The organism is Bradyrhizobium sp. WU425 (assembly GCF_021052305.1).
In the GTDB taxonomy this organism is placed as follows: Bacteria; Pseudomonadota; Alphaproteobacteria; order Rhizobiales; family Xanthobacteraceae; genus Bradyrhizobium; species Bradyrhizobium canariense_D.
Genome location: NZ_CP088089.1, coordinates 6,174,117 through 6,230,577, shown reverse-complemented (window position 1 = coordinate 6,230,577; position 56,461 = coordinate 6,174,117). Strand labels below are relative to the sequence as shown.

Genomic DNA, 56,461 nt, shown 5'->3' with positions numbered 1-56,461 from the left:
TCCTCGGCCAGCGCCGAGGTGGCGGCGCCGAGCAGGAGCAGGCTTGCTCCGCCAAGGCGCTGCGCGCGCCGCAATTTGAATGACATGGTCCTGATTCCAGTCAGGCGCCGTCCGCATGTTCGTCTGCTGATCGGAGGCGGCCTGCCGTCGCTGCGCGACGGAATTCGACTTCAGCTGCTCCCGGGAATGCGCCTGAAAGCGGCGAGCCCGGGCGTGATCAAGCGTTGTGGAAGTCAGGACGCGGGAGGGGCGCGGGGCTGGAATGCCGTACCGGCCGATTTCAGGTGGACGAATTCGGCGTCGGTGGTGCGGTAGAGCAGGTCGATCGCCTGCGGCAGCAGCAACACAGGCGGCGCCGCGAACAAGACGGTGCCCGCCATCGCGACCAATGCGCAGATCGCGCAATTGTCCTCGCCCGGTTGCTCCCTGTCGGGAGCCAATGGCGATTGCCTCTCGACCGCGGAACGGTCGATCGAAGCGGGAGCTTGGGCGCCGTCGGTCTGCTGCAGCGAGGACTGGGCGAGGGGAGCCGCCTGGGCGAACCAATGGCTGTGGCCGAACGTCAGCGCGAACTGCACCAGCATCGCGAAGATCGCGAGCCGGGCGCCGTGCCTGATATTCGACCGGAACCACTTCATCTGGAAACGCCACCCCACATCGCGAGGTATCATCCCCTGATCCCGCGATGTTATAATGTAACATCGCGCAATCCGTCAGCGGATGTCAACCGCTGTCGAGCCGACCCGAGCGGGCCGGCTCCTTGCCGTGTCGTGCAGGCAACTGAAAGCCTAGGCTGAGGACCTGTCAAACGGCTTACGCGGACGGCGATTGGACTCAGTGTCAGCGCGAGCAGGTGGCATCAGAGCTTTTTGCTCCGGAGCCAGGTGCGGATGGCCTCGATGTGTTCTGCCTTGCGCTCCAGCGGCAGCCAATGCCCTGCGGGCATGCTCGTTACGGTCAGGTCCGGGCAGGTGGCGCGCATCGGGTCACCTTGGCGATTTCCGGTGATGCTGCAGATCTGATCAAAGTCGCCGTTAACGAACAGCACCGGCTGCGACAGGCGGCCGCCATTGAGTGCCTTGCGCGCATAGGCGATGTTGGCGTCGTCGTTCATGTACCACGCGCAGGATGGGCGGAAGCCATGAGCCTTGAACGTCTGCACCAGCACGTCGAAGTCCGCCGGCGGCCAGAGAGCCGAATCGGGCTCAGTCGGCGGAGCGCGGTGCGCGGCGCCAAAGCGCCCTCCATTGCGCGTGACCATCGCATTCGGCGAAACCTTGCCGATGCCGGCGGGGTCGCCTGGCCGAAAGATCGACGCCAGCGATGCTGCCAAGTCTGCATCGAGGTCGGCGACTGCCGCCTCGAAGTGCGTGTTGTAGTAACGGTAGTAATCCCATTGGCCATCCGGATATTGGTCGACCGGATAAATCGTCCGGTCGACCAGCGGGACGACTGTGCGCAGGGCGTGCCCGTCGGGTTGATATGCCAGCGAGGTCAGCACGACTCCGCGGCTGCGCTTTGGCTGATGCGCGACCAACTCACCGACCACAACACAGCCCCAGTCGTGGCCAACCCAGATCGCAGGCTTGCCGCCCAGGTGATCATGGAGTTCGGCCATGTCCGTCACGATTTCCTCGATGGTATAGGCGTCGTTGGCTGCAGGCGTGGAAGAGCCGCCGTAGCCGCGCAGATCGGGAGCGACGCAGTGCCAACCGTCGGCGGCAAACGCTTCCATCTGCGCGCGCCACATCAAACTGATGCTCGGCCAGCCATGGACGAAAATCATCAACGGTCTGTCGACCGGCCCGCACTCGATGTAGCGCGTTGTCTGACGAGGCGAGCTGAACGTGCGCTGGTCGAGCGATAGTTCGGCTTCAGAACTGATCGGTTGAAGTCGGTCTGTCATGGTCGAGTAACTCCGCTTCTCACTGAGCGCTCGCGCGGTTTGGGTGCTGCGAAGGCTCCGTCGAGAACTGCTCTTGTCCGCGGGGAGCGATGCCTGGACAGGGACGCGCCTGCCCAGCGCCGAGGAAGAACCGGCCCCAGATTTCACAACGCGCTACATTCGACCGAGTTCGGGGGCGAAGGTGCTATGGAGCTTCCGGCGAAGAAGGGAGGATGGGGATTTTATCTGACTAAGGGGAAGCGAACGGAGGCGAGTAAGCCGCCTACCGCCCTTCGCGCAGCCAGGTCGCGGCGAATGCTCCGAGCAGCAGCAGCAACCCGATCACGCCAGCGAAGATCGGCAGCACGCCGACGCCCTTCACCACGCTGGCGTCGCGCATCCGCACGCCCATCCAGCCGTCGCCATGGAAGACGCTCGCCGAGCGGACCGGCAGGATGCGCGGCAGCTCGACGCTGGCGCCGTCGACCACGCGCACGGCGTCACCGCCGGTCGCCTGGGTCAGCGGCTTCAACGTCTCGGTGGTGGAGGTGACTTCCGAAAACTCCTTCGGATTGGTCGGGCCGACATTGATCAGCGCCTTCAGCGTGCCGTCGGTGGCCTGCCACAGGCCGAGCTCGCTCGCCGGCAGGCTGGCGCGCCATTCGCCGGGATCGCCCGCTGCAAGCGTCAGGTCGCGCGACACGCCCGACGGCGAGGTCACACTCACCGGCTGGACGCTGTCCGCCATGGTCTGGCGCACCACCACGAGATTCTTGCCCTGCACCTGCAGGCGCAACGCTTCCTCGTCCAGATCAGGTTGCTTCATCAGCCAGTGCGACATCCGCCGCAACAGATCGAGATGCGGGCCGCCACCTTCATAGCCGCGCGCCCACAGCCAGATGTGGTCGGAGAGCAGCAGTGCGACGCGGCCCTCGCCGAAACGCGACAGGAACAGCAGCGGCTTGCCGTCGACGCCCGTCATGACCGGCGGGTTGACCGCATTGCGGGTATCGACGGTGCGGAAGAACCGGCTCCAGCGCGGCGGCTCGGAGGCGGAGCCCTCGAGGCCACGCGTGACGGGATGGCGTTTGCCGACGTCGGACAGATGGGCGTAGAACGGTTTTTCCGTCACCCCGACCGGTTCGGCCGGCAGCACCGAATCCAGCGGCGTGCGCCAGATGCTGGTGTTGGACGCGTAGTCGGGGCCGGCCGAGACCAGCACCGCGCCGCCGGAACGCACGTAGCGTGCGATGTTGTCGAAATAGGCGATCGGCAGCACGCCTTGGCGGGCATAGCGGTCAAAGATGATCAGCTGGAATTCGTTGATCTTCTGCTGGAACAGCTCGCGGGTCGGAAACGCGATCAGCGACAATTCATTGATCGGTGTGCCGTCCTGCTTCTCCGGCGGCCGCAGAATGGTGAAGTGGACGAGATCGACGCTGGCATCGGACTTGAGCAGATTGCGCCAGGTGCGCTCGCCGGAATGCGGCTCGCCTGAGACCAGCAGCACGCGCAGCTTGTCGCGCACACCGTCGATGGCGACGACGGCGCGGTTGTTCACCGGCGTCAATTCCCGCTCGAGCGGCGAGGCCTCGATCTCGACGATGTTCGGCCCGGAATGCTTGATGTCGACGTCGACGCTTGCGGCCTGGCCGCTCGAAAGCGTGCGCTCGTTGATGACCTCGCCGTCCCTGCGGACGGTGACCTTGGCGCGCTCGCCGCTGACGCCCTGGTCGTCGAGGCGGTAGGTGATGGTCTGGGGCTGCCCGACGATGCCGAAGCGCGGCGCGGCGATGACCGCAATACGGCGGTCGCGCTCGTCCTTCTGCCCCGTGATCAGCGCGTGCACCGGCGCCTGGAAGCCGAGCCCGGCGGCGTTGGCCGGAATGTCGTGGACGCGGCCGTCGGTGATCAGGAACGCACCGGCGACGCGGTCGACCGGCACGTCCGACAAGGCCGAGGCCAGCGCCCCGAACAGCTTGGTGCCGTCGGTCTCGCCGTCAGCCTGTCCGGCATCGACGACGCGGACCTCGAGCCCCTTGATCTTCTTCAGGCTGTCGACCAGCGCTTCCTGCGCCGTCGCAGCCTCGCGATTGCGGTTGCCGAAATTCTGGCTCGGGCTCTTGTCGACGACGATTGCGGCGACCGAGGTGAGGGGATCGCGGTCCTCGCGGGTAAAGGAGGGATTGGCGAGCGCCAGCAGGAACAGCGCCAGCGCGGCCACGCGCACGGCAGCGCCGCGCGCCCGCGCCAGCAGCAGCACGAGCGCGATGACGACGATCGCGGCCAGCGCGAGCCACAGCACGATCGTGGGAACAAGCGGCGTGAATGCGATGCCGTAATTCATATCGATCCTACTGCCCCAGCCGTTCGATCAGGGCCGGTGCGTGCACCTGGTCGGCCTTGTAGTTGCCCGTCAGCGTGTACATCACGATGTTGGCGCCGGCGCGGTAGGCGAATTCGCGCTGGCGGGGGTCGCCGCCGATCACCGGCAGCATGGACTGGCCGTCGGGCCGCACGGCCCAGGCGCCGGCCAGGTCGTTCGAGGTGATGATGATCGGCGAGACGCCGTCGCCGCCGCGTGCCGGCCGCTGCGCGCTGTCCTCGTCGTCTTCGCGCGGCAAGGTCTCGACCCAGGTCTGGCCGGTGCTGAAGCGGCCGGGGAAGTCGCGCAACAGATAGAAGGTCTTGGTCAGCACGTGCTCCCGCGGCACCGGCTCCAGCTCGGGCACGTCGAGCGAGGACAGGATCTCGCGGAGCGTCTGCATGGCCGGGGTCTGCGCGGCGCCGTTCGCGCCGGGTGGCGCTTCGACCGCGTCGCGGGTGTCGAACAGCACGGTGCCGCCCTGCTTCATATAGGCGTCGATCTTGTTGATGGCGTCCCGCGACGGCTTGGGCGCGCCCGGCACGATCGGCCAGTAGATCAGCGGGAAGAAAGCGAGTTCGTCGCGCGCCGGGTCGATGCCGACGGGATCGCCGGCCTCAAGCGCGGTGCGCTGCGCCAGGAACAGCGTCAGTCCGGATAGCCCGGCCCTGACGATGGAATCGACGTCGGCATTGCCGGTCACGACATAAGCGAGGCGGGTCTGCGACACCGCCTTCATCGCGAACTCGTCGGACGCGCTGTCCGCATGCGACGGCGTCGGCACGAACGAGGCGAGACCTGCGAGCACCAGCCCAAAGACGATCATCGCGGGCGCGGCGCGGCGGCGCACCAGCGCGGCAAGGCCGCCGCCGAGTACCGCGACGATGATGGCGTCGATCAGGAACAGCGCGAGCGCCGTCGATAGCAGCCAACCGCGCAAGTCCTGCGGCTCGGCGTTGGTGTAGGTGGCATGCCGGGCGCGCAGGCTCGTGGTGTTCAGGGCTGCGATACGGTCGGCGCTGGCAAGCGTGTTCACGGCGAGCGGTCCTTCTGCCGGACCATAGAAGCCCGGCGGATGATCGGGTGTGGCGCGGTCGCGATAATCCGCGGGCAGCGGCTTTGCGGCAGCCGGCGGCGGACCGAACGCGCCAAAGCCATCGAGGATGTGCAACGGCGCCACCGTTTCGGCGGTCGCCTCGGTGGCAACGCCTGGACCCGGCTTCGCGGTATAGCCGGACATGTCGACGACACGCCGCAGGATTTCGACGAAGGTGCCCGACATCGGCAGATCCGACCAGCGCATGTCGGCGCTGACGTGGAACAGGCTGACGACGCCCTTGCCGCGATGCTCGCCTGTTACCAGCGGCGTGCCGTCTTCCAGCGACGCCCAGCTTTTGGTGGCGAGCACGGCGTCGGGCTCGGCCAGCACCTGGCGGCTTATGGTGACGTCCTTGGGGACCACGACGCCGGCAAACGGACCATCGGCGGCAAAGGAGGCAAGATGTTGCGGCTTTTCCCAGGTCAGGCTGCCGCCGAGCGTCCGGCCGCCCTTGCGCAGCTTGACCGGGACGAGATCGTCCTCGGCCTGCGCCAGCCGCGGACCGGCGAACCGCACCAGCACGCCGCCCTGGTCGATCCAGGCATTGAGACGCTCGCGGATTTCAGGGGCGATGGTGCCGACATCGGCAAGGATGATCATCGGCAGCTTCTGATCGAGGAACTGCGTGATGCCCTGCTGCGGCGAGCCCTTGTCGGCAAGCCGCACGTCGGCGAACGGCGCCAGCGCACGGGTGAGATAGAAGGTCGGCGCCAGCAGCGGCTGCGCGGTCTCGCTGGTCGAGCCCGAGACGATGCCGATGGCGCGGCGGCGCCAGCGCTTGTCGAGCAGCTGCACTGCGCCGGCGGAGCGCTCACCGGCAATTTCCAGCCGCGTGATGTCGTTGCGCAGCTCGACCGGCAGATCGAACGACGCTTCGGTTTCCTTGTCCTGCGGGCCGAACGAATAACGCGCCTCGCCGATCGGCGAGGCCTTCTGGTCCAGCGCGCGCACGGTGCCGATGGCGATGCCGCCGTCGGTGCGCAGCACCTTCACCGTCATCCTGGCTGCGGCGTTCTCGGCCGCGACCAGGGCTAGGGCTGAGGAGGTGCCGCCTTCGAACACGGTCAGGCTGCGATCGCCGATGGTCTTGCCGAGGCCAGTCACGAATTCCTCGCCGCGACCGGTATCGACGCTGTCGGAGAGCCAGGCGATCTCGCAGTCGCCGGTTGCTTTCAGGAAGCGATCGATTGCGGTCAGGGTCTCGACGCGTTCGATCGAATACGGCTTTGGCGTCAGCTGCCGCAGCGCGACGCGCGCGGCGCCCGCCGGCATCAATGTGATATCGCGGTTCGGCTCGGACAGCGGCACCAGCGCGATCGCACGGCGGTCGTTCTCGGCACTGGCGATCAATTCGTCGGCGGCCCTGATCCGGATGTCCCAGTTCGAGGCCGCGCTCCAGCCGTCGTCGAACATGATCATCAGCGGCGCCTTGCTGGCGGCCGCGCCTGTTTGCGGATTCCAGATCGGACCGGCGGCGGCGAAAATGACCAGTGCCGCAGCCAGCAGCCGCAATGCGGTCAACCACCACGGCGTTCGCGACGGGGTCTCTTCGCGCGGTGCGATGTCGAACAGCAGGCGCGTCGGCGGAAACTCGATCCGGCGCGGCCGCGGCGGCATCACGCGCAACAGCCACCACAGCACCGGCAGGCTGACGAGGCCGATCAGGAGCAGCGGTTCGGTGAAGGCGAGCGGCAGTCCCATCATGCTGCCGGCCCCGCCTTGATCGTTGTGGTGCGCGCGCCCGATTTGCTCACCTGCATGCCGGCATGCAGGAACAGCAAGAGCTCGGCGGCCGAGCGGTCGGTCGCATGCGTCGTGAACAGCCAGTCGAGCTTGTTGGTCTCGGCGCGGATCTGGTCGCGGTGCAGCGCGAGCCGCGCGGTGTAATCCTGCGCCCAGCTCTCGGCGCGGCCGGCGGTGATCACGCCGAACCCCTCGGGCTCGACGAACTCGACGCGGCCGGAATAGGGAAATGATTCCTCGGCGGGATCGACGACCTGCACCAGCGTGCCATGCGCGCCGGAGCCGGACAGGCCGGCGAGCGTGGTCCTGATCTCGGAGAGCGGCGACCAGAAGTCCGACAGCACGATCGTCTCGGCCAGCGCCGCGGGCACGAAGGAGGGCGGCAGGCTCAAGCGATCGGCATCGTCATGCAGCATCGCCTGCGCCATCTTGTCGATGACGCTGCGGCTCGCGGTCGGTGCCATCAGCCCGGGAATGCCGACGCGTTCACCGCCGGAGACCAGCAGCTCGGCCAGCGCGAAGGCGACGATCAGCGTCCGCTCGAGCTTGGATTCACGCGCCTGCTTTGACGCGAACGCCATCGAGGGCGAACGATCGGGCCAGATCCAGACCGTATGCGAGGCTTCCCATTCGAGCTCGCGGACATAGAGGAGATCGTCGCGCGCCGAGCGCCGCCAGTCGACATTCTGCGACGGTTCGCCGGAGACGAAGCGGCGGTATTGCCAGAAATTTTCGCCAGACCCGGCGCGGCGGCGGCCGTGCAGGCCGTGGATGACGTTGGCGGCGATACGGCGGGCCTCGAGCACCAGGCGCGGCAGCGAAGCGGCGAGCGTACGGCTTTCGCCATCGGCACGTCGGATCGCGATGACCTCCTTTGCTGTGTGCCCGTTCTCCGTCGCCATCAACCGATCCGTGTCTTCAATTGCCGGATCACGTCCGGAATCGTGCGGCCTTCGGCGCGCGCCTGGAACGTCAGCGCCATGCGGTGCTTCAGCACGGGCTCGGCGAGGTCGAGCACGTCGTCGATTGAGGGCGCGAGGCGGCCGTCGATCAGCGCGCGAGCGCGCACCGCGAGCATCAGCGATTGGCTGGCGCGCGGGCCCGGTCCCCAGGCGATGAACTTGCTGGTGTCGCCGCCGTCCGGACCCGGACGGGCCGAGCGCACCAGCGACAGGATCGCCTCGACCACGGAATCGCCGACCGGCAGGCGCCGGATCAGTCGCTGCGCGGTGATGAGTGCATCAGGTGTCATCGAGCCCTTCGCCAGCGTCTCGTCGGCGCCGGTGGTCTCGAACAGGATGCGGCGCTCGGCGTCGCGGTCGGGATAGTCGACGTCGATCTCCATCAGGAAACGGTCGAGCTGGGCTTCGGGCAGCGGATAGGTGCCTTCCTGCTCCAGCGGGTTTTGCGTGGCGAGCACGTGGAACGGCTTCGGCAGATCGTGACGCGCGCCGGCAACGGTGATGTGCTGCTCCTGCATCGCCTGCAGCAGCGCCGACTGCGTGCGCGGGCTGGCGCGGTTGATCTCGTCGGCCATCAGCAGTTGCGCGAACACCGGGCCGGAGATGAAGCGGAAGGCACGCTTGCCGGAGGTGCTCTCGTCCAGCACTTCGGCGCCGAGAATGTCCGACGGCATCAGATCGGGCGTGAACTGGATGCGCTTGGCATCGAGGCCGAGGGTGATGCCGAGCGTCTCGACCAGCTTGGTCTTGGCCAGACCGGGGACACCGATCAACAGCGCATGGCCGCCGGAGAGGATGGTGACCAGCGTGTTCTCGATCACGCGATCCTGGCCGAAGATGACGGACGCGATCGCATCCTTTGCCGCGCGAATCTGGCTCGACACCTGCTCGGCCGAACGGACGATTCCGTCTTCGAGCTTCTCGACACTCTCCGCCATCCGTTAGCTCCTTCAGCCTGCCATGCAGCTCGCTTGCGTCGTCATGTCATCACGTCCTCAACTCAAGACGTGGGCCCTATGCTAGACTTGCAGGAAGGCCATGTATTCGTTGAATTAACCTATCCCCACCTTATCGGCTTAGGGATATGTAGGGCATCACGAAGTGGCGACCTCCACACCGGACGAATGCGGGGTGGAACCGAGTACCCGGATACAACGTAAACCTGCACCAATCGTGCCAAATGACCGATCGTGCCAAATGACAAAGTCAGGGCAAACCATGGCGAACCAAGGGCAGAGCGCCGATCGCGGTCTTGAGGGGCTGACTGCCGCTGCCAAAACTGCTGCCGATGCCGAAGGCGCCAAAAAGGGCCTGCCTCCGGTGCATTTGTGGAATCCGCCGTTTTGCGGCGATCTCGACATTCGAATCGCGTCAGATGGTACTTGGTTCTATTTGGGGACGCCAATCGGCCGTCATGCCTTGGTTCGCCTGTTCTCGACCATCCTCAAGCGCGAAGGCGACAAGCATTTCCTCGTCACGCCGGTGGAGAAGGTCGGCATTCGCGTCGACGACGCGCCGTTCATGGCGGTCGAGATGCAGAAGGACGGCGATGCCAACCATCGCGTGCTCCGCTTCCGCACCAATGTCGACGACTGGGTCACCTGCGATGCGGCGCACCGGCTGCGCTTCGAGCAGGCCAAGGACGGCGGGCTGACGCCCTATCTGCATATCCGCGCCGAGCTCTGGGCCAAGGTCACCCGCGCGCTCTATTACGATCTGGTTGACATGGGTGAGGAGCGGATGGTCGATGGCCAGCCGATGTTCGGTGTCGAGTCGGCCGGCGAGTTCTTCGCCATGGCCGATGCGGAGCAGGTGAGGGCCGCGCTTTGAACAAGCCTATCTCCAGGAACGATCCCGCCGTGATCGGTGCGGCGGATTTCTTCGCCCGCTCCGCCGCGCGGCTCGGCTTCGACGTTCCGCCCGGCCTCTACGATCCCAACATCATTCCGGCCTCGGGCGATCCCGGCACCGACAAGATGCTCGAGATCATCGCGCGCGAGCAGCCGGTGCGGCCGGCGGCGGTCTTGATCGCGGTGGTCGATCATCCCGAGCCGACAATTCTGCTGACGCAGCGTTCGGCGCATCTGAACGACCATGCCGGCCAGATCGCATTCCCCGGCGGCAAGATCGACGCAACCGACCGCTCGCCGCTCGATGCGGCGCTGCGCGAGGCCGAGGAGGAGGTCGGGCTGTCGCGCGACTTCGTCGAGCCGATCGGCTATCTCGATCTCTACGGCACCGGCTTCGGCTTCCGCATCCTGCCGACGGTGGCCAGGGTGCGCCCGGGCTTTGAGCTGACGATCAACCATTCCGAGGTTGATGATGCGTTCGAAGTGCCGCTATCCTTCCTGATGAACCCGGCCAACCACCAGGTGCACAGCAAGGAATTCCGCGGCATGGAGCGGTCCTACTACGCGATGCCGTTTGCCGAACGCTACATCTGGGGCGCGACGGCCGGCATGCTCCGTGTGCTCTATGAGCGGATCTATTCGTCATGATTCGGCCGATCCTGACCGAGATCGGAATCTTCCTCGTTCCCTTTGCCGTCTATGCGCTGTTCCTGGCCGCCACGCGTTCCGGCCTGTTCGTGCAATCGTCCTGGCCGATCACCATCGTCGCGCGTCTCATGCTGGCGGCGCTCGTGCTGGTGATCGCCGGGCTGATCGGCTTTGCGCATTTCTCCGGCGCCGCACCGGATTCGACCTATGTCCCCGCCCATGTCGAGAACGGCAAGCTCGTGCCGGGCGTGGAAAGATAGGGCCGGCCGATGAGCGCGGTGCCCATGCTCGCCGATGCGCCCTGGCTGATTTCGGGTGGCACCGCGCGCGTCCTGCAATTGCTCAATGCGGATGGCGAGGAGGCGCGGGTTGTCGGCGGCGCCGTGCGCAACGCGCTGCTCGGCCTCGTCCCCGGCGACATCGACATCGCGACCACGGCGCTCCCGCACGAGGTGATGCGGCGCGCCAAAGCTGCCGGCATCAAGGCTGTGCCGACCGGCATCGACCACGGCACCGTCACCCTCGTCATCGACGGGCAACCTTACGAAGTCACGACGTTGCGCGAGGATACCGAGACCTTCGGCCGCAAGGCCAAGGTCGCGTTCGGCCGCGACTGGGTGAAGGACGCCGAGCGCCGCGACTTCACGATGAACGGGCTCTCGGTCGATGCCGACGGCGTCGTCCACGATTACGTCGGAGGCATCGCGGATGCGGCCGCGCGGCGCGTGCGCTTCATCGGTGATCCCGACCAGCGCATCGCCGAGGATTTCCTGCGCATCCTGCGCTTCTTCCGCATCCACGCCGCCTTCGGCGCCGGCGATCCCGACCGCGACGGCTATGTCGCCTGCATCCGGGGACGCGCCGGCCTCGCGAGCCTCTCGGCCGAGCGGCTGCGCATGGAGACGCTGAAGCTTCTGGTCGCTCCCGGCGCGTCCGCCGCCGCGCTTGCGATGGCCGATGGCGGATTGCTGCAGGCGCTGACCGGCGGCGTGGTCTACACCGGACCGCTCGCGGCGATGATCGTGATCGAGCGCGAGCTCGGCCTCACCGCAAGCAGCACGCGGCGCCTCGCCGCGCTGGCGATCGCGGTGACTGAAGACGCCAAGCGCGTCGCCACGCGCCTGAGGCTCTCCAATGCGGAAACCAAGGCGCTGGATTCGATGGGGCACCGCTGGTGGCGCTTGGCCACCAAGGACGAAGCCGATGCGCGGCGGCTGCTCTACCGGCTCGGTGCGGATCGCTATCACGATCGCGTGTTGCTGGGCTGGGCGAGAGCCGGCGGTGACGTCGGCTCGTCGCGATGGCGTGCGCTCGCCGAGCTGCCGCAGCGCTGGACTGCGCCGAAATTTCCGCTTCGCGCCGCCGACTTCATCGCGCGCGGCATGGCGGAAGGACCCTCGCTCGGACATGTGTTGACGCTCGCGGAGGACGCTTGGCTTGCGGCGGATTTTCCCCTAGAGGAAGCCGCACTCGCTTCCATCGCCGATCAAGCTGCGGCACGCGTCAGCCGCGATGAGAGAACGTGACCATCGTCTCAGGCTTCGCCGACATCTCGATCTTTCAGCTCCTGCTGGTCGCGTTGATGGCGTTGTTTGCTTCGATTATCGGTGGTCTCGCCGGCTACGGCACCGGCGCCTTGATGCCGCTGGTGCTGGTGCCTCTCGTCGGCGCCGAACCGGTGGTGCCGATCATCGCGATCTCCGCGATCTTCACCAATTCCAGCCGCGCGCTCGCCTATCTCCGCTATGCCGATCGCCGCCGCGCGCTGATCGTGCTGGCCTGTGCGGCACTGACGACAGCGCTTGGTGCCTACGGCTACACACGGCTGACCAATGCGGGCGCGGCGCTGGTGATTGGCTCCATGCTGATCCTGAGCGTGCCGCTGCGCCGTGTGCTCCGCCGCCGCCAGGTCAAGATCGGCGACACTGGGCTTGCGGCCGGCTCGGTCGGCTATGGCGTGCTGGTCGGCGGCACCTCCGGCTCCGGCGTGATCCTGCTGTCGCTGCTGATGGCCGCGGGCCTGGAAGGCGCGGCCGTGATCGCGACCGATGCCATGATCTCGCTCGGCACCGGCCTCATCAAGATCTCGGTGTTCGGCCTCGCCGGCGCCGTGACCGCACAGGTGCTCGCCTTTGCGCTGCTGATCGGAGCAATCGCAATCCCCGGCGCGTTCCTGGCAAAAGCCTTCGTCGAGCGGATGCCGGTGCACATCCACACCGCGATCCTCGACGTCGCGGTGATCACCGGCGGCGTAGTGATGATCTCGGCTGGGGCGAGGCAGCTCATCTAATCAATCGGATGTGGCGCTGTCCCGCTGCCAGTTTGGTTCACGCCGCGGGTCTAGTGTGAGGGACTGCAGTCCAGTTCCTTGATCCTGCCGGCGGCGTCAAATGCCAAAAGTGCACTCATGACGCCAGCACTGGTGAGGTACGAGATAATGGTGCCGTCGTTGCGCCAGGGATTGAGATCATCCAACGTGCCTGCCGGATATTTCCGGAGGTGATCGACCCAATAGGCACGAAGTGCTTCGCGGCCGGTGATGGTTTGGCCGCCGGCGCAGCCGCAGTGGACCACGGCGTCCTCGGCATGAAGTTCCAAAATCGCTTCGATATCGCCCGCGCGATAGGCATCAAGCCAGTCGACCGCAACGGCCATCGGGTCAAAGGACATATTTTTCACTCGCATCGCGTCCAAATCTGGGTCAGGCTCTGGAACCGCCAGGCCTTTTTTGATTTTAATATCCCACCCGGGCACGGCCATATGGCGAACGACATAGGGGACCGGGCCGAGGGCCAAAGTCGATGTTGGACACGTCCGCCAGGCAGGGGATACTCAAGCCCATCCGGCTCGTGATCGTCGATCCACAGCCGATCGTTCTGCAGGGACTGAGGTCGGTCCTCGGGACGCAGCCGGACTTCGACGTTGTCGCATCGTCCAGCGATCGGACAAGCTGCCTCGAAGCAATTCGGAAGCTGACACCTGACGTCGCGCTTCTTGCCGACAAGGTGCCGGATCTGACGGTCTCCGAGATCCTCGCGATTGTGAAGGCGGAGAAGCTCTCCACGCGCCTGGTGTTCTTCACCGAGTCCGATACCGACCACGATCTGACTTCAGCCATCACAGCCGGCGCCTGCAGCGCAATTTCGAAGTATGCCTCTCCCGCCACGATGCTGCGATCGCTGCGGCTGATGACGAAGAGCGGCGTGGCACTGGAGAAGTCCGATCTCTCCGCACCCGGCAAGGAGGCGGACGGCGATAGCAAAGTCGAAAGGATGCTGGAGCTGTTGACGCAACGGGAACGTCAAATCGCACGACTCGTGGCGGAAGGAATGTCGAACAAGGAGATCGCGCGTCAGCTCAACGTTTCCGACGGGACGGTCAAGGTCCACCTGTACAATATTTTCCAGAAGCTCGAGATCACCAACAGAACTGTGCTCGCGACCATCGCATTGCTGCAACGGCCCTCCGGCCTGGCCGCGCTCTCCCTGGCATTTCTGGCGCTCGCAATTGCGGACGAACTCAAGGCGTCGGAAGCGAACGACATCTTCCCGGATGAGAACGGCGTCGGCCACGTGGACGAGCACGCGGGGTACGAGCCCTGGAAAAAAGGGATTCTCCGGCACCTCGTCGTCTGGGAATCCGGCGAGCCGCCCACGCAGGCCCAGAGAGACTTGTTCGCCAAGGCCGCCCAAATCACCAACCCGGCGGCGGCAATGGAAGCGCTACGCGCGGCCGAGCAATCCGGGGGCGCGAAAGCGTGGACGCACCACGCTCCTGCTGGATCGGGCGCGCCCGATCTTCCCGTGCCCTTACTGCGAGGAGCAAACGACATACAGGTCGGAGTTGACCCGGCCCCGGAACATCAATTCCCGCGGCTTCTTTCCAATGCGATGTCGATGCATGGAGGGTATGGCAACTTTGCTATTCTCACCGGTGCGTTGATCTACGCACTGGAGGATCCCCATCTCGCCGCCCACGCGCATGACCTTCGTCAAGCGTCGATCGACAGCATCCTGGCCGTCACTGAAGAGAGTGCGACCACAAAACTGGCCGCGATCACCCATGCTGCCGCCAATCATGCCGACAATTCAGCCCCGGGTTTCCTTTCGCACGATGTCCGCCTGTCTTTCGCCGCTGTGACCACTGGAAACGGCAACCTCGCTGAAGGCGCTCTGGGCGAAAAGGGCCCGGGCGATGCGGGTGACAATCTCCATAAATTTGTTGGCGCGGACCCTGGTCACGATGCCGGTGTCGGCGGGGGCGGCGACGTTGAAAAAATTGTTTATCGCTCCCCGATTGACTCCGAGTCTAACCAGTTCAAGTCGACCTCTTCCGACGCCGTGTTCGATTTCGCATCTGGGCCGGGCAGGATCAATCTTGCGGCTTTCGGAGCGCTTGCCTGGCTGCACATGACGGCGGCAACCAAGTCTATACCGCCACATACACTCGCCTGGGTCTACGACTCCGCAAGCAACGAGACGATCGTCTATGTGAATGCGACCGATCATATCCTTGATATCGGCGATCGCGGCCTGCTGGAAATCCATCTCGAGGGGATCGTGGCCGTTGCGGAGGCGGATGTCGGCTCCGAGCCAGATGGCGCGGCTGTTGCGACCACCTTGGAGCAGCTCGAAGCCGCGCTGATACCGGCGATCGCAACCGATGAGGCCGCTCTGACGAAGGATCATGTCCAAACCAGTATCGAGGGGAGCGAGAGCACGCTCGGGACGGCTGGAGCCTGGGCCCTTCTGGCCAACAACGGCTCGGGTTTCCATTTCGGGCAGGCCCGGACCGGCTTGGGGACGTCGACGAGGCTCAGAAGCTCCAGCGACGCGTCGGCGGATGCAACGGAAGAGAGCGATGGTGCGTCTGCCGCGTCGGCTCACGCATCATCCATCGAGCTTGCTCATAGCGCGACGGCCCCGGCAGCGGCAAATGTCGCATCGAACAATGGTCCGATCAATGCGGGCAACGGCGTTTCGTCGACGGGGCCCAACGAGATCGGCCAACCCAGCGTCGTAACCGCCGACAGCGCGGGGCACGGCAACTCGCAGCACGCTTCGGACCCATCGACTGAAGCTGGCTCCAAACCGGGCAACGGCGTCGGCCATGACGCCGAGCATCACGATAAGGCCTCGGACGCTCCAGGAGGGTCAGCGAAGAACGCAGAACCAGACGGCGCGGAACACGGCAAAGCCGGGCACTCAAATGCTGCAAAAGCACCGGACGCAGCCGAGACCGATCCGGACGTCGCAACGGCCGCCGACGCGGGTCACGGCAACTCGAAGCACGCTTCGGAGCCGGGGTCTGCAAAGGCGGCAGCCGACGAATCGCCTGAAGCTGGCTCCAAAGCGGGCCACGGCGTCGGCAATGGCGCCGAGCATCACGCTTCGGCTTCGGAAGCTCCGGGAGGGCCAGCGAAGAAGGCCGACCCAGGCGGCGCCGAACACGGCAAATCCGGGCACTCCGCCGCCCCAAACGCACCAGACGCAGGCGAGATCGATCCGGGCGCCGCGATAGCCGCCGGTGCAGGCCACGGCAACCCGCAGCACGCATCGGAGCCAGGATCTGCAAAGGCGGCAAGCACGGGGTCGACGGAAGATGGGGGCAAACCCGGCAACGGCGTCGGCAATGGCGCCGAGCATCACACTAAGGACCCGGAGGCTCAGGGAGGGGCAGCGCAGAAGGCAGAACCAGACGGCGCGGAACACGGCAAATCCGGGCACTCAACCGCTGCAAACGCACCAGACGCAACCGAGATCGATCCGGGCGCCGCAACGGCCGCCAGCACGGGTCACGGCAATGCGCAGCACGCTTCAGAACCAGAATCTTCGAAGGCGGCAGCCAGCGAATCGACTGGAGCTGGCTCCAAAGCGGGCAACGCCGCCGACCGTGGTGGCGAGCATCACGCTTCGGCTTCCGAAGGCGCGCAAACACCAGCGACAACGGCAGAACCAGACGGCGCGGAACACGGAAAATCCGGGCACTCAGCCGCTGCAAGCCCGCTGGACGGAGCAGCGATCGATCCGGCCGCCGCAACGCCCGCCAGCGCGGGCCACGGCAACTCGCAACGCGCTTCGGAGCCAGGATCTGCAAAGGCGGCAAGCACGGAATCGACGGAACACGGAGGCAAACCGGGCAACGGCGCCGGCGATGGCGCCGAGCATCCCTCTTCGGCTTCGCAGGCTGCGGGGACCGTGAAGACAGCAGAACCAGCCACCGTGGACCACGGTAACTCGCAGCACGCTGCGCAATCTGCAGCAATCGCAGACGACGCACACGCGGCCAAGGCTGCGTTCGAAACCGGCGGCGCAGACCAGGGACCGGTATTCCGGTTCGATAGCGGCGTAGCTCCTTCTGCTTTCGTCGAGATAGTCGGACTGAAAGAGTTCAATCATCCGCTGGATGCGCACGTTCCGCCCGGTCAGGAAGAAGGCCTCGGGTTCAACGTCAAGCTCGTCCCTCATGCACTGAACGGACACGCGGACGATCACGGCACCAACAGCCCGCACCAAGCGATTCTACCTGCGCATCATGATTTGCTGATCTGAACCGCTGCATCGTCATTGACCGAAAATGGCAACTGTCACCGTAGCCACGGCTCAGGAACGCGACGCCTTTGGCGGATCAGCCTGATGGGGAGCAGTTGTTCAGGGTTGCAGCCGTGAGAGCAGACGTTGCCGATCCTGATCGCGACCTCGCTGCTCCATGCGCATCCGTTCAAGTTCGCCTTCAGCTTTGGTTGTGTCCTCGTTCTGGCGCTTCATTTCGATGATCAGCGCCTCCTGCTCGGCGAGCCGGCGTTCTCCTTCGACGACGTCGCGCTCGATCTGCCTCAGCTCATCGTATATCGCCGTCGTGTACATCGCGATCCTCGCGCGGCCGTGCTGCGAAGCACGCCGCAGAGTAGGTTTCGCTTCGTGCAGGGCCTTTATCGGGCGCGCGGTGCGGCTATGACCACAGCGCGACGCGTATGGCTTTTAACTCAGCCAGCTTCGCGAACGTTCCGGCTGATGCCATTTTTTCCCGGGCTTTGATCGATCGCACGAGAGGCCATGTTTGTTAACCGATCCCCTTGGCGGAAGCGGATCGCCAACTGCCCGGAACGGATCTCGTCAAGCGAGCGCACCCGTTGTCGGCGGCGATGCACTCGGCTCAGGGCTGCGCCTCAGCCAAGTTGCAAACAAGCGGTCGGCACAATATCGTCGATCGTCCGCGCCGATGTCTGACGTTCAATCTCCCTCAGGAACCAACACCATGAATGTGGTCTCAGTGCCCAGCGGGATCCATCGCCCTTCAGGGAAGGTCGATATCCCGTCCGCCTGGGAGGGCGCTGAGATGAAAGCCAATCCCGATCGATGGTTGATATCGCTTGCTGCCGGCGAAATCGCCGAACTCGAGGGCGTGGCTGAAACATATCTTGGCAGAAACAAAAAAATCGCCGAGATCACGAAGGAAAGCTTTCCGCTTCCCCATCTCGGCGCGCACCTGGAAGATCTCAAGAAGAAGCTCCTGGTAGGCATTGGCTTCGAAGTGATCCGCGGCCTCCCGGTGGCAAAATACAGTCAGGAGTTTGCCGCTACGATCTTTTGCGGAGTGGGCGCCCATCTTGGATCGGCGCGGTCTCAGAATGCAGCGGGCCACATTCTCGGTCACGTCCGTGACACCGGCGCCGATGCTAAGGATCCGAACACCCGAATTTATCAAACCTCGGAACGGCAAACATTCCACACGGATTCGTCCGACGTGGTTGGATTGTTATGCATTCGCGAGGCGAGGGAGGGAGGGGATTCTCTCCTTGTCAGTACGACGACAATCTACAACGAGATGTTTGACAGACGTCCCGACCTTGCCGCTCTCTTGTTTGATCCGATCGCGACGGACCGACGAGGCGAGGTGCCGGAGAACGAAAAGCCATATCTTGAAATCCCGGTGCTGAATTGGCATGCGGGGTTCCTGACCGGGTTTTATCAGCGCCAATATATCGATAGTGCGCAGCGCTTTCGCGATGCGCCGAGACTGACGCCGGCTCACGTCGAGGCGCTCGATCTTTTTGACGCGCTCGCAAATGATCCCGCGCTGCATTTCGGCATGCGGCTTCAGCCGGGCGACATGCAGTTCGTTTACAATCATGCCTTGCTGCATGACCGGACCGGATTCCGCGATTGGCCCGATGCAGGCCAGAAGCGTCATTTATTGCGCCTTTGGCTCAGCATGGAAGGCGACCGGCCGTTGCCCGATTGCTTCAAGCAGCGCTATGGCTCGATCGAGATCGGTAACCGTGGCGGCATCATCACCAAAGGGACCAGTTTGAACGTTCCGTTGGATTGACGTTCGAGCATCCAGCGATGTCCGCTCTCGTGCCGATATGGACAGAGGAGCGGACACCAAGTTGGGCGGAGCCGAGCACCCCGACCTAATGAGGACGCGGCCTCAGCCGCGCTTACTCCTCGTCTTCGTCGTCTTCATCCTCGTCTTCGTCGTCGAGCTCTTCCAGGTGCTCGAGCACCGCAAGCGGGAGCGTCTCGCGAAACAGATCGCCCTCCGCGCCCATCCAGAGACAGATCACGTCCTCGCCCTTCACGTCCGCGACGGTGAGCGGCTGCCCGCCGGATTTCAGCATGACGATATCGCCGGCTTTTAGTTCCATGGATGGTCCTTTCGGGTTGATTGACGGCGAAGCTAGCAAACCGGCATGACATGCCGATCACGGGCTACTCGGTCAGTGGATGTGTTGCGGTAGCGCGCATCCGCCGGCCAGACTGCTGAAACGTCGATCAGAGAGCTTTAGGCCGGAGCGATCCCATCACGAGAGGCAATGGTGCCTGTTCGATGGATGGCACAAGGGCTCTTCCGTCCCGTGCGTCGCGACCATGACACCATGCGCCTGTTTTGCCCGACGGCGCAAATGATTTCGTCAGATCCGCAGTTTGCGCTTGCCGCAAGTCCTTGATTTTGCTGCGGCCGTCTACTGTGCATGGGGTTGTTTTCGACGTTTTTGTTTGCGCACCCCGATTGCAGTCAGTCCGGCACCAGTTCTGTCAGCGAGCGGATGATGCGGTCGGGCTTGACGATCGTGCCTTCGGGCAGGCCGTCGCCATGCACGTCGATCCAGATCGCATAGATGCCGAGACGCTGCGGCGTCACGACTTCCCATTCCAGATTGTCGCCGATCATCCATGTGTCCTTGGCGGTGACGCCGAGCGCCTCCATCGCGTGCAGATAGGCACGCTCCTCGGGCTTGCCGAAACCGTGCTCGCCCTCGATCTGGATGTGGTGGAAGCGGTGCGCCAGCTCGAAGCGTTCGACCTTGGCGCGCTGGGTGTCCGCGGCGCCGTTGGTCACCAATGCGAGCTTGATGCCGAGCGCCTTGAGCCTGTCGATAGCGTCATGCGCGCCGGGGAAGACGAACATCTCCTCCTCGCGATAGGCGGTGAAGCGGTCGGCCAGGCGAATGGCGAGGTCGTCGGGCAGGGCGCGATGACCGGCGGCCGCGAGCGAGGCGAAACCGCCCTTGACGGTGAGATGCCGGGCCTCGGCGAGCTTCATCCGCCAGGAAGCGTCCGCATTGGCCCAGAAATTCTTCGCGAAGGCCAGGACGGTGCTCGCGACCAGTTGCGGCGGCAGCGGCGCGAGTTCCTCGGCGAACTCCGCTGTGATCGTGTTCCAGGCGATCTCGGGCCGCGCATAGGCCGACAGGATGGTATCGTCCATGTCGATCAGCATGGCGCGCGGCAGCGGTCTCATCGCGGGCTTCATCGTCGTCATGGCCATTTCACCACCGGTGGCAGCGACGACAGGATCGAATCCACATTGCCGCCGGTCTTGAGACCGAAGATGGTGCCGCGGTCGTAGAGCAGGTTGAACTCGACATAGCGGCCGCGCCGGATCAATTGCTCCTCGCGATCCTCCGCGGTCCAGCTTGTCGCGAAATTGCGCCGCACGATGTCGGGATAGACCTTCAGGAAGGCGCGGCCGACATCCCGGGTGAAGGCGAGGTCAGCGTCCCAGTCGCCGCTGTCGTGCCAGTCGTAGAAGATGCCGCCGATGCCGCGCGCCTCTTTGCGGTGCGGCAGGTGGAAATACTCGTCGCACCACTTCTTGTACTTGTCGTAATCGGCGATGCCGTTCGGCTGGGTGCAGGCCTGTTTCATTGCGGCGTGGAAGGCGATGCTATCGGCATCGTCCTGCGTGCGCCGGCGGTCGAGCACCGGCGTAAGATCGGCGCCGCCGCCGAACCAGGCTTTGGTGGTGACGACGAAGCGCGTGTTCATGTGCACCGCCGGCACGTGCGGATTGCGCAGATGCGCAATCAGCGAGATGCCGGAGGCCCAGAACTTCGGGTCGTCCGCCGCGCCCGGAATTTGCGCGCGAAACTCTGGTGCGAATTCGCCGTGCACGGTGGAGCAATGCACGCCGACCTTCTCGAACAGGCGGCCGGACATCATCGACATCACGCCGCCGCCGCCGGCCGCGCCGGTATGATCGGTGCGCTGCCAGGGTGTGCGTTTGAAGCGGCCGGCCTCACCGGGATAAAGGCTCTCGGGGGCATCGTCCTCCAGCCGCTCGAAGCTCGCGCAGATGTCGTCGCGCAAGGCTTCGAACCAGGCGCGTGCGCGCGTCTTGCGGTCTTCGATCAAGCTCGGGTCCAATGTGGATGTCATTTCGTCAGCCCTGCGGACCGTAATAGGTGCAGCTCTCGTTGCAACTGTCGCGGTGGATGCTGACGCGGGTGAGCTTGCCGATAGGAGCCAGCCGCTCCCAGACGAAGCGCGAGAGGTTTTCCAGCGTCGGTGTGCCCAGCGCCTCGATCTTGTTGAGGTACTTGTGATCCAGCGTCATGCGCACATCCTCGATGGCGCGCTGGACCAGGCCGAGATCGACCACCATGCCGGTTTTGGGATCGGGCGTGCCGCGCAGCGTCACCTCGGCGCGGAAGGAGTGGCCGTGGATCTCTTCGCTGGCCGCGCCGAATGTCGTTCCCGACAATGAGTGCGCCGCCTCGAAGCGAAACGATTTCGTCAATTCCCACATCTGTTCGAAAACCAATCCTATCTGATACCAAGCGACTTATGCGTCTGCACGCTGAGCCGCCATTGCGGATGATTGAGGCAATAGTCGATGGCGCCCGCGGTGTTTTGGGCGACCTCGAGCCCGTCCATCGGCTGCAACGAGAAGCGCTCGAAGGCGAGATCCGCGAAGGCGTCCGGCATGGCGAGCGGCTGCGGATAGACCAGCTTCAGTTCGTGGCCACGCCGGACCACCAGATCGCTGCCGCCCTTTGGGCTGACGCAGATCCAGTCGAGCCCCTCGGGCGGGGCGATGGTGCCGTTGGTCTCGACGCCGATCTCGAAGCCGCGGGCATGGAGCGCGTCGACCAGCGCGGTATCGACCTGGAGCAGTGGCTCGCCGCCGGTGAGCACCACATAGCGGTTGGCGGTGGAGGCTGTCCATTGCGCGGCGATGGTGTCTGCGAGTTCCGCGGCCGAGCCATAGCGACCGCCGAGGGTGCCGTTGGTGCCGACGAAATCGGTGTCGCAGAATTTGCAAGTGGCCTCCTGACGGTCGGCCTCGCGCCCGCTCCAGAGGTTGCAGCCGGCAAAACGGCAAAACACGGACGCGCGCCCGGCATGGGCGCCTTCGCCTTGCAAGGTCAGGAAGATTTCCTTGACCGCGTAACTCAACCGTCTCTCCTCAACATCTCAAACTTGCGGGTTCCGGAGCTGCCTTAGCGCTTCGCCTGCGGCCATCGCCGCGGTCATGGCGACATTGAGCGACCTCAGCCCCGGAGCGATCGGGATCACCAGCCGCGCGTCCGCCGCCTCGACCACCGCCTCGGTGACGCCGGCGCTCTCGCGCCCGAATAGCAGGATGTCCGCCGTCTGGTAACGGAAATCGCGGTAGTCGGTCGCCCCCTTGGTGGTGAACAGCAGCAGGCGAGCGCCTTGCGCCGCCCGCCATTGCTCGAACTTTGACCAGGAGTCATGCCTGACGATGCTGACCTGATCGAGGTAGTCCATTCCCGCCCTGCGGAAATGCCGGTCGGAGACCGGGAAGCCCGCCGGTTCGATGATATGGGCGGCCATGCCCAGACAGGCGCAGAGCCTGAGAATCGTGCCGGTGTTCTGGGGGATGTCGGGTTGGAAAAGCGCTATCTGCATGGGCGGTGCCGGGTTCGGTGCGGGCCGGAAATGTCTCAATAAAACATCGCTGGCCGCGGAATTCGTGCATTGCACGCTCCCGCGCCGATAGCGGGCTTGCGCTCGCCCGGCAAGGGTGCCAATAGAACGATTCTGGACTGCTGTTTTCGCCTTGTTTTGGTGGGGGCACGCGAAGTTCTGCCGCCGCGGGGGGCCGCGGGCGCCGGCAGGCTGTTCCGGGGACCTTGGGGGCTCCCGGAGCGGTTCCGCCGGCTGCATAAGAAGAAAGGGTTGGAATCGTGACGACAGCGTCTTCGGCGGACCATCCGACACGCCGTGATTTCTTATTCGTTGCAACGGGGGCAGCTGCAGCAGTAGGGGGCGCAGCCGCGCTCTGGCCCTTTATCTCCCAAATGAATCCTGATGCGTCGACCATCGCCGCTGGTGCGCCGATCGAGGTCGATCTCAGCCCGGTTGCCGAGGGGCAGGACATCAAGGTGTTCTGGCGCGGCAAGCCGATCTATATCAGCCACCGCACCAAGAAGCAGATCGACGAGGCGCGCGCCGTCAACGTGGCGAGCCTGCCCGATCCGCAGTCCGACGAGGCCCGGGTCAAGTCCGGCCATGAGCAGTGGCTGGTCGTGATCGGCATCTGCACCCATCTCGGCTGCATCCCGATCGCCCATGAAGGCAATTACGACGGGTTCTTCTGCCCCTGCCATGGTTCGCAGTACGATTCGTCCGGCCGCATCCGCCAGGGGCCCGCGCCCGCGAACCTGCCGGTGCCGCCGTACCAGTTCGTTTCCGACACCAAAATCCAGATCGGCTGAGCTTCGGGCCCTCGTCCGAAGCTTCGCGCCGTCTCGTCGTATTATTTCCTCAGGATCGCATCATGAGCGGACCATCCGACTACCAGCCGAGCAATCCGGCCCTGCAATGGATCGAGCGACGTCTGCCGATCCTCGGCCTCATGCACTCCTCCTTCGTGGTCTATCCCACCCCGCGCAACCTGAACTATTGGTGGACCTTCGGCGCCATCCTCTCCTTCATGCTGGGGATCCAGATCCTGACCGGCGTGATCCTGGCGATGCACTACACGCCGCATGCCGACCTCGCCTTCAAGTCGGTCGAGCTGCTCGTCCGTGACGTCAATTACGGCTGGCTGCTGCGCAACATGCATGCCGTCGGCGCCTCGATGTTCTTCGTCGCTGTCTACGTCCACATGCTGCGCGGCCTCTATTACGGCTCCTACAAGGAGCCGCGCGAGGTGCTGTGGATCCTTGGCGTCATCATCTACCTCCTGATGATGGCGACGGGCTTCATGGGCTACGTGCTGCCGTGGGGCCAGATGAGCTTCTGGGGCGCCACCGTCATCACCAATCTGTTCTCCGCCATCCCCTATGTCGGCGAGAGCATCGTGACGCTCTTGTGGGGCGGCTATTCGGTCGGCAACCCGACGCTGAACCGCTTCTTCTCGCTGCACTATCTACTGCCGTTCCTGATCGCGGGCGTCGTCGTGCTCCACGTCTGGGCGCTGCATGTCTCCGGCCAGAACAACCCTGATGGCGTCGAGCCCAAGACGGAAAAGGACACTGTTCCGTTCACGCCGCATGCAACCATCAAGGATATGTTCGGCGTCTCCTGCTTCATGCTGCTCTACGCCTGGTTCATCTTCTACATGCCGAATTATCTCGGCGACGCCGACAATTACATTCCGGCGAACCCGGGCGTGACGCCGCCGCACATCGTGCCGGAATGGTATTACCTGCCTTTCTACGCGATCCTGCGCTCGATCCCGAACAAGCTCGCGGGCGTGATCGGGATGTTCTCGGCGATCATCATCCTGTGCTTCCTGCCCTGGCTCGACGCCGCCAGGACGAAGTCGTCGAAGTACCGTCCGCTGGCCAAGCAGTTCTTCTGGATCTTCGTCGCGGTCTGCATCCTGCTCGGCTATCTCGGCGCGCAGCCGCCGGAAGGCATCTATGTGATCGCCGGCCGGGTCCTGACGTTCTGCTATTTCGCCTACTTCCTGATCGTGCTGCCGCTGCTCTCGCGGATCGAGAAGCCGCGTCCGGTGCCGAACTCGATCTCGGATGCCGTCCTGGCCAAAACCGGGAGCAGGTCGACGCCGATGGTGTCGAGCGCGATCGTGCTTGCGCTGGCGGGCGCGTTGTTTGCGGGCTCAGCCGACAGCGCGCGCGCCTCCGAAGGCAGCGACAAGCCGCCGGGCAACAAATGGTCGTTCGCCGGTCCGTTCGGCAAGTACGATCGCGGCGCATTGCAACGCGGCCTGAAGGTCTACAAGGAAGTCTGCGCCAACTGTCACGGCCTGTCCTACGTCGCCTTCCGCAATCTCGCGGAAGCCGGCGGTCCCGGCTATTCGGTCGCGCAGGCTGCAGCCTTCGCCTCCGACTACAAGGTCAAGGATGGTCCGAACGACGCCGGCGACATGTTCGAACGCGCGGGCCGGCCGGCGGATTATTTCCCCTCGCCATTCCCGAACGAGCAGGCGGCGCGTGCGGCGAACGGCGGCGCGGCGCCGCCGGATCTGTCGCTGATCACCAAGGCGCGTTCCTACGGCCGCGGCTTCCCGATGTTCATCGTCGACTTCTTCACCCAGTATCAGGAGCAGGGTCCGGACTACGTCTCGGCGCTGCTCCAGGGCTTTGAGGACAAGGCGCCCGAAGGTGTGACCATCCCGGAGGGCTCCTACTACAACAAGTACTTCCCGGGCCACGCCATCAAGATGCCGAAGCCGCTCAGCGACGGCCAGGTCACCTATGACGACGGCTCGCCGACCACGGTCGCGCAGTATTCCAAGGACGTCACCACGTTCCTGATGTGGACCGCCGAACCGCATATGGAAGCGCGCAAGCGCCTCGGTTTCCAGGTGTTCATCTTCCTGATCATCTTCGCCGGCCTGATGTACTTCACCAAGAAGAAGGTCTGGGCAGACTCGCACTGAGGGGCCCGAGGCGAGAATGAAGAGGCCCCCGCAAGGGGGCTTTTTTGTTGGGCACGAGAGTGTGTTGTTAGGCGCGATTGCCTATCGCCCGCTCAAACGCCAAAATGCCGCCAACCGCTCCCCAAAAACTCGTCGGAGGACACCATGGGAACCACCATCACCTTCAAGCGCCCGGACGGCAAGGACGCATCGGGCTATCTCGCCAATGCCGCGCGCGGCAACGCGCCGGGCGTGGTGGTGATCCAAGAATGGTGGGGCCTTTCGGACCAGATCAAGGGCCTCTGCGACCGCTTCGCGCTGGCCGGGTTCGATGCGCTGGCGCCAGATCTCTACAAGGGCAAGGTGGTGCCGTATCACGACACCGACGCCGCCGGCAAAGAGATGAACTCGCTCGACTTCATGGACGCCACCACGCAGACGGTGCGCGGCGCCACGCAATATCTGTCGCGCAACGGCGCCAAGGTGGGCCTGACCGGCTTCTGCCTCGGCGGCGCCGTCACCATCATCGGCGCGGTGCATGTGCCGGAGCTCGCCGCCGGCGTGGTGTTCTACGGCATCCCGCCAGAGCAGGCGGCCAAGCCCGCCGACGTCAAGATCCCGCTTCAGGCCCATTTCGCCAACAAGGACGATTGGTGCACGCCGGAGCTGGTCAACGGTTTCGAAAAGGCCATGAAGGCCGCCGGCAAGTCGCTGGAGCTGTTCCGCTATGACGCCGAGCACGCTTTCGTCAACGAGCAGCGCCAGGCCGTGCACGACCGGGAAGCCGCCGAGCTCGCCTGGGGCAGGGCGACGGAGTTTTTCAGGAAGCATCTGGGGTAGGTGTGCTGCGCCAGTCGCGCTACCATTTCAGTGTCGCCCCGGCCTGGTGCGCAATTGCCCGGCCTTCGCCGGGACGACTGTGGTGATCGGCGTTGAGCAGCCAGCCCAGCCAGCCTTGACGTCGTCCCCGCGCCATGGTGAGTATCCGCCCATGAGCACCGCCGTCCGCCCATCCCGTCTTTGGTGGCGCACCTCCTGAGAGGTGGCCGGTGCGATTTATTCTCCCAAAATCGTCTGAGGTCGCCCACGCAGTGCGGCGGCCTGATCGTTTGTCCTGTGTGGCGTTCCCTCGACAAGTTTCGTAAGAGGACCCCATGAACAGGACCGTCTTTGCCCTTCCGGCTCGAAGCGACTACGTGACCCGCGCGGGGCTTGCGATCACGCGCGTGGCGGAACAGTTTTCCGGCGGCGCCAACCGGCTCGACGATCTCGTCAGCCTGCTCGACCGCCGCCGCGGCGTGGTGCTGTCGTCGGGCACGACCGTGCCCGGCCGCTACGAGAGTTTTGACCTCGGCTTCTCCGATCCGCCGCTCAAGCTCGAGACCACCGGCGTCAATTTCAAGCTGGAAGCGCTGAACGCGCGCGGGGAGGTGCTGATCGCCTTCCTCGCCGACGTCTTGCGCGAACCCTGCGTCGTGATCTCCGAGACGACGCCGACGCGCCTTGCCGGTCATATCATCCGCGGCGAAGCCCCGATCGACGAAGACCAGCGCACGCGGCGCGCCAGCGTGATGTCGCTGGTGCGCGATCTCGTCGCCGCTTTCTCCGCCAATGACGACGGCGTGCTCGGCCTGTTCGGCGCCTTCGCCTACGATCTCGTGTTCCAGATCGAGGACCTCGTGCAGAAGCGCGCGCGCGAGAGCGACCAGCGCGACATCGTGCTCTACGTCCCCGATCGCCTGCTCGCCTATGACCGCGCCACCGGCCGCGGCGTCGTGCTCACTTACGATTTCGCGTGGAAGGGCAAGTCCACCGCGGGCCTGCCGCACGAGACCGCCGAGAGCCCCTACCTCAAGACACCGCGCCAGGGTTTTGCCGATCACGCCCCCGGCGAATATCAGGCCACTGTCGAGACCGCGCGCGCTGCCTTTGCGCGTGGCGATCTGTTCGAGGCGGTGCCGGGGCAGCTCTTCGCCGAGCCCTGCGACCGCTCGCCGGCGGAAGTGTTCCAGCGGCTCTGTGTCATCAATCCGTCGCCCTACGGCGCGCTGATGAATCTCGGCGAGGGCGAATTTCTCGTCTCGGCCTCTCCGGAAATGTTCGTGCGCTCGGACGGACGCCGGGTCGAGACCTGCCCGATCTCGGGGACGATCGCGCGCGGTACCGATGCGATCGGCGATGCCGAGCAGATCCGCCAGCTCCTGAACTCCGAGAAGGACGAGTTCGAGCTCAACATGTGCACCGACGTCGACCGTAACGACAAGGCGCGCGTCTGCGTCCCGGGCACGATCAAGGTGCTGGCGCGCCGGCAGATCGAGACCTATTCAAAGCTCTTCCACACCGTCGACCATGTCGAAGGCATGCTGCGTCCCGGCTTCGATGCGCTCGATGCGTTCCTCACGCATGCCTGGGCCGTCACCGTCACCGGCGCACCAAAACTCTGGGCGATGCAGTTCGTCGAGGATCACGAGCGCTCGCCGCGCCGCTGGTATGCCGGCGCGATCGGAGCGGTGAATTTCGACGGCAGCATCAACACCGGCCTCACCATTCGCACCATCCGGATGAAGGAGGGCCTCGCGGAAGTGCGCGTCGGCGCCACCTGTTTGTTCGACTCCGATCCCGCCGCCGAGGACCGCGAATGCCAGGTCAAGGCCGCGGCCCTGTTCCAGGCGCTGCGCGGCGATCCGCCGAAGCCGCTGTCGGCCTTTGCGCCCGACGCCACCGGAAGCGGCAAGCGGGTACTGCTGATCGACCATGACGACAGCTTCGTCCATATGCTGGCCGATTACTTCCGCCAGGTCGGCGCCGACGTCACCGTGGTCCGCCATGTGCATGCGCTCGACATGCTCAAGCAGAAGCGGTGGGATTTGCTGGTGCTGTCGCCAGGGCCGGGCAGGCCCGAGGATTTTGGGATCAAGAAGACCATCGACGCGGCGCTGGAGGACAAGCTGCCGGTGTTCGGCGTCTGCCTCGGCGTCCAGGCGATCGGCGAGTATTTCGGCGGCGATCTCGGGCAGCTCACGCATCCCGCCCATGGCCGGCCCTCGCGGGTTCAGGTACGTGGCGGGCGGCTGATGCGCAATCTGCCGAACGAGATCGTCATCGGCCGCTATCACTCGCTGTATGTCGAGCGCGACAGCATGCCGGAGGTGCTATCCGTCACCGCCAGCACCGAGGACGGCGTCGCCATGGCGCTCGAGCACAAGACCCTGCCGGTCGCCGGCGTGCAATTCCATCCGGAATCGCTGATGTCGCTGAGCGGCGAGGTGGGCTTACGAATTGTCGAGAACGCGTTCCGCCTGGATGCGTCGCGCTGATTGAGAGGCACCATGACTTTTGACCATGATCTGAAGGCGAGCGTCCGCACCATCCCGGACTATCCGAAACCCGGGATCTTGTTCCGCGACATCACCACGTTGCTCGCAGATGCGCGTGCGTTCCGCCGTGCGGTCGACGAACTCGTCAATCCCTGGGCCGGCAACAAGATCGACAAGGTCGCTGGCATGGAAGCGCGCGGCTTCATCATCGGTGGCGCGGTGGCGCACCAGGTTTCGGCCGGCTTCGTGCCGATCCGGAAAAAAGGCAAGCTGCCGCACACCACCGTGCGGATCGCTTACTCTCTCGAATACGGCATCGACGAGATGGAGATGCACGTCGACGCCATCCAGCCGGGTGAGCGTGTGATCCTGGTCGACGACCTCATCGCCACCGGCGGCACCGCGGAAGGTGCGGTGAAGCTGCTGCGCCAGATCGGCGCCAATGTGGTCGCCGCCTGCTTCATCATCGATCTGCCCGATCTCGGCGGCGCCGCCAAGCTGCGCGCGATGGACGTGCCGGTGCGCACGCTGATGACGTTCGAGGGGCACTGAGGGCACGGCACGGCTGGCGACGTTCAGATCGGCTCGGCCTTTAGCTCCGACAGCCAATGCAGCATGCGCTCTTTGAGGAGCGCATTCCTGACATAGTCGCTCGCCTCATCTTTCAGCCGCTCGCATTCGCCGAGTGTCAGGCCTGCCTCACCGTGCATGTTCCACGCAGTCTGGAGTCTACGGCAGGTGTGGCTACCCTGGCGCAGCGAGAACCAGATGCGATTCTGGATTGTCTCGAGGTTCGAGGCTTGGCCGACCCAGGCCTCGCCCGAGGCCGCGCAGCGGACGACGTAGATGCCGGCAACGGTCTTCCGCTCCTTATAGGCGGCGATTGCTGCTTTACGGTCGATGCTCACGGTGAAGAGGCCTTGCTGAGGAACGATGGTGCGTACACTCAGTAACCGCAACGTCGCTCGGCGTCAATATTATCCGGGTAAAATATTCAGGACCGTTGCAGGATCAGGCTGAGCTCGAGTTCGCGGAAGGCGAGGTAATTGCGCCGGGTCCATTGGTGCAGCTCGGTCGAGGCATCCTTCTCCTGGCGAAGATAGCCGGTGAAGGAGAAATTCAGGCGGCTGATATAGGTCTTCAGGAATCCGGGCAGCGCCGGCAGGCGCAGCAGCCGGCCGCCGGCCATCGCTTCCGGCAGCTCGCCGCGCACGATGTGCTCGTTGTCCACCGTGATCAGGTTGATCCGCGGGATCTGTTCGCGCAGCATCTCGTGGGCGCGGGCCGAGACGCGGTCGGTGTCGGCGACGAACAGGATCATCGGCGCGACGTGGCGGCGCGCAGCCTCTTTCAACAGGCCGATCTCCTCCGTCATCTTGAAGAACTCGTCAAAGGCGTGGAAGCCGAGGTCGATCACCTTGGCAAGCCCGTCATCGACGATGACGCGATCCATCAGCTGCATCTTGCCGTAGGTGTCGATCACGTCGGCGGTCTCGGTGATCGTTGGCAGATAGTCGAGCAGCGACGGCTCCTTCAGGTTGACGTCGAAGGCCACGACGTTGCCGTTCTTGAGCAGCAAAAATTCGCTCAAAAGCCGCGCCAGCAGGGTCTTGCCGACCTGCGGGCGGGGCGAGCAAATGATGTAGAGGGGCGTTGCGGGCATCGATAGCTATATCAGTCGAACTTGGCGACCAATCCAGCCGTATCCGCCCGGCTTGCGCAACTATTTTTCGCTGTTGCGGGCCCCGGATTTCGTCGAGCCGACGATATCGGTCAGCCGGATCCGATCGAACTCACTCCAGACGTTCGCCAGCCAGTGTCGGACATAACCACGCAGCACGAAGGAGTAGTTGGCGGCTTCGTCGTTGACGCCCTTGTTGGCGACGAATTTCAGGAATGGGACGGAGGACACCTCGACCTGCTCATAGGCCATTTCGTTGAGCTTGGGGATGGTCAGCTCGGTCGCGTCCTTGATGCGGTTGAAATACGATTGGTAAGTCGACTGATCCCACTGGAAGAACTGAGTATCGTTGATGAAGTTCTTCACCAGGAAATATTTCGCGCCGCCCATGAAGCCCGCGGTCTCGGCGATCTCGTCCAGCGAGGCGATCGAGGGTCCGAGGATGTGGAACACGGCAAAGGTGATCTGGCCGGCCTTGGCGGCGTCGAGGAATCCGATGTCGCGCAAGGAGGCGAGCGCCGGCGAGAGCAGGCCGGCCCGGACGTCGATCACGGTGACCGACGGGCTCGTCGCGTTGAGCGTATCGAAGATCTTCATCTGATCCGACGTCGTCGTCATGTCGACGATCTCGGTGATGTCAGGATGGAAGCGCTTCAGGGTTCCGCGCGGCGATTCGGTGTCGAAGGCGCGCGTCGGCACGTTGTTGGCGGAAAAATAATCGAGCAGGGTGCGCGACACCGTGGTCTTGCCGACCCCACCCTTGTCCGCGCCCACCACAACCACTGCCGGCTTTGCCATTGCTGTCCCCTAACGCGCGCCCCCGATCGCGAGGTTGCAATCGGATGGGCCCCAAATCGATGTCGCAGACATGTCCCAAGTCTGCTGTTGGGCGCGAACATGGCAGAAACAAGGGAGAATTCAATTCCGCAGGGCCCAGTTACGGCAATTCCCGACGTTTTTCCCAAGCACGACGAATTCTGCCGGGCATGGCGTCAAATCACGCTCAATGGCGGCCCCAAGGACCCAAGGAATTGCCCAAGGGATTGCTTACTCGATTGCCTATCGGGTTGCTGCTGGCGGTTCCGGCGGAGCTGGGTGCGGGCAGGGGCGGCGGACTGGCCGCGCCGCCTACGTCGTTCCAGGGCCCCTGGCGCGGTGGCGGTCGGACGCCCTGCTGGTCGGCTTGCGTGTCTGGCTCCTCGGCCTCGTCGGCGGAAAGCGGCAGCGGGCCGGGATCATGGCCGTCGGCGAACTTGACCAACGCGTCGACCCGCGACTGCACCGAGGGGTGGGTCGCGAACAAATCGGCAAAACCCTCGCGCGGATTGTCGACGCAGAGCTCCATCACTGCCGAGGTTGCGCCCGGCAGCTCGCCGCGGTTCTCGATCTTGCGCAGTGCCGAGATCATGGCGTCCGGGTTTTTCGTCAGCTCGACGGAGCCTGCGTCCGCGAGATATTCGCGCGAGCGCGACAGCGCGAGCTTCACCACCTGAGACAACAGCCAGGCCACCACGATCAGCACGACCGCGATGATGATGACGATCACCGCGCCGCCGCCCGAACTCTTGCTGTCGCTCGACGACGAGGACGATCGTGACGAGGAGGAGCCCGACGACCACGAGCCGCCGGAGCCGGAGCTCCAGCTGAAATTCGTGAACAGGCGGAAGAACAGTTCGCCGAAGAATCCGACCACGCCCGCGATGATGACGGCGACCACCATGAGCTGCACGTCGCCGTTCTTGATATGGGTCAGCTCGTGACCCAGCACCGCCTCGATTTCCTGGTCGTCCAGCGCATTGAGGAGACCGGTGGTGACGGTGACCGAATATTGCCGCGGGTTGAGGCCGGTCGCGAACGCGTTCAGCGCCGGGCTTTCCATGATCTTCAGCTTCGGCATCGTGATGCCGCGCGAGATGCAGAGATTTTCAAGCAGATTATAGAGCCGCGGCTGCTCCTGCCGGGTGACGTCGTGGCCGCCGGTCACCGCATCGATCATCGACTGGTGGAAGAAATAGGCGATCACGATCCAGGTCGCTGCCACGACGGTCGCAACCGGTGCGGCGACTTTCAGATCATAGAAGGCGCGTCTCAGATAATGGAGGACGGTCTCGTCGCCATTGATGACGACTTCGGCGATCAGCGCGCCGGCATAGACCAGCACGTAGACCAGCGCGAACAGACCGGCGAGCAGGAGCATCGAACGAAACTTGTTCGAGGCGATGTGCGTGTAGAGACCATACGCGGCCATGACGCGATGCCCTGCCGGCCTATCGGCTCAACTCAGAATTTCACCTGCGGCGTGGCCTCGACCTCGGTGCGGCTGGCGCCGAGATCGAAGAAGTCCTTTTTGGTGAAGCCGAACATGCCGGCGAACAAGGCTGCCGGCATCTGCTGGATGCCGGTGTTGTATTCCTGGACCGCGCTGTTGAAGAAGCGTCGGCTGGCCGCGATCTTGTTCTCGAGATCGGACAGCTCGCTGGCGAGCTGCTGGAAATTGGCGTTGGCCTTGAGGTCGGGATAGGCCTCCGACAGCGCGATCAGTCGGCCGAGCGCGCCGGAGAGCTGGGTCTCGGCCGCGGACACCTGCGCCGGTCCCTGCGCCGACATCGCCGAATTGCGCGCCTTGATGACGTCGTCGAGCGTGCCGCGCTCATGCGAGGCATAGCCCTTCACCGTCTCGACCAGGTTCGGGATCAGATCGTGGCGCTGCTTGAGCTGCACGTCGACGTCGGCAAAGGCCTGGCCGACGCGCTGGCCCAGCGCCACCAGCCGATTGTAGGCGGCGAAGGCAAAGAACACGAGGACGACGATAACGCCGAGAACGATCCAGCCGGTCGACATGGAGAACTCCTGAAGGGGGAAGAAGGCGGGCGCTAGGGTAGACCAAATTGGCGCCGAGCGAGAGCCCGGTACAGAAGAGAGGTAAGACTTGGTCGGATGAGGGACTATCCCAGTTCAAGGCGAAAGCGCCGGAGCAGGTTAACTTTCGGACAGGATGGCATCACCCCAGCGCCAGCGGCGGGCGCTTGCATAGGCGACCTTGTCCCGCCGTGGGACCTTGGCGAGTTCGACGCCTTGCTCGGTGCAGAGCTTTGCCGTGATCTCGGCCTTGCCGAGATCCGGCGGCGCCAACACGCGCGCGGCGCGGGTGGCGGGAGGCCTACGGGTTAGCGCCACGTAGATGAATCGCTCGTCCTCGAACGGCACCTCGGCGCCCTTGATTTGGCGGTGAGCCTGCGAGCGCGGCAAGCGCTGGGAGAAATGGCACCAGTCGGGCGTCGTCAGCGGACACGGCTTTTCGTGCGGGCAGGGTGCGGCGACATAGGCGCCCGCCGCGATCAGTTGCTGGCGCAAGGTGAGGATGCGGGCGTAGCCGGCGGGCGTGCCGGGCTCGATCACGACCAGCACGTGGCGCGCTTTCGCCCACATCGCTTCCGCGAGCTTGCGTTGATCGCCCTCGCTGAGCTCGCCGATGACATAGCTCGCGACGACGAGATCGGCTTGCGAAACCTCAGCGAGGTTCGCGCCGGCATCGCCCGGCAGATAGCGGCAATTCGCCAGACGCGTGCTGTCGCGCGCCAGTTCGAGCGCGAGACGGCTCAGCGTGGCGTTGGCATCGAGCAGGGTGAAGGATTGCAGCGACGGAAAAGCTCCCGCAGCGGCCCAGCTCGCGGTGCCCGGACCTGCGCCGACGTCGAGCAGCGTTTCCGGACCGAGGTCCGGTGCGACCTCGGTCAGCGCATTCAGACTTGCCGCCACCGCAGCGTAGGTCGCCGGCATCCTCGCGAGCGCATAGGCGAGCGCATCGGCCTCGGATTTGATCGTGCCGGAGCCGCCCCCTGCACGATAGGTGGTCGAGATTTTCTGCGATCGCTGCGCAGCGTCGGCGCGCGAGAACCCCTGGAGCTTGCCGTCGAGGGCCGCTTTCAGTTCGGCGGGGAGGGTGGGTGAGATCATCATTCGTGGTCATCATCCGCTTGCGCGGATGACGACGTCAATAGGTGCGTGACGGGAGCGGACTCACGCCACGTTCTGGTCGAGAATGTCCACCGCCTCTTGCAGGTTCACCGACACCAGTTGCGAGACCCCGCGTTCGGCCATGGTGACGCCGAACAGGCGGTTCATCCGCGCCATCGTGATCGGGTTGTGGGTGATGATGATGAAGCGCGTGTCGGTCGAGGCGGTCATCTCGTGCAACAGGTTGCAATAGCGCTCGACGTTGTGGTCGTCGAGCGGCGCGTCGACTTCGTCCAGCACGCAGATCGGCGAGGGATTGGTGAGGAACACCGCGAAGATCAGCGCCATCGCGGTCAGCGCCTGCTCACCGCCGGAGAGCAGCGATAGCGTCTGCGGCTTCTTGCCCGGCGGCTTGGCGATGATTTCGAGGCCGGCTTCAAGAGGGTCATCGCTCTCGATCAAATGCAACGCGGCTTCGCCGCCACCGAACAGCTCGACGAACAGGCGCTTGAAGTGGTTGTTGACGACCTCGAACGAGGTCAGGAGCCGCTCGCGAGCTTCCTTGTTGAGGCTCTGGATACCCTGGCGCAACCGCTTGATGGCCTCGACGAGGTCGTCGCGCTCGGTGACCAGACCATTATGCTGGGTCTCGACCTCGCGCAGCTCTTCCTCGGCGCGCAAATTGACCGCGCCCAGGCGCTCGCGATCGCGGCGCATCTTTTCGAGGTCTTCCTCGATGTCGTGCAGCGGCGGCAGCTCGGCGCCGGGCTCGATCTCGGCGAGCCCGGCAACGGCCTGCGGCTCGACTTCGAGCATGTCGCGGATCTCGCGCTCGATGTCATCGAGTCGGCGCCGCGCGCTTTCCATGCGCTCCTCGGCGCGGGCGGTGGCCTCGCGCGAGCTGGAGAGCGCCTCGAGCGTCAGCTTGGCGACGCGATCGGTTTCGGCCATCGCGGTTTCCGCGCTGGCGAGCGCATCGGCGGCCATGCGGCGGTCGTTTTCGGCGTATTCGATCTCGGTGATCAGCGCGCTGCGCTTCTCTGCGAACACGGCTGGCGCGTTCTCGAGATCGCTGCGCTCGATCGAGACTTCGGCGATACGGGCCTGGATGGTGTCGATGTGGGAGGCCGCGCTCTCCTTGCGGTTCTGCCACTCGGTTCGTTCGGCGAGGATCGCCTGCACGCGGCGGTCGGCCAGCTCGGCTTCGCGCGCCAGCGCCTGTGCCTCGGCGCGGACCTGAGCGGCCATGCGGCGATGGCCTTCGATGTCGCTGCGGACGGCGGCGAGACGGGTTTCGGTGTCCTCGCTCGACGGCAGCTCGGAGATCCCCGCTTCGGCGTATTCGTAGGCGGCTTCGGCCTCGGCGCGGTCGGCGGCCAGACGGCTGTGCGCTTCCGACAGCGTCGCCTTGCGCGCGGCATGGCGGCTGATCTCGCGTTCGACCGTAGCATGGCGTTCGCGCGCGACGTTGAGCTCGCGTTGCGCGGCGCGCCAGGCTTCGCGGCTCGCACCTTCGGTGCTGGCGGCCATCTGCAGCTCGGCCTCGGCGTTCTCCAGCGCCTGGCGCTTGATCTGCGCGTCGATGCGGGCCTGCTCCAGGTCGTTTTCGATATCGATGAGGCGGGCGCGCTCGGCAAGCCGCCGTGCTGCGCCGGTCGGCGCGTGGGCGGCTGCGACAAAACCATCCCAGCGCCAGACGTCGCCTTCGGGCGAGACCAGCCGCTGGCCGGTCTTGAGATGCGAGACCAACTCGGCGCCGCGCTCGCGCGGCACCACGCCGATCTGCGCCAGGCGGCGAGTCAGCTCGGCCGGGGCCTGCACGTGGTTGGCGAGCGGCACCACGCCTTCGGGCAGTTCCGGATCGCCGTCGGTGACGCCGGAATTGGTCCAGCGCATCGGCGCGGACGGATCGACCGGGGCGTCGAGATCGTCGCCGAGGGCTGCGCCGATCGCTTTTTCGAATCCCTTGTCGACGGTGATGCCGTCGATGATCGGCGGCCACAGATTCTTGGTCTCGCCGTTCAGGATCTTGGAGATCGTGCGCGCCTCGGTATCGAGCCGCTGCACGCGCTTGTCGGCTTCGACCAGCGGCGAGCGCGAGGATTCCAGCGTCTGCCGCGCGGCGACGTGCGCGGCTTCGCTGGCCTGAGCGGCGGCTTCCGAGGCCGCCAGCGTCTGCTCGGCGCTCTCGACCGTCGCGGTCAGCTCGTCGAGATCGCCGAAGCCGCCGGTCTCCTCGGTGAGCTTCTGCTCTTCCGCCGCGACGTTCGAAATCTCCTGGTCGAGCCGGGCGAGCTTGTCGCGGTGGGTGCGAACGTTGGCTTCGAGTTGGTTGCGCTTGGCGGTGAGGTCTGCGAGCGCGGTGGTGAGCTCGGCGAACTGCTGCTCGGTTTCGGTCAGCACCGCCTCGGCTTCGGCGACACGCTCGTCGACGCCGGAGCGCTTCTCAACGCGCGACTTGATCTCTTCCTTCAGCTCGGCATCTTCGGCGTCGAGGCGCTGCAGCGCGATATCGGCGTCCATGGTCTGCTGCTGGGCGCGCGAGATGTCGCCTTCGAACTGCGCGAGGCGCCGCTCGAGTTCCGCGACGCGCTCCTTGGCGCGCTCTTCCTCGCGATCGAGCAGCTCGCGGGCGTTGGTCAGGCGCTGCAGCCCCGCTGCGGCGCGCGCTTCGGCATCGCGCAGCGCCGGCATTTCGGCGGCGCGAATCGCCTGGATGCGAGCGGCCTCGGCCTGGTGCTGGGTCCGCTCGGCCATCTCGCGGACCGCGAGATCGTGGGTCTGGCCGGATTCGTTGACGTCGGCATGGGCGCCGATCCAGCGCAGATGGAACAGGGTTGCTTCGGCCTTGCGGACCTTGGCCGCAACTTCGCGATAGCGCACGGCCTGGCGGGCCTGCTTCTTGAGGCCTTCCATTTGCCCGGCGAGCTGGCCGATCACGTCCTCGACGCGGGTGAGATTGGTTTCGGCCGCCTTGAGCCGCAGCTCGGCTTCGTGGCGGCGGGCGTGCAGGCCGGCCACGCCGGCGGCGTCTTCCAGCACGCGGCGGCGCTGCTCGGGCTTGGCCTGAATGATCTCGCCGATCTTGCCCTGGTGGACGAGAGCCGGCGAGCGCGCGCCGGTGGCGGCGTCGGCGAACAGAATCTGCACGTCGCGGGCGCGCACGTCGCGGCCGTTGATGCGGTAGACCGAACCGGCTTCGCGCTCGATGCGGCGGGAAATTTCCAGAAGCTGGCTGTCGTTCATCGCCGCCGGCGCTGTGCGATCGGAATTGTCGATCGTCATCGTCACTTCGGCGTGGTTGCGCGCGGGGCGATTGCCGGAGCCGGCGAAGATCACCGCGTCCATGTCGGCGGCGCGCAGCGACTTGTAGGAGGTCTCGCCCATCGCCCAGCGCAGCGCCTCGACCAGATTCGACTTGCCGCAGCCGTTGGGCCCGACCACGCCGGTCAGGCCGGGCTCGATGACGAAGTCGGTGGCCTCAACGAAGGACTTGAAGCCGTGAAGGCGCAGGCGGGTGATTTTCATAAGCACGCATCTCTGTTGGCAGGCGCGAATCCCCCTGCCGGGACAATACCATGGAAGGCAATGTCGGTATCCGGGCGAGTCGCGCGAAGCGCCTCATGCGGCTGGACAATGGCCGCGGTGCGCTGCGAGGGCAACCGGCGAAAGCCTCTTTTCCCAAGGGATTTGTGCCGGGAAAGATACGGCTATCGAGATGCGAATCAGGATTGTGCCGTGCGAATCAGCTCTTCAGCAGCGGATTGATCTTCTTGGCGAATTCCTCGAACGAGGTCTCGCCCTTGATCTTCTCGCCGTTGACGAAGAACGTCGGCGTCGAATCGACCTTCAGAACGTCGCTGGCATATTTCTGGTCGGCGGCGATCTTGTCGAGCAGGGCCTGGTCCTTCAGGCAGGCCTCGACCTGCTGCTGGGTGAGACCGGCCTGCTTGCCGATCCGGGTCAGGGTCTCCGTGGTGTTCTTCACCACCCAATCGTTCTGCTGGCGGAACAGCATGTCGGTGACGGCAAAGTATTTCGGCGCGTCGCCATTGGCGATGCAGCGCGACAGCATCGAACCGGCGGCGGCTTTGATGTCGAGCGGGAACTCGCGGAAGACGTAACGCACCTTGCCGGTGTCGATGTATTCCGACTTGATCTTGGGAAACACTTGCTCATTGAAGGCCGCGCAATGCGGGCAGGTCATCGAGGCGTATTCGGTGATGGTGACGGCGGCGTCCTTCGGGCCCAGCGCCATGTCGGGCAGCGACACCGGTTTGGCCACGTCACCAGCCGCTGCCTGCGCCATGGCTTCAGGGATCATGGCATCGGAGATGAATCGCAGCGGAGAGAACCCGGCGAGCGCGGCAAGCCCGGTCAGCGACAGCATCGAGGTGAAGGCGCGGCGGGTGATGATCAAGGTCGGCTCCCGGATTGGCGTGGTCTCGCCCGAATTCCCATTCAGACGGCCTGTCGCTAGCTTGAAACGTCGTTTGAGGCAATGGCGAGCGGCAAGGACAGGTCCAGTTTGGCCGCAGAATAAGGCTCAATTTCGCTTGATGGCGGCCCCGAGGCGCGCCAGCGCCGACTTCAATTGTTCATCTTCGATATCGCCCAGGCGCTCAGCCACCTCGGCCACCGATTTGGCGTCCGGCGGGCCGGGCCGGGTCGGCCGGCGGGCGCGTGATAGCGGAGCCTGGCGAAAGGCCAGCTTGCCGACCGCGCTCCAGCCGAAGAAGCGGTTGACCCGCTGCAGGATCACATCGGCGGAGTGCTGGATCTCGAGCGCCATCGGCCCCTCGACCCGCAGCACCAGCGTCGCCGGCTCCTGCGGCTGACCCTCGACCGGCCGCGGCCATTGCATCTTGAGCGGCTCGGCGTGCGCCGCGATCTCCGGCCCGGCAATCTGCGCCCATCGCGTCACCAGCTCGCGCGCGGCAAATCCCTGCTTGGCATAGGCCTCGGCAAAGACGTCGTTGAGCAGGAGCGATAGCGGCTTGGCGCTGATGGGACCGGGTTTGATGGGTCGAAGCTTGGACATGGGACCTTATAGCACTCCGGGGCGTCGGCCGCAGGCCCTTCACCGCGAAGAAAAACGTGGATGCCCGCGACAAGCGTGGGCACGACGTGGAGAGATCGACGCATTGCCGTTACAGTGCGGACATGAGCCCCAAATCCGCCCTCAAGGCGAAATCGGAACCAGTTCCGCCGGAGACCCCATCGCGTCCGCTCGCGCTGCTCCAATGGTATGACCGCCACCGCCGCCGATTACCCTGGCGGGCTCCGCCCGGCGAAGCATCCGACCCTTACCGCGTCTGGCTGTCCGAGATCATGCTGCAGCAGACCACAGTGAAGGCGGTCGGGCCCTATTTCGAAAAATTCGTCTCGCGCTGGCCTGATGTCACCGCGCTCGGACGGGCCTCGCAGGAGGACGTGCTGCGGATGTGGGCCGGGCTGGGCTATTATTCTCGCGCCCGTAATCTCCATGCCTGCGCGGTCGCGGTGACGCGCGAGCATGGCGGCACCTTTCCCGACACCGAAGTGCGTCTGCGCGCGCTGCCGGGCGTCGGGCCCTATACGGCGGCAGCGATCGCGGCGATAGCGTTCGATCGACGCACCATGCCGGTCGACGGCAATATCGAGCGCGTGGTCTCGCGGCTCTTTGCAGTTGAGGAAGAGCTCCCGCAGGCCAAGCCGCTGATTCAGGAGTTGGCTGCGACGCTGCTTGCCGATTCTCGCGCCGGTGATAGCGCGCAGGCGCTGATGGATCTGGGCGCCTCGATCTGCACGCCGAAAAAGCCGGCCTGCTCGCTATGCCCGCTGAACGAGGGCTGCACGGCGCGCGCGCTGGGAACGCAGGACACGTTTCCGCGCAAGGCCGCGAAGAAGAGCGGCGCGCTACGGCGCGGCGCCGCTTTCGTTGTCACGCGCGCCGACGAGCTTCTCGTCCGCACCCGTCCCGAAAAGGGGTTGCTCGGCGGCATGACCGAAGTACCGGGGTCGGACTGGCTGGCCGGGCAGGACGACGCCAAGGCAAAACGGCAGGCGCCCGAGTTGAAGGGGCTGTCGCGCTGGCAGCGCAAGGTCGGCGTGGTCACCCACGTCTTCACGCATTTTCCGCTGGAACTGGTGGTCTACACGGCGAGGGTGGAAGCGCGGACGCGGGCACCCGCCAGCATGCGCTGGGTGCCGATCGCCACGCTCGCCGATGAAGCATTGCCCAACGTCATGCGTAAGGTGATTGCGCATGGATTGGACCCTAGCAGCCCATCCTGCTGACAAAATGCTGGCAGCAGGCCTGCGTTAGCTGTGGTAGGCAACGGAGGCTCGCATGATCAAGACCGCGCTCGACAACTTTCCCAGGCCGCCCTGTGCCGAGCTATTGGGGTGGCGCCTGCTCGATGCCCGACCCAGGGAAGGCTGGATCAAGCTCGCCTTCGACGGCAAGCCGGAGTTCTGCAATCCGGCCGGCTTCATCCAGGGCGGCATGCTCTCGGCCATGCTCGACGACACGATGGGCCCCGCCGTGCTGGTGATGAGCGAGGGCAGGCTCTACACCACCACCATCAGCATGACCGTGAATTTCCTGGCGCCCGCAAAGCCCGGACCGATCATCGGCGAGGCCAAGGTGACGCAGCTCGGCAAGACGATTGCGTTCGTCGAGGCAAAGCTGATGGCAGAGGACGGAACGCTGCTGGCGACGGCGACGGCGAGCGAGCGGCTGCTGGAGGCGGCGAGGGTGGTGGGCAAATAGCTGCCGCGCAGTCTTTTTTCCTTCTCCCCTTGCGGGAGAAGGTGGCGCGAAGCGCCGGATGAGGGGTTTGTCTCGGCGAGTTCAAATGAGAGTTAGACTCGCGGAGACAGACCCCTCACCCGAGTGAGCTTGCGTCTAGCGGCGTCGCTGCCCTCTCCCGCAAGGGGCGAGGGCGCATCAACGTGCGTCTCGCTTCGTGCGAATACTCATTTCGTCGCGCGCGCGTCCTTGCTCACGATCGGCGGCTTCGCATTCAGCGCTTCCACCTGGAAGCCGGCGACGCGCTTGTAATTGGCGGCAACATCCTCGAGCTCCTGTTGCGACAGCACGTCAGTGACGACCTTGTAGCCGTCGGGCGCGCGCTCCTCGACCAGCTGCATCACCTGCTCGGGGCCGTTCTTGCGGTTGAGCAGGACGAGACTGGTGGTTGCAGGCCGCCGCTCGGCCTCATAGGCGAGCAGGGCCGCTTGCGTCGGGCCGTGCGCCAGGATCTCGCGCGTGATGGTGCGCGCATCGAGGATCGCCTGCGAGGCGCCGTTGGATCCGATCGGATACATTGGATGTGCGGCGTCGCCCATCAGCGTGACGCGGCCGAAAGTCCATTGCGATACCGGATCGCGGTCGACCAGCGGATATTCATAGGCGTGCGGGCAGTTCTTGATCAGGCCGGGCACGTCGAGCCAGTCGAACTGCCAGCTCTCGAACCAGGGCAAAAACTCTTCCAACCGCGCGGTGCGGTTATAGTCCTCGCGCCGCCATTGATAGGTCGGCGGCATGTGGCGCTCGGCAACCCAGTTGATCAGATGGTTGCCCGCGGCGTCCGGTTCCTTCGAGATCGGATAGCAGACGAATTTCAGGATCTCGTGACCGGCCATGATCATGGTGCGGCCGCTGAGGAAGGCTTTTGCGGGCGTGACGCCGCGCCACAGGATGCGGCCGTTCCAGATCGGCGGGCCTTCGTCGGGATAGAGTTTTTCTCGCGCGGCGGAATGGATGCCGTCCGCGGCGATCAGGATCGTGCCGTCGTAAGTCCCCGCGGCCTTGCCGGTGGCCTTGTCGACGAAATCGGCGCGCACGCCGTCGGCGGTTTCGCTCCAGCCGGTCAGATGATGGCTGGTGAGGATGTTGTCGCGGCCGAGGCGCTCGATGGCGGTGTCGAGCAGCAATTGCTGGAGCGTGCCGCGATGGATCGAAAACTGCGGCCATTTATAGCCGGCCTCCAGCCCGCGCGGCTCGCTCCAGATCGGCTTGCCGTGCTTGGAGAAATAGGCAAGCTCGCGGGTGCGCACGCCGCTGGCATCGAGCTTGTCCATCAACCCGAGCTCGATCAGCTCGCGCACCGCATGCGGCAGCACGTTGATGCCGACGCCGAGCGGCCGCAGTTCGGCGACGCTCTCGAACACTTTTACGGGAATGCCGATTCCGTGCAGGCTGAGTGCAAGCGTCAGCCCGCCGATGCCGCCACCGGCGATGAGTACGGTCATGGGAAAGCCCCTCCAACTCGGGGCGTCTTGGCACAGCCGGGCGCCGGTGGGCAACTGCGAAGAGAGGTTCGTGCTATGGACCTCGGGGCCCGCAGCCGTTACCTTCCGGCTTTCCCATGAGGTCCGACATGCTCAAGCTCTACTACGCCACCGGCACCTGCGCGCTCGCCACCTACATCACCCTGGAAGAAGCCGGCGCCGACTACGCGGCGGAGCGGCTGAGCTTCAAGGACAACCAGCAGAACAGCGTGGAGTACCTCGCGATCAACCCGAAAGGCCGCGTCCCCGCGCTGGTGACCGATCGCGGCGTCCTGACCGAGACCCCGGCGATGCTGGCTTATCTCGCGCAGACCTTCCCCAAGGCCAAGCTCGCGCCGCTCGACGATCCCTTCGACTTCGCCCAAGTGCAGTCGTTCAACTCCTACCTCTGCTCGACCGTGCACATCAATCATGCCCACAAAATGCGCGGCGCACGCTGGGCGAGCGAAGAAAGCTCGTTCGCCGACATGAAGGCGATGATCCCGAAGACCATGGGGGCCTGCTTCGCCCTGATCGAGCAGAAGATGTACAAGGGGCCCTGGGTGATGGGCGAGCAGTTCACGATCTGCGATCCTTATCTCTACACCCTGTCGACCTGGCTCGAAGGCGACAGCGTCGACATCAACGCGACGCCGAAGATCGCCGATCATTTCAAGCGCATGTCCGACCGCCCCGCCGTGCGCAAGGTGATGGACGCGCAGAAGGCGTAGGAGCGCGGCAATATATTCCCCTGTCGTGCCGGGCAAGCGTCAGCGCAGACCCGGGACCCATAACCACAGGGAGAAGTTGTGACGCAAGCTGACAATCACGAGTCTTCGCCAAACCACGTCCTGTGGTTATGGGTCCCGGATCGGCGCTCCGCTTCGCTGCGCTTGTCCGGGACGACACCATTTGCTTTGAAGTTGCGTCCTATCCAGCGCGCCCTTTCTTCTCCAAATCCCGTCCCGTCTCCAGCATCAGCCGCCTGAGCCAGATCGAGCCTGGATCCATCTGCGCGCGGGTCGGGTAGAACATGAACTGCTCATCGATGCCGGGGTCGAGCGGCGGCGTCACCGTGACGAGGCCGAGCTGCTTGGACAGCGCCGCGATCAACCGGCGCGGCACGAAGGCGACGAGGTCGGTACGGGCGGCGACGTGCAGCGCTTCGAGATAACCCGGGACGACGAGAGCGATATGCCGGTCTATGCCCTTGGTGCCCAGCCAAGTGTCGATGAGGTCCTCCGGCTGGCCGCGGATGATTACGCCGACATGGCGTGCAGCCAGGAACGTCTCGCGCCGCTTCAGCTTCGCAGCCACGGGGTGGCCGCGCCGCACCGCCAGCGCGTCGCTGTCGGTGTAAAGCAACTGGCGGTGAAATCCCTTGAAGGCGTTGCCGATCGAGATCACGAGATCGATGGTGCGGGCGAACTCGGCGTGGAAAATAGCCGGTCCTCGCCACGGCACCACGTCGATGCGGACGTTGGGGGCGGCCTGCGTCACCTTTTCCATCAAGGGCGGCATCAACAGCTCGACCGCGAGGTCCGGCATCATCAGTCGGAATTGCCGCTCGCTGCGCGCCGCATCGAATTCATCCGATACGAACAGCCCGCGCACCTGGTCGAGCGCCTGCGCCAGCGGCGCGCGCAAGGCTTGCGCCCGCGGCGTCAACTCCATCCGCGCGCCTGTGCGTACCAAGAGCGGATCGCCAAGGATGTCGCGCAGACGCTGGAGCGCATGACTCGCCGCCGGCTGCGACAGCCCGATCCGCAATGCGGCGCGGCTGACGCTGGCCTCGCGCAGCAGCGCGTCAAGCGCGGTCAGGAGATTGAGGTCGAGCGAATTCAAATTCATGAGGCGAATAGATATCATATCCACTATCGATTTGAAGAATTTAGCACCGGCGGCGATGATTTCCGTGTTCTCACCAAAGGAGATGCCGCCATGAGCGCGAGCGCCAACAAGAAACTGATGCAGGATATCTTTGCAGCCGCCGCCAGCCCCGATCCGGCTGCGCGCGACCGTGGCTTGTTCACCGAAAGTCTTGCCGACGACGCCAAATGGATCGTGACCGGCCAGTATTCCTGGTCGCGCACCTTTTCGGGCAAACAGGCGATCCTCAACGATCTGCACGGCTATGTGCGGACCCGCCTTGTCGACCGGACGCGGACGGTCGCTCATCGCTTCATCGCCGACGGCGATATCGTCGTCATCGAAGCAAAGGGCGACAATGTCACGCCAGAAGGCGTGCGCTACGACAACGACTATTGTCTCGTGTTTCGTCTCGAGGACGGCAAGATCAAGGAGATCCGGGAATATTGCGACTCGGTGCTGACCGAGAAGGCCCTTGGTCCGTTTCCACAAACGGCCGTGAGGGCCGCGAGCTGAGCGGATCGAGCAGCGTCGCCTCCGTCGACCGGTGCCGTCCGCCGCGGTCGGCGAGGGGCGTGTTGGTCTGGCGCAGGCCGGACCAGCTGCAGCGGCCTGCATGCCGCTGCGGGCTTCTCGCGAAAACCTTGCTCACCTGCCGATAAAATCAGCAGATGTTGTACCATCCGACGGATGCGCGCGCGAAAAATTTGAAGGTTCAATTAACGAGTGTCCCCCATTGTGTCGCGGTGCAGCGTGGGTCGCGAACAACGCGACGCGCGGCTGCCAGAGTGGCCGGTGACGATCGCCGGATTAGGCCGGCCGCTCGAATTGACATGCATCTGGGTGGACAGTGGGAATGCCGAGTTTTCGTTTGCGGATCAGGGGACGCCTGTACGCAGGTTTCATGGCCTTGGTGGCGGTTGGTCTTGTGATGGCGGTGGTCGCCATCTGGAATTTGCGATCCGTCCAGGATCAGGTCGCAAAACTCTCCGCGTTGTCGGACAGCACGGCGCGCGTCCTGGAGATATCGACCCATCTTCAGGCCATCCAGCGGGCCAATCTGCGCTACATTTACGACGCCAACGAGCCTGCGATGCGGGAGGCTGCCGAGCGAGAGGCCGCGGCGACCGGGCTGTTGCAGCTGGGAGCAAAGGGCCCCCTCTCGGAGGAGCGGCGGAAGCTCTACGACGATCTGATCGCCGACATCGCCAAAATGAAAAGCCTGCGTGACAGTCTCGGCGACGCCGTCAACGAGGCGCGGACCGGCAAGGCGACGCTGTTGCCGAGTGGCGAAGAGCTGACCGTCAAGATGGCCAAGCTGGTCGATGTGGCCCGTGCCGCCGCCGACGACGACACGGTGTCGCTCGTCGCGGACCTCGAGTCCCGGGTCCTGCTGGTTCGAATCGCGAACTGGCGCTTCCTCGCCCTGCGCGACGCCAACGGGCCCACCGCCTTCAGAACCAATGTCGACAGGGCGGTGCAGCGGCTGGCGGCCGTCGAAAGGAGCCCGCAGGCGGCGGACCTTCGCTCGTCTTTGACGCCAGTGAAGACCGCTCTCGGTATCTACAAATCCGCGTTCGAAACCACCTCTGCGGCGATGCTGCGGTCCGACGAGATCTACCACAAGGATCTCGCACCGCTCATCTCCGCGAGCATAGCCAAGCTCAAGGTCGCGGAAACCGCCTTGAAGACGGATTACAAGGATTCGCGCACCGCGGCCGATGCTGTGATCGACGGCACGACCTCGCTGCAGGAGATCGCGGGCGGCCTCGCCGTCCTGTTCGGACTGATCGTCGCCTTCCTGACCGCCCGCAGCATCGTGCGGCCGCTGACCTCGATGACGCGCGCAATGGGGCTGCTTGCCGGCGGCAATCTCGCCGTCGAGATCCCCTCGCGCGGCAAGGTCGACGAGATCGGCGACATGGCCAAGGCGATCGACGTCTTCAAGACAAACATGATCGAGACCGAACGGCTGCGCCAAGAGCAGACCGCAACCGAGGCCCGGCAGGCCGAGAGCCGCAAGGCCGACATGGCCCGGCTCGCCAGCCGGTTCGAGCAGGCGGTGGGCGAGATCGTCGATACCGTATCCTCGGCATCGCACGAGCTCGAGGGCTCGGCCGGCACCCTGACCGCGACCGCGAGGCGCGCTCAGGATCTCTCCACCGAAGTGCAATCCGCCTCCCAGGAAGCCTCGGCCAATGTGCAGGCGGTCGCCTCCGCGACCGAGGAGTTGTCCTCCTCGGTGACGGAGATCGCGCGCCAGGTGCAGGAATCGGCGCGCATAGCGGGCGAAGCCGTCGGTCAGGTGAGCAAGACCAACGCGCGCGTCAGCGAGCTCTCCAAGGCTGCAGCCCGCATCGGCGACGTGGTCGAGCTGATCAGCACCATCGCCGGCCAGACCAACCTCCTGGCGCTGAACGCCACCATCGAGGCGGCGCGCGCGGGTGAAGCCGGCCGCGGCTTCGCCGTGGTCGCCTCGGAGGTCAAGGCGCTCGCCGAGCAGACCGCGAGGGCCACCGGTGAGATCGCCCAGCAGGTCTCGGGCATCCAGGCTGCGACGGAGGAGTCGGTCGGCTCGATCAGGGAAATCAGCGGCACCATCGAGCGGCTGTCGGAGATCTCGTCGACGGTCGCCGCCGCCGTGGAGGAGCAGGGTGCGGCGACGCAGGAGATCTCCCGCAACGTCCAGCAGGCGGCCCAAGGCACGCAACTCGTGTCGTCCAACATCGGCGACGTGCAGCGCGGGGCGTCCGAGACCGGCTCGGCGTCTTCGCAGGTGCTCTCGGCGGCACGCTCGCTGTCGGCCGACAGCAATCGCTTGAAGCAGGAAGTCGCCAACTTCCTGAGCTCGGTCCACGCCGCCTGAGCCTCAAGAAGCAAAAGGCCACGCGCATGCGCGTGGCCTCGCATTGTGACCTGAGACGATCAGGCGACTTTCGTCGTCATGTGCTTGAACATGTTGCTGCGCGCCTCGTCGTCCATTTCCGCCTTGAAGGTGAACTTGTCCTTCAGCGCGATCGCGCGCGTCGCCGCAGGCCGCGCCGTGACCTCGTCCACCAGCCGCTTGACGTTCGGGTATCGCGCGAAGGCATCGTCGCCGAGCTTGAACGGCACCATCCGCGCCCAACCCCACAGCGCCATGTCGACGATCGAATAGCTGTCGCCGACCATGTAGCGGCGGACTTTGAGGTGGCCGTCGAGAATCTTGTAATGGCGATCGGTCTCGAACTGATAGCGGTTATGCGCGTAGTCGTGGTTCTGGTCTTTCGGCGCAAAATGCTTGAAGTGCACGGCCTGGCCCGAATACGGCCCGACGCCGGTGGCGACGAACATCAGCCATGACAGCATCTCGCCGCGAACATTGGCGGCCGGCAGGAATTTGCCGGTCTTCTCGGCGAGATACAGCAGGATGGCGTTGGAATCGAACACGATGGTGCCGTTGTCGTCGATCGCCGGCACCTTGCCGTTCGGATTGATCTTCAGGTAGTCCGGCGTGAACTGCTCGCCCGTGCGGGTGTCGATCTTCACCGGCTCGAAGGGCAGGCCGGCCTCTTCGAGATAAAGCGCGACCTTGGTCGGGTTCGGCGAACCGTTGAAATAGAATTTGAGCATCGGGCATCTCCCCTGTGTTTGTTGGCTGAGAGTGGAGTCAGCAACATGTCCGCAAGCGGCCTTGTCTTGCCTGAACCTTATCGGGGAGGGCAACCGGCGAGTTTGCCGGGCGGCGTCTGCGCGTCACGCAGATCAGCCGGCGTAACAAAGGCCGATCGCCGCCGTAATGACCATGGCCGCGCCCACGACCTCCAGGCGCAACCCGAGCCGGGTAGCGATATGCATGTCGGAGGCCCGCGCCGCGCGCTCCGATCCGCGCGCGTAGCCGTGAACGATGACGTCGTGATTGAAGCTGTCGTGGGCCTCGTTGCTGCTGGCGAGCCCGACACAGACCACGAGCACGCCGAACAAGGCGAGGCCGAAAAATCCCAGCAGCGCGATCAGGAACATCGGAAACATGCCGACCAGAAAGATCGGCAGCAGCGGCACCAGCAGCAATGTCTCGGACTGTCGTCGCATGGCTCGACCGGTCAAGACGGGGCGTAGGCGGTCAATCTAGTCCCGCCGGCCGCTGTATTCAACCAGTCTCGTCATTCCGGGGCCGCGCCAGGAGGCGCGCTCCGGGACGACGAAAGGAAGGCTACCCCGCCGCCATGCCGGCGCGGATCTCGGCGCGCAGCTCGTCGATCAGCTTAAGACCCTTCTTGGTCTCGATGTGCCAGAAGGTCCAGCCGTTGCAGGCTTGCGCGCCCTGCGCCACTGCGCCCATGCGGTGGATGGAGCCGACCTTGTCGCCGAACATGATGGCGCCGTCGGCACGCACCAGCGCGCCGAGTTTCTTCTTCGCGTCGAACAGCTTGGTGCCGGGCATGATCATGCCACGCTCGATCAGCTCGGAGAACGCCACACGCGGCGCTTCGCGCGCCGTCATGAACGGGGCGAGGCTTGCCTCCGGAAGCGGCTCGATCGCGGCGATGCGCGCTTCGGCCGCTTTCGCATAGGTCTTGTCGCGCTCGAAGCCGATATAGGAGCGGCCGAGGCGCTTTGCGACCGCGCCGGTGGTGCCGGTGCCATTGAAGGGATCGATCACGAGATCGCCGGGTTTGGAGGACGACAGCAGCACGCGCGCCAGCAGGCCTTCCGGTTTCTGCGTCGGGTGCACTTTCTTGCCGTCGGCGCCCTTGAGGCGCTCCTCGCCGGTGCAAAGCGGGATCAGCCAGTCGGACCGTGCCTGCACGTCCTCGTTGGCGGCCTTCAGCGCCTCGTAGTTGAACGTGTAGCCCTTGGCCTTCTCGTCCCGCGCGGCCCAGATCATGGTCTCGTGCGCATTGGTGAAGCGGCGGCCGCGGAAATTCGGCATCGGGTTGGTCTTGCGCCAGACGATGTCGTTCAGCAGCCAGAAGCCGAGGTCCTGCATGATCGCGCCGACGCGGAAGATGTTGTGATAGGAGCCGATCACCCAGATCGTCGCCGACGGCTTCATCGCGCGGCGGGCGGCGAGCAGCCAGGCGCGGGTGAAATCGTCATAGGCGGAGAACGAATCGAACTTGTCCCAGTCGTCGTCGACCGCATCGACATGAGATTCGTCGGGGCGCTTGAGATCGCCCTTAAGCTGGAGATTGTAGGGTGGATCGGCGAACACCAGGTCGACCGAACCAGCCTGAAGCTTCGACATCTCGGCGACGCAATCGCCGAGGACGATGCTGTGCGAAGGAGACTCAAAATTTGTGCGGGGCGCCCTTGCAGACGCCCCGCGACGCGACTCTACCATGACTCAAGAACTCTGACTCAGGCGACGCTGTCGGCGACGCGGGACCAAACAACCGACTGACCGTTACATTGAAGCGGCAAAGTAAAAATCGACTTAACCCGTGGCTTTCGTGAACAGCCCTCACATCGCGCCTTGCACGCGGCTCGCTCCGCGCATTCTCCATGTTTTGCAGTGTATTTCGCGTTTCTTCGCGTTGCGGCTGTGATCGGAGCGCAAAAAGACTCAAAATTCCTCTCGGAAAAAATTGCTCGATGCCCGGAAAAAATTGCTGGCATTGCCATGCTGTCGCACTAGGCAATAATTGCCGAGCGGGATATTGATTAACGCAACGGAAACGTATGTGGCGCGTTGAGCTTTCGCGCTTTCGCGCCGAATTGAGCTAGGACCGAGGGAAGCCGCCATGCGCTACGATGATTTCCGCCGCAGCGACGACATCGAGGATCGTCGCGACGATGGTGGCGGCGGCGGTGGAGGAGGCGGGTTCGGCCTCCCCATGGGCGGCGGCGGGCTGGGGATCGGTACCATCATCGTGCTCGGCCTGGTCGGCTACGCCTTCGGCATCGATCCGCGCATCCTGATCGGCGGCGCCGAGATACTCACCGGCGGCGGCCAGGCGCCGTCCTACCAGACCGATCGCCAATCGTCGTCCAACGCCAAGCGCGGCGCGCCGACCGACGAGATGGGCAGCATGATCTCCGGCATCCTCGGCGAGATCGACGATCGCTGGAGCGAGATCTTCCAGGCCTCCGGCCAGTCCTTTACCGGTCCAAAGGTCGTGCTGTTCCGCAACGTCACCAATGGCGGGCGCTGCGGCCGGGCGGAGGCGGCGATGGGACCGTTCTATTGTCCGCCCGACAGAACCATCTTTCTCGACACCGGTTTCTTCCGCGAGGTCGAGACACGTTTTCGCGGCTGCTCCGGCAAGTCGGCCTGTAACTTCACCACCGCCTACATCATCGCCCATGAGGCCGGCCATCACATCCAGAACCTGCTCGGCATCATTCCGCGAGTGACGCGGTTGCAGCAGCAGGCCGGCAGCAAGGCGGAGGCCAATGCGCTGCAGGTGAAGGTCGAATTGCAGGCCGACTGCCTGTCCGGTGTCTGGGTCAATCGCGAGGCGAAGAAGCGGCCGAACTTCCTGGAGCCGGGCGACATCGACGCCGCACTCACCACGGCGAGCGCGATCGGCGACGACACGCTGCAGCGCCAGTCCACAGGCCGCGTCGTGCCCGATTCCTTCACCCACGGCTCGGCGGCGCAACGCAAACAATGGTTCATGACCGGCTACCAGCAGGGCACCGTCCAGGCCTGCAACACGTTTGGGGGCGGACAGTAGGGGTTATCCGTCATCCTGAGGTGCTCGCCAATTGGCGAGCCTCGAAGGATGGCGAGCCCGTGGCCCATCCTTCGAGGGCGCAAGAGCGCGCACCTCAGGATGACGTCTGTGGTCTGTGAAGAAGGTGCGTTGCAATGACCTCCATCGACGAAACAAAACAGTTCGTCCCGCTCAACATCGCGGTGCTCACCGTGTCGGACACGCGCGCGCTGGCGGATGATAAATCCGGCCAGACCCTGGCCGACCGTCTCACCGCTGCCGGCCATCATCTCGCCGCGCGCGAGATCGTCACCGATGACGTCGAGGCGATCCGCACCGTCATCCGCCGCTGGATTGCGGACGCAGGTGTCGACGTCGTCATCACCACCGGCGGCACCGGTTTCACCGGGCGCGACGTCACGCCGGAGGCGATCGAGCCCTTGTTCGAGAAGCGCATGGACGGTTTCTCGATCTCATTCCACATGCTGAGCCACGCCAAGATCGGAACGTCGACGATCCAGAGCCGCGCCACGGCCGGCGTCGCGGGCGCAACCTACATCTTCTGCCTCCCAGGTTCGCCCGGTGCCTGCCGCGACGGCTGGGACGGCATCCTCAAAGCCCAGCTCGACTACCGCACGCGCCCCTGCAATTTCGTCGAGATCATGCCGCGGCTGGACGAGCACCTGCGCCGGCCGAAGGCCCGGGGCGCGACGGTGTAGTTGGACATTTCTTCTCCGCTCATGTCGGCCGAAGCTTTAGCGAAGGCGGATGCGGGAAAGGTGGCATAGGCCGCCTTCGGCCGCCCGTCCTTAAAGAATGCCGAAGCGAAGCTTGGGTATCTATCGGCACGGAGTGCTCGGAGACATACCCCTCGCCCTAGTGAGTGTGCGTCTGGCAGCATCGCTGCCCTCTCCCACAAGGGGCGAGGGCGCATACATGCGCCTCTCGCTCGTTGCGAGAGTTCTACAGATCCCGCTCCCACGTTTCCCCAATCAGATCCTGCCCGAAGCTGTGATGCGGCTCGCTCTTCACGAGCTTGAAGCCTGCGCTTTGATAGATGCCACGCGCGGCGACCAGGATGCTTTGCGTCCACAGCGTCATCTTGCTGTAGCCCCTCTCGCGCGCACCCTGGATGCATTGGTCGACCAGCGCGCGGCCGACACCGAGTCCCCGCGCTTTCTTTTCCACCTGCAACAGGCGCAGCTTGGCGATCTGGTCCGTGGCCTTGACCAGAAAGATAGAGCCGACCGGCTCTCCGCCCACTTCCGCAATCCAGCAGTGCTCGCGGGCGGCGTCATAGTTCTTGATGAACTGTGCGCAGATCTCGGCGACCAGGGCCTCGTAGCTGATATCCCAGTTGTAGTCGGCCGCATAGGCGGCGGCCTGCCGGGAGATGACCCAGCCCATGTCGCCGACGCGATGGCTGCGCAGCATGAAAGCCGCGGGGTGGCTTCGATGCTCCAGCACGGCCTCGATGGTCGCCATAGCCTGCGTGAGCCGCGTTGCATCGCTGGTCGAAAGCTGAGCCAGCATTGCGGCGACCTCATTTTGCGAGCCCAGGTTCAGCTTGGCAAAGGCCTGGCGCCCCTTGGCGGTGAGGCTGAGCTGGTATTGCCTGCGATCCGCGGGCAGGGCCCTGCGGGTGATCAGGCCCTTTTCGTCGAAGCTTTGCACGATCCGGCTGAGATAGCCGGGGTCGAGGCCAAGCTCGTTGCCGATCTCCTTGGCGGCAAGGTCGTCCCGTTGCGCGAGCTCGTAGAGCACGCGGGCCTCGCTGAGCGAGAACGGGCTCTTGCCAAGGTGCTGGTCGAGCACGCCAAGCTTGCGGGTGTAGAAGCGGTTGAAGGCGCGGACCGCTGCGATGTGGTCGTCGGTAGGATTGAACGACAAGGGTCACCTCCGATATTTGCCATTGTCAAATAATTATTTGACCTTGGCAAGTATCGAGGTGCCTCAGCCGACCATGACGATCCGGCTGCGCAGCATGATCCGCGACGAGCGGCCGAGCCGCCGGAGCAGCCGTGCCTCGGAGTGGCGGGCTTGGGGCGGGTAGCCGCCAATGCGGTCGTAGTGATCACGCGCGATCAAAAGTCCCTGATCGCCGAAGGGACCGACGAGCTTGCGCATCAGGGCCCGGAGGATGTGGCGGAAGCCGGCATCGGCGTAGGGCGAGCGCGCATAGCGGAAGACGGCCGCACGATCCCGGCCGCTGGTCGAGACGGACTGGATGAACTGGGTGGTTTCCTCGATCCAGCCGGTTTCCAGCACGGCGCCCGCGGGCAGGAACATCAGCCAGGACGAACGGGCCTGGAGTGCGCCGGCGGCGAGCGCGGCGCCTTGAGTGGATCCTTCGAAGCCGATGAAACGGCAGCCCGCGACGTCGGCAACGCGCTCGATGACGCCATTGCGGGTGCCGTCGACCAGGAGCACTTCCCGGATGACGCCTGCGGCGGCACCGGGTACCAGCGCGGCCAGAGTTGCGACGGCCGTCTGCTCGACGCCTTCGGTCGGAATGATGACGCTCAGCATGATGGAAGCTTCACTGTCCACACTTCGGGAGAAGCGTAGCTCATTATGAGGGCGTCATAAAACATGGCGCTGCCGAGTGCAACTTTCCGGCCGCGCCTCGGCAGACGATGGTAAACCGCTGCAGCCCTCGCATCCAAATATGTCCCGTACGGGGCGGCGATATTGCCGAATGTGTCGCCCCAGCCTGTCCTGTCCGTATTAATCCGGAGGTGAGCCGCAATATTGCGCGGCGCGCCGGCCGTTCGCAATCATGCAAGAGGAGGATGCGATAGCGGACGAGCGCGAGGACGGGAAAACGTGCAACCACGCTGCTGACGAGGGCTTCGAATGAACGCCGGTCAACTCGCTGTTCGCAGCACCGCCGCACAATGTCGTGCGATCATCAGTTCCTCATTCGTTGGAATGACGAAGACATCGACTGCGCTATCGCCATCGTTGATGCGCTCGCGCGCCGCATCATTCGCAGCGGCATCGATGCGCACGCCGAGCCAGTCGAGACGCTCACCGATCGCGCTGCGGATTTCGCTGGCATGCTCGCCGATGCCGCCGGTGAAGACCAGGCAGTCTAGCCCTGCAAGCGTTGTCGCCATCGCCGCCACCTCCTGCGCGGCGCGGAAGGTGAAGAGCTCGACCGCCTCCCGCGCCGCAGCTTCGCGGCTCGCAAGCAGCATGCGCATATCCGACGCGATGCCGGAGACGCCGAGCAGGCCCGATTCGTGGTAGAGTAGGTGCTGGACATCTTCGACCGACATCTTCTCGTGCTGTTGCAGATAGAGCAGCACGCCCGGGTCGAGCCTGCCGCAGCGCGTGCCCATCACCAGCCCGTCGAGCGGCGTCAGTCCCATCGTGGTGTCGATGCTGCGGCCGTCGCGCAAGCCGCACAGGCTCGCGCCGTTGCCGAGATGCGCGATCACAGTGCGCTTCGCCACGAGCTGCGGCGCGATTCGGGCGAGCCGTCCCGCGACATATTCGAACGAGAGGCCATGAAATCCGTAGCGCCGGATGCCGCGCTCTTCATAACGTCGCGGAATGGCGAAGCGGCTGGCGGGCGGCGCAATGCCGTGGTGGAAAGCGGTATCGAAGCAGGCGATCTGCGTCAGGTCGGGCCTGATCGCCGTGATAGTGCGGACCGGAGCCAGGCAGCGCGGCTGGTGCAGGGGCGCCAGCGGCGTCAGCGCTTGCAGCTTTGCGGTGACATCCTCCGTCAGCTCGACCGGAGCGGAATAGTCCGGACCGCCATGGACGACGCGATGGCCGACGGCGCGCAAGCGATGGTCGCCGAAACGATCCTCGATGAAGCCGAGCACGTCGGCGAACAGATGATCGCTGGCCGCATCCGATGCTTCCCTCCGTTTCTCGAACAGGTCTTCGCCCGCGGGACTCTTCACGACGAGCCGCGGCTTCGTCTCGTGCTCGTCAAGCAGGCCCTTGCAGAGCAGGGCGGGCTCGGCCGCCGAGATATCGAACAGGCCGAATTTGATGCTCGACGATCCCGAGTTGAGAACGAGAACCGTGTTCGACATGGCTCTCCTCAGTCGCCTGCCTCTGCCGGCGTGTTGCCGCCGGCGCTGTTCTGCCAGACCCATTCCTCGATTTCCGGCATGTCCTCGCCGTGTTCGCGCACATAGCGCGAATGCTCGATCAGCTTGTCGCGGAATTGCTGCTTCACCTGCGCCGCCCTGGTCGCGAGCCCCGGCACGCGCTCGATCGCCTCGATCGCGAGGTGATAGCGGTCGAGCTCGTTGAGCACGACCATGTCGAACGGCGTCGTCGTGGTGCCTTCCTCGGCAAAGCCGCGGACGTGCATGCCGGCGTGGTTGGTGCGGTTATAGGTCAACCGGTGGATCAGATAAGGATAGCCGTGATAGGCGAAGATCACCGGCTTGTCGCGCGTGAACAGGCCGTCGAAGTCGCGGTCGGACAAGCCGTGCGGGTGCTGCTCCCTGGGTTGCAGCGTCATGAGGTCGACGACGTTGACGACGCGGATCTTCAGCTCGGGCAGCGCCTTGCGCAGCAGGTCGACGGCAGCGAGCGTTTCCAGTGTCGGCACGTCGCCGGCGCAGGCCATCACGACACCGGGCTCGCCATTCGCATCTTCCGTGCCGGCCCAGCTCCAGATGCCGATGCCGGCGGCGCAATGCGTGGCTGCCTCCTGCATCGACAGCCATTGCGGCGCCGGCTGCTTGCCGGCGACGATGACGTTGATGCGGTCATAGGTGCGCAGGCAGTGATCGGCGATCCACAGCAGCGTGTTGGCATCCGGCGGGAAGTAGATGCGGACGATGTCGGCCTTCTTGTTGGCGACGAGATCGACGAAACCGGGATCCTGATGGCTGAAGCCGTTGTGGTCCTGACGCCAGACATGCGAGGTGAGCAGATAGTTGAGCGAGGCGATCGGTCGCCGCCACGGCAGATGCCGGGTCACCTTCAGCCATTTGGCGTGCTGGTTGAACATGGAATCCACGATGTGGATGAACGCCTCGTAGCAGGAGAAGAAGCCGTGCCGGCCCGTGAGCAGGTAACCCTCTAACCAGCCCTGGCAGAGATGCTCGCTCAGGACTTCCATCACGCGTCCGTC

The 56,461-nt window shown here is 64.8% G+C and carries 52 protein-coding genes (2 of these 52 only partly in view); 19 read left to right on the top strand and 33 right to left on the bottom strand.

Going from position 1 to position 56,461, the window contains the following annotated elements:
* The 7 genes from BcanWU425_RS30150 to BcanWU425_RS30120 all read right to left on the bottom strand — a co-directional run.
* A protein-coding gene (locus BcanWU425_RS30150; protein WP_204513826.1) for a TonB-dependent receptor crosses the window boundary here: on the bottom strand, positions 1-86 show its 5' portion. It extends 2,272 nt beyond the left edge of the window; 86 of the gene's 2,358 nt are visible here — the first part of the coding sequence; its start codon is at positions 84-86; the stop codon falls past the left edge of the window.
* Between the two features lie 147 nt (positions 87-233).
* Positions 234-638, bottom strand: coding sequence for a DUF2946 family protein (locus BcanWU425_RS30145; RefSeq protein WP_018454959.1), 405 nt, complete (start codon positions 636-638; stop codon positions 234-236).
* Between the two features lie 221 nt (positions 639-859).
* Positions 860-1,906 (bottom strand): alpha/beta fold hydrolase, encoded by a 1,047-nt coding sequence (locus BcanWU425_RS30140; protein WP_204513827.1) that lies wholly within the window; start codon positions 1,904-1,906, stop codon positions 860-862.
* A 262-nt stretch (positions 1,907-2,168) separates the two neighbouring features.
* Positions 2,169-4,232: a hypothetical protein gene (locus BcanWU425_RS30135; RefSeq protein WP_085361318.1), complete on the bottom strand. Its 2,064-nt coding sequence runs from the start codon at positions 4,230-4,232 to the stop codon at positions 2,169-2,171.
* Positions 4,233-4,239: 7 nt separating this feature from the next.
* Positions 4,240-7,053 (bottom strand): DUF4159 domain-containing protein, encoded by a 2,814-nt coding sequence (locus BcanWU425_RS30130; protein ID WP_204513828.1) that lies wholly within the window; start codon positions 7,051-7,053, stop codon positions 4,240-4,242.
* Positions 7,050-7,994, bottom strand: coding sequence for a DUF58 domain-containing protein (locus tag BcanWU425_RS30125; RefSeq protein ID WP_085361320.1), 945 nt, complete (start codon positions 7,992-7,994; stop codon positions 7,050-7,052). Before BcanWU425_RS30125 ends, BcanWU425_RS30130 begins: the two co-directional genes overlap by 4 nt.
* Positions 7,994-8,992 (bottom strand): AAA family ATPase, encoded by a 999-nt coding sequence (locus tag BcanWU425_RS30120; RefSeq protein ID WP_018454954.1) that lies wholly within the window; start codon positions 8,990-8,992, stop codon positions 7,994-7,996. Before BcanWU425_RS30120 ends, BcanWU425_RS30125 begins: the two co-directional genes overlap by 1 nt.
* Positions 8,993-9,272: 280 nt before the next feature.
* Between BcanWU425_RS30120 and BcanWU425_RS30115 the strand changes: the two genes are divergently transcribed.
* Genes BcanWU425_RS30115 through BcanWU425_RS30095 form a run of 5 tightly spaced genes read left to right on the top strand, consistent with a single transcriptional unit; the run spans position 9,273 to position 12,842 of the window.
* A complete protein-coding gene (locus BcanWU425_RS30115; protein ID WP_018454953.1) occupies positions 9,273-9,884 on the top strand; it encodes a DUF1285 domain-containing protein in 612 nt (203 codons plus the stop codon).
* Positions 9,881-10,552, top strand: a complete 672-nt coding sequence (locus tag BcanWU425_RS30110; RefSeq protein WP_027568565.1) for a CoA pyrophosphatase — start codon at positions 9,881-9,883, stop codon at positions 10,550-10,552. Before BcanWU425_RS30115 ends, BcanWU425_RS30110 begins: the two co-directional genes overlap by 4 nt.
* The gene (locus BcanWU425_RS30105) at positions 10,549-10,812 is read left to right on the top strand and encodes a DUF6111 family protein (protein ID WP_018454951.1); all 264 of its coding nucleotides are present in this window, start codon (positions 10,549-10,551) and stop codon (positions 10,810-10,812) included. The genes BcanWU425_RS30110 and BcanWU425_RS30105 overlap by 4 nt, the downstream gene beginning before the upstream one ends.
* Before the next feature lie 9 nt (positions 10,813-10,821).
* On the top strand, positions 10,822-12,078 hold the full coding sequence (locus BcanWU425_RS30100; protein WP_204513829.1) for a CCA tRNA nucleotidyltransferase: 1,257 nt from the start codon (positions 10,822-10,824) through the stop codon (positions 12,076-12,078).
* Positions 12,075-12,842, top strand: coding sequence for a sulfite exporter TauE/SafE family protein (locus BcanWU425_RS30095; protein ID WP_204513830.1), 768 nt, complete (start codon positions 12,075-12,077; stop codon positions 12,840-12,842). The genes BcanWU425_RS30100 and BcanWU425_RS30095 overlap by 4 nt, the downstream gene beginning before the upstream one ends.
* Before the next feature lie 50 nt (positions 12,843-12,892).
* On the opposite strand, the gene BcanWU425_RS30090 is transcribed toward BcanWU425_RS30095, so the two are convergent.
* Positions 12,893-13,312, bottom strand: a complete 420-nt coding sequence (locus BcanWU425_RS30090; protein WP_231188813.1) for a nuclear transport factor 2 family protein — start codon at positions 13,310-13,312, stop codon at positions 12,893-12,895.
* A 41-nt stretch (positions 13,313-13,353) separates the two neighbouring features.
* Here BcanWU425_RS30090 and BcanWU425_RS30085 point away from each other — a divergent pair, with 41 nt between their 5' ends.
* A complete protein-coding gene (locus BcanWU425_RS30085) occupies positions 13,354-17,103 on the top strand; it encodes a LuxR C-terminal-related transcriptional regulator (RefSeq protein ID WP_204513831.1) in 3,750 nt (1,249 codons plus the stop codon).
* A 99-nt stretch (positions 17,104-17,202) separates the two neighbouring features.
* Here BcanWU425_RS30085 and BcanWU425_RS30080 read toward each other — a convergent pair whose 3' ends face one another.
* Positions 17,203-17,418: a hypothetical protein gene (locus BcanWU425_RS30080; protein ID WP_018454947.1), complete on the bottom strand. Its 216-nt coding sequence runs from the start codon at positions 17,416-17,418 to the stop codon at positions 17,203-17,205.
* A 391-nt stretch (positions 17,419-17,809) separates the two neighbouring features.
* Between BcanWU425_RS30080 and BcanWU425_RS30075 the strand changes: the two genes are divergently transcribed.
* Positions 17,810-18,883 (top strand): TauD/TfdA family dioxygenase, encoded by a 1,074-nt coding sequence (locus BcanWU425_RS30075; protein WP_231188803.1) that lies wholly within the window; start codon positions 17,810-17,812, stop codon positions 18,881-18,883.
* Positions 18,884-18,995: 112 nt separating this feature from the next.
* On the opposite strand, the gene BcanWU425_RS30070 is transcribed toward BcanWU425_RS30075, so the two are convergent.
* The 6 genes from BcanWU425_RS30070 to BcanWU425_RS30045 all read right to left on the bottom strand — a co-directional run bounded on the left by BcanWU425_RS30070 (position 18,996) and on the right by BcanWU425_RS30045 (position 22,713).
* Positions 18,996-19,202: a DUF2158 domain-containing protein gene (locus BcanWU425_RS30070; protein ID WP_231188800.1), complete on the bottom strand. Its 207-nt coding sequence runs from the start codon at positions 19,200-19,202 to the stop codon at positions 18,996-18,998.
* A gap of 371 nt (positions 19,203-19,573) precedes the next feature.
* Entirely contained in the window at positions 19,574-20,326 is a 753-nt protein-coding gene (locus tag BcanWU425_RS30065) for an HAD family hydrolase (RefSeq protein WP_231188798.1), read from the bottom strand.
* The gene (hemF, locus tag BcanWU425_RS30060; protein ID WP_231188796.1) at positions 20,317-21,216 is read right to left on the bottom strand and encodes an oxygen-dependent coproporphyrinogen oxidase; all 900 of its coding nucleotides are present in this window, start codon (positions 21,214-21,216) and stop codon (positions 20,317-20,319) included. The genes BcanWU425_RS30065 and hemF overlap by 10 nt, the downstream gene beginning before the upstream one ends.
* Positions 21,217-21,220: 4 nt before the next feature.
* Positions 21,221-21,586, bottom strand: a complete 366-nt coding sequence (locus BcanWU425_RS30055) for a 6-pyruvoyl trahydropterin synthase family protein (protein ID WP_204514105.1) — start codon at positions 21,584-21,586, stop codon at positions 21,221-21,223.
* Between the two features lie 17 nt (positions 21,587-21,603).
* Positions 21,604-22,236 (bottom strand): 7-carboxy-7-deazaguanine synthase, encoded by a 633-nt coding sequence (gene queE / locus BcanWU425_RS30050; protein WP_231188794.1) that lies wholly within the window; start codon positions 22,234-22,236, stop codon positions 21,604-21,606.
* Positions 22,237-22,254: 18 nt separating this feature from the next.
* On the bottom strand, positions 22,255-22,713 hold the full coding sequence (locus BcanWU425_RS30045; RefSeq protein ID WP_018454940.1) for a tRNA (cytidine(34)-2'-O)-methyltransferase: 459 nt from the start codon (positions 22,711-22,713) through the stop codon (positions 22,255-22,257).
* A gap of 278 nt (positions 22,714-22,991) precedes the next feature.
* On the opposite strand from BcanWU425_RS30045, the gene petA reads away from it, so the two are divergent.
* The 5 genes from petA to BcanWU425_RS30020 all read left to right on the top strand — a co-directional run bounded on the left by petA (position 22,992) and on the right by BcanWU425_RS30020 (position 29,505).
* The gene (gene petA / locus BcanWU425_RS30040; RefSeq protein ID WP_026232845.1) at positions 22,992-23,522 is read left to right on the top strand and encodes a ubiquinol-cytochrome c reductase iron-sulfur subunit; all 531 of its coding nucleotides are present in this window, start codon (positions 22,992-22,994) and stop codon (positions 23,520-23,522) included.
* Positions 23,523-23,584: 62 nt separating this feature from the next.
* Positions 23,585-25,657, top strand: a complete 2,073-nt coding sequence (gene fbcH / locus BcanWU425_RS30035) for a cytochrome b/c1 (protein ID WP_018454938.1) — start codon at positions 23,585-23,587, stop codon at positions 25,655-25,657.
* A 144-nt stretch (positions 25,658-25,801) separates the two neighbouring features.
* Positions 25,802-26,476 carry a dienelactone hydrolase family protein gene (locus BcanWU425_RS30030; RefSeq protein ID WP_231188791.1) on the top strand — a complete coding sequence of 225 codons (675 nt, stop codon included), beginning with the start codon at positions 25,802-25,804 and terminating at the stop codon, positions 26,474-26,476.
* A gap of 314 nt (positions 26,477-26,790) precedes the next feature.
* A complete protein-coding gene (locus BcanWU425_RS30025; RefSeq protein WP_231188790.1) occupies positions 26,791-28,953 on the top strand; it encodes an anthranilate synthase component I in 2,163 nt (720 codons plus the stop codon).
* A 12-nt stretch (positions 28,954-28,965) separates the two neighbouring features.
* A complete protein-coding gene (locus BcanWU425_RS30020; protein ID WP_007595035.1) occupies positions 28,966-29,505 on the top strand; it encodes an adenine phosphoribosyltransferase in 540 nt (179 codons plus the stop codon).
* A 23-nt stretch (positions 29,506-29,528) separates the two neighbouring features.
* On the opposite strand, the gene BcanWU425_RS30015 is transcribed toward BcanWU425_RS30020, so the two are convergent.
* The 9 genes from BcanWU425_RS30015 to BcanWU425_RS29975 all read right to left on the bottom strand — a co-directional run bounded on the left by BcanWU425_RS30015 (position 29,529) and on the right by BcanWU425_RS29975 (position 39,632).
* Positions 29,529-29,861, bottom strand: coding sequence for a GIY-YIG nuclease family protein (locus tag BcanWU425_RS30015; protein ID WP_018454936.1), 333 nt, complete (start codon positions 29,859-29,861; stop codon positions 29,529-29,531).
* A gap of 86 nt (positions 29,862-29,947) precedes the next feature.
* Entirely contained in the window at positions 29,948-30,616 is a 669-nt protein-coding gene (locus tag BcanWU425_RS30010) for a hypothetical protein (RefSeq protein WP_204513838.1), read from the bottom strand.
* Positions 30,617-30,676: 60 nt separating this feature from the next.
* Positions 30,677-31,432: a hypothetical protein gene (locus tag BcanWU425_RS30005; RefSeq protein ID WP_018454934.1), complete on the bottom strand. Its 756-nt coding sequence runs from the start codon at positions 31,430-31,432 to the stop codon at positions 30,677-30,679.
* 205 nt (positions 31,433-31,637) lie between these two features.
* Positions 31,638-32,882 (bottom strand): M48 family metallopeptidase, encoded by a 1,245-nt coding sequence (locus BcanWU425_RS30000; protein WP_204513839.1) that lies wholly within the window; start codon positions 32,880-32,882, stop codon positions 31,638-31,640.
* 32 nt (positions 32,883-32,914) lie between these two features.
* Positions 32,915-33,475: a LemA family protein gene (locus BcanWU425_RS29995; RefSeq protein ID WP_085352637.1), complete on the bottom strand. Its 561-nt coding sequence runs from the start codon at positions 33,473-33,475 to the stop codon at positions 32,915-32,917.
* A gap of 138 nt (positions 33,476-33,613) precedes the next feature.
* On the bottom strand, positions 33,614-34,594 hold the full coding sequence (locus BcanWU425_RS29990; protein WP_204513840.1) for a small ribosomal subunit Rsm22 family protein: 981 nt from the start codon (positions 34,592-34,594) through the stop codon (positions 33,614-33,616).
* A 60-nt stretch (positions 34,595-34,654) separates the two neighbouring features.
* The gene (smc, locus tag BcanWU425_RS29985) at positions 34,655-38,119 is read right to left on the bottom strand and encodes a chromosome segregation protein SMC (RefSeq protein ID WP_204513841.1); all 3,465 of its coding nucleotides are present in this window, start codon (positions 38,117-38,119) and stop codon (positions 34,655-34,657) included.
* Between the two features lie 217 nt (positions 38,120-38,336).
* Positions 38,337-39,011, bottom strand: coding sequence for a DsbA family protein (locus tag BcanWU425_RS29980; RefSeq protein ID WP_018454930.1), 675 nt, complete (start codon positions 39,009-39,011; stop codon positions 38,337-38,339).
* Between the two features lie 126 nt (positions 39,012-39,137).
* On the bottom strand, positions 39,138-39,632 hold the full coding sequence (locus BcanWU425_RS29975; protein WP_018454929.1) for a DUF721 domain-containing protein: 495 nt from the start codon (positions 39,630-39,632) through the stop codon (positions 39,138-39,140).
* A 122-nt stretch (positions 39,633-39,754) separates the two neighbouring features.
* On the opposite strand from BcanWU425_RS29975, the gene mutY reads away from it, so the two are divergent.
* Together mutY and BcanWU425_RS29965 are read left to right on the top strand one after the other, a co-directional pair.
* Positions 39,755-40,870, top strand: coding sequence for an A/G-specific adenine glycosylase (mutY, locus tag BcanWU425_RS29970; protein ID WP_204513842.1), 1,116 nt, complete (start codon positions 39,755-39,757; stop codon positions 40,868-40,870).
* A gap of 52 nt (positions 40,871-40,922) precedes the next feature.
* Entirely contained in the window at positions 40,923-41,345 is a 423-nt protein-coding gene (locus BcanWU425_RS29965; RefSeq protein ID WP_018454927.1) for a PaaI family thioesterase, read from the top strand.
* Between the two features lie 206 nt (positions 41,346-41,551).
* Here the strand turns inward: BcanWU425_RS29965 and BcanWU425_RS29960 are convergent, their stop codons facing one another.
* Positions 41,552-42,829, bottom strand: a complete 1,278-nt coding sequence (locus tag BcanWU425_RS29960) for a flavin-dependent oxidoreductase (protein ID WP_204513843.1) — start codon at positions 42,827-42,829, stop codon at positions 41,552-41,554.
* Positions 42,830-42,957: 128 nt separating this feature from the next.
* Here BcanWU425_RS29960 and BcanWU425_RS29955 point away from each other — a divergent pair, with 128 nt between their 5' ends.
* Complete coding sequence (locus BcanWU425_RS29955; RefSeq protein WP_085352629.1) at positions 42,958-43,578, top strand: glutathione S-transferase family protein; 621 nt, start codon at positions 42,958-42,960, stop codon at positions 43,576-43,578.
* A gap of 199 nt (positions 43,579-43,777) precedes the next feature.
* On the opposite strand, the gene BcanWU425_RS29950 is transcribed toward BcanWU425_RS29955, so the two are convergent.
* On the bottom strand, positions 43,778-44,698 hold the full coding sequence (locus tag BcanWU425_RS29950; protein WP_204513844.1) for a LysR family transcriptional regulator: 921 nt from the start codon (positions 44,696-44,698) through the stop codon (positions 43,778-43,780).
* Positions 44,699-44,788: 90 nt separating this feature from the next.
* On the opposite strand from BcanWU425_RS29950, the gene BcanWU425_RS29945 reads away from it, so the two are divergent.
* Both BcanWU425_RS29945 and BcanWU425_RS29940 read left to right on the top strand, forming a co-directional pair.
* Positions 44,789-45,232, top strand: a complete 444-nt coding sequence (locus BcanWU425_RS29945; RefSeq protein ID WP_018454923.1) for a nuclear transport factor 2 family protein — start codon at positions 44,789-44,791, stop codon at positions 45,230-45,232.
* Positions 45,233-45,572: 340 nt separating this feature from the next.
* Positions 45,573-47,582: a methyl-accepting chemotaxis protein gene (locus BcanWU425_RS29940; RefSeq protein ID WP_204513845.1), complete on the top strand. Its 2,010-nt coding sequence runs from the start codon at positions 45,573-45,575 to the stop codon at positions 47,580-47,582.
* Positions 47,583-47,641: 59 nt separating this feature from the next.
* On the opposite strand, the gene BcanWU425_RS29935 is transcribed toward BcanWU425_RS29940, so the two are convergent.
* The 3 genes from BcanWU425_RS29935 to BcanWU425_RS29925 form a co-directional block, all read right to left on the bottom strand.
* On the bottom strand, positions 47,642-48,328 hold the full coding sequence (locus BcanWU425_RS29935; protein WP_204513846.1) for a glutathione S-transferase family protein: 687 nt from the start codon (positions 48,326-48,328) through the stop codon (positions 47,642-47,644).
* Positions 48,329-48,460: 132 nt separating this feature from the next.
* A complete protein-coding gene (locus BcanWU425_RS29930) occupies positions 48,461-48,787 on the bottom strand; it encodes a hypothetical protein (RefSeq protein WP_018454920.1) in 327 nt (108 codons plus the stop codon).
* 121 nt (positions 48,788-48,908) lie between these two features.
* On the bottom strand, positions 48,909-50,039 hold the full coding sequence (locus tag BcanWU425_RS29925) for a site-specific DNA-methyltransferase (RefSeq protein ID WP_085352624.1): 1,131 nt from the start codon (positions 50,037-50,039) through the stop codon (positions 48,909-48,911).
* Positions 50,040-50,439: 400 nt separating this feature from the next.
* Here BcanWU425_RS29925 and ypfJ point away from each other — a divergent pair, with 400 nt between their 5' ends.
* Both ypfJ and moaB read left to right on the top strand, forming a co-directional pair.
* A complete protein-coding gene (ypfJ, locus tag BcanWU425_RS29920) occupies positions 50,440-51,375 on the top strand; it encodes a KPN_02809 family neutral zinc metallopeptidase (RefSeq protein ID WP_204513847.1) in 936 nt (311 codons plus the stop codon).
* A gap of 134 nt (positions 51,376-51,509) precedes the next feature.
* Positions 51,510-52,073 carry a molybdenum cofactor biosynthesis protein B gene (gene moaB / locus BcanWU425_RS29915; protein WP_204513848.1) on the top strand — a complete coding sequence of 188 codons (564 nt, stop codon included), beginning with the start codon at positions 51,510-51,512 and terminating at the stop codon, positions 52,071-52,073.
* A gap of 244 nt (positions 52,074-52,317) precedes the next feature.
* On the opposite strand, the gene BcanWU425_RS29910 is transcribed toward moaB, so the two are convergent.
* From BcanWU425_RS29910 to BcanWU425_RS29895, 4 genes are all read right to left on the bottom strand, one after another.
* Entirely contained in the window at positions 52,318-53,244 is a 927-nt protein-coding gene (locus BcanWU425_RS29910) for a bifunctional helix-turn-helix transcriptional regulator/GNAT family N-acetyltransferase (RefSeq protein WP_085352622.1), read from the bottom strand.
* A gap of 63 nt (positions 53,245-53,307) precedes the next feature.
* On the bottom strand, positions 53,308-53,883 hold the full coding sequence (locus BcanWU425_RS29905) for a glycosyl transferase (RefSeq protein ID WP_204513849.1): 576 nt from the start codon (positions 53,881-53,883) through the stop codon (positions 53,308-53,310).
* A 338-nt stretch (positions 53,884-54,221) separates the two neighbouring features.
* Entirely contained in the window at positions 54,222-55,406 is a 1,185-nt protein-coding gene (locus BcanWU425_RS29900; RefSeq protein ID WP_018454914.1) for an acetate/propionate family kinase, read from the bottom strand.
* An 8-nt stretch (positions 55,407-55,414) separates the two neighbouring features.
* A protein-coding gene (locus BcanWU425_RS29895; protein WP_204514106.1) for a phosphoketolase family protein crosses the window boundary here: on the bottom strand, positions 55,415-56,461 show its final stretch. It continues 1,368 nt past the right edge of the window; 1,047 of the gene's 2,415 nt are visible here — the last part of the coding sequence; its start codon lies off the right edge, out of view; its stop codon occupies positions 55,415-55,417.

Coding starts and splice junctions, on each gene's coding strand:
- BcanWU425_RS30145 (WP_018454959.1), bottom strand. CDS start 638: ATGAAGTGGTTCCGGTCGAATATCAGGCACGGCGCCCGGCTCGCGATC.
- BcanWU425_RS30140 (WP_204513827.1), bottom strand. CDS start 1,906: ATGACAGACCGACTTCAACCGATCAGTTCTGAAGCCGAACTATCGCTC.
- BcanWU425_RS30135 (WP_085361318.1), bottom strand. CDS start 4,232: ATGAATTACGGCATCGCATTCACGCCGCTTGTTCCCACGATCGTGCTG.
- BcanWU425_RS30130 (WP_204513828.1), bottom strand. CDS start 7,053: ATGATGGGACTGCCGCTCGCCTTCACCGAACCGCTGCTCCTGATCGGC.
- BcanWU425_RS30125 (WP_085361320.1), bottom strand. CDS start 7,994: ATGGCGACGGAGAACGGGCACACAGCAAAGGAGGTCATCGCGATCCGA.
- BcanWU425_RS30120 (WP_018454954.1), bottom strand. CDS start 8,992: ATGGCGGAGAGTGTCGAGAAGCTCGAAGACGGAATCGTCCGTTCGGCC.
- BcanWU425_RS30115 (WP_018454953.1), top strand. CDS start 9,273: ATGGCGAACCAAGGGCAGAGCGCCGATCGCGGTCTTGAGGGGCTGACT.
- BcanWU425_RS30105 (WP_018454951.1), top strand. CDS start 10,549: ATGATTCGGCCGATCCTGACCGAGATCGGAATCTTCCTCGTTCCCTTT.
- BcanWU425_RS30100 (WP_204513829.1), top strand. CDS start 10,822: ATGAGCGCGGTGCCCATGCTCGCCGATGCGCCCTGGCTGATTTCGGGT.
- BcanWU425_RS30090 (WP_231188813.1), bottom strand. CDS start 13,312: ATGGCCGTGCCCGGGTGGGATATTAAAATCAAAAAAGGCCTGGCGGTT.
- BcanWU425_RS30085 (WP_204513831.1), top strand. CDS start 13,354: ATGTTGGACACGTCCGCCAGGCAGGGGATACTCAAGCCCATCCGGCTC.
- BcanWU425_RS30080 (WP_018454947.1), bottom strand. CDS start 17,418: ATGTACACGACGGCGATATACGATGAGCTGAGGCAGATCGAGCGCGAC.
- BcanWU425_RS30075 (WP_231188803.1), top strand. CDS start 17,810: ATGAATGTGGTCTCAGTGCCCAGCGGGATCCATCGCCCTTCAGGGAAG.
- BcanWU425_RS30070 (WP_231188800.1), bottom strand. CDS start 19,202: ATGGAACTAAAAGCCGGCGATATCGTCATGCTGAAATCCGGCGGGCAG.
- BcanWU425_RS30065 (WP_231188798.1), bottom strand. CDS start 20,326: ATGGCCATGACGACGATGAAGCCCGCGATGAGACCGCTGCCGCGCGCC.
- hemF (WP_231188796.1), bottom strand. CDS start 21,216: ATGACATCCACATTGGACCCGAGCTTGATCGAAGACCGCAAGACGCGC.
- BcanWU425_RS30055 (WP_204514105.1), bottom strand. CDS start 21,586: ATGTGGGAATTGACGAAATCGTTTCGCTTCGAGGCGGCGCACTCATTG.
- BcanWU425_RS30045 (WP_018454940.1), bottom strand. CDS start 22,713: ATGCAGATAGCGCTTTTCCAACCCGACATCCCCCAGAACACCGGCACG.
- fbcH (WP_018454938.1), top strand. CDS start 23,585: ATGAGCGGACCATCCGACTACCAGCCGAGCAATCCGGCCCTGCAATGG.
- BcanWU425_RS30030 (WP_231188791.1), top strand. CDS start 25,802: ATGGGAACCACCATCACCTTCAAGCGCCCGGACGGCAAGGACGCATCG.
- BcanWU425_RS30025 (WP_231188790.1), top strand. CDS start 26,791: ATGAACAGGACCGTCTTTGCCCTTCCGGCTCGAAGCGACTACGTGACC.
- BcanWU425_RS30020 (WP_007595035.1), top strand. CDS start 28,966: ATGACTTTTGACCATGATCTGAAGGCGAGCGTCCGCACCATCCCGGAC.
- BcanWU425_RS30010 (WP_204513838.1), bottom strand. CDS start 30,616: ATGCCCGCAACGCCCCTCTACATCATTTGCTCGCCCCGCCCGCAGGTC.
- BcanWU425_RS30005 (WP_018454934.1), bottom strand. CDS start 31,432: ATGGCAAAGCCGGCAGTGGTTGTGGTGGGCGCGGACAAGGGTGGGGTC.
- BcanWU425_RS30000 (WP_204513839.1), bottom strand. CDS start 32,882: ATGGCCGCGTATGGTCTCTACACGCACATCGCCTCGAACAAGTTTCGT.
- BcanWU425_RS29995 (WP_085352637.1), bottom strand. CDS start 33,475: ATGTCGACCGGCTGGATCGTTCTCGGCGTTATCGTCGTCCTCGTGTTC.
- BcanWU425_RS29990 (WP_204513840.1), bottom strand. CDS start 34,594: ATGATGATCTCACCCACCCTCCCCGCCGAACTGAAAGCGGCCCTCGAC.
- smc (WP_204513841.1), bottom strand. CDS start 38,119: ATGAAAATCACCCGCCTGCGCCTTCACGGCTTCAAGTCCTTCGTTGAG.
- BcanWU425_RS29975 (WP_018454929.1), bottom strand. CDS start 39,632: ATGTCCAAGCTTCGACCCATCAAACCCGGTCCCATCAGCGCCAAGCCG.
- mutY (WP_204513842.1), top strand. CDS start 39,755: ATGAGCCCCAAATCCGCCCTCAAGGCGAAATCGGAACCAGTTCCGCCG.
- BcanWU425_RS29965 (WP_018454927.1), top strand. CDS start 40,923: ATGATCAAGACCGCGCTCGACAACTTTCCCAGGCCGCCCTGTGCCGAG.
- BcanWU425_RS29960 (WP_204513843.1), bottom strand. CDS start 42,829: ATGACCGTACTCATCGCCGGTGGCGGCATCGGCGGGCTGACGCTTGCA.
- BcanWU425_RS29955 (WP_085352629.1), top strand. CDS start 42,958: ATGCTCAAGCTCTACTACGCCACCGGCACCTGCGCGCTCGCCACCTAC.
- BcanWU425_RS29950 (WP_204513844.1), bottom strand. CDS start 44,698: ATGAATTTGAATTCGCTCGACCTCAATCTCCTGACCGCGCTTGACGCG.
- BcanWU425_RS29945 (WP_018454923.1), top strand. CDS start 44,789: ATGAGCGCGAGCGCCAACAAGAAACTGATGCAGGATATCTTTGCAGCC.
- BcanWU425_RS29940 (WP_204513845.1), top strand. CDS start 45,573: ATGCCGAGTTTTCGTTTGCGGATCAGGGGACGCCTGTACGCAGGTTTC.
- BcanWU425_RS29935 (WP_204513846.1), bottom strand. CDS start 48,328: ATGCTCAAATTCTATTTCAACGGTTCGCCGAACCCGACCAAGGTCGCG.
- BcanWU425_RS29930 (WP_018454920.1), bottom strand. CDS start 48,787: ATGCGACGACAGTCCGAGACATTGCTGCTGGTGCCGCTGCTGCCGATC.
- BcanWU425_RS29925 (WP_085352624.1), bottom strand. CDS start 50,039: ATGGTAGAGTCGCGTCGCGGGGCGTCTGCAAGGGCGCCCCGCACAAAT.
- ypfJ (WP_204513847.1), top strand. CDS start 50,440: ATGCGCTACGATGATTTCCGCCGCAGCGACGACATCGAGGATCGTCGC.
- moaB (WP_204513848.1), top strand. CDS start 51,510: ATGACCTCCATCGACGAAACAAAACAGTTCGTCCCGCTCAACATCGCG.
- BcanWU425_RS29905 (WP_204513849.1), bottom strand. CDS start 53,883: ATGCTGAGCGTCATCATTCCGACCGAAGGCGTCGAGCAGACGGCCGTC.
- BcanWU425_RS29900 (WP_018454914.1), bottom strand. CDS start 55,406: ATGTCGAACACGGTTCTCGTTCTCAACTCGGGATCGTCGAGCATCAAA.